General features: G+C 70.8%; 52 protein-coding genes. 21 read left to right on the forward strand and 31 right to left on the reverse strand.

The genetic code is table 11. The annotated features are described in order from the left end of the window. Window positions 1-210: transposase (locus ABZ826_RS15890; RefSeq protein WP_361447497.1), on the forward strand; the 210-nt coding region annotated here is incomplete at its 5' end. A 50-nt stretch (window positions 211-260) separates the two neighbouring features. Here ABZ826_RS15890 and ABZ826_RS15895 read toward each other — a convergent pair. Then, window positions 261-827 (reverse strand): SMI1/KNR4 family protein, encoded by a 567-nt coding sequence (locus tag ABZ826_RS15895; protein ID WP_361447499.1) that lies wholly within the window; start codon window positions 825-827, stop codon window positions 261-263. Window positions 828-1,329: 502 nt separating this feature from the next. On the opposite strand from ABZ826_RS15895, the gene ABZ826_RS15900 reads away from it, so the two are divergent. Then, on the forward strand, window positions 1,330-1,770 hold the full coding sequence (locus tag ABZ826_RS15900; protein WP_361447501.1) for an Imm1 family immunity protein: 441 nt from the start codon (window positions 1,330-1,332) through the stop codon (window positions 1,768-1,770). A gap of 239 nt (window positions 1,771-2,009) precedes the next feature. Here ABZ826_RS15900 and ABZ826_RS15905 read toward each other — a convergent pair whose 3' ends face one another. Beyond that, a complete protein-coding gene (locus ABZ826_RS15905) occupies window positions 2,010-3,164 on the reverse strand; it encodes a glutathione-independent formaldehyde dehydrogenase (RefSeq protein WP_361447503.1) in 1,155 nt (384 codons plus the stop codon). A gap of 571 nt (window positions 3,165-3,735) precedes the next feature. Here ABZ826_RS15905 and ABZ826_RS15910 point away from each other — a divergent pair. Next, window positions 3,736-4,626 (forward strand): metallophosphoesterase, encoded by an 891-nt coding sequence (locus ABZ826_RS15910; RefSeq protein WP_361447505.1) that lies wholly within the window; start codon window positions 3,736-3,738, stop codon window positions 4,624-4,626. An 84-nt stretch (window positions 4,627-4,710) separates the two neighbouring features. Here ABZ826_RS15910 and ABZ826_RS15915 read toward each other — a convergent pair whose 3' ends face one another. Beyond that, the gene (locus tag ABZ826_RS15915) at window positions 4,711-5,613 is read right to left on the reverse strand and encodes a glycosyltransferase (RefSeq protein ID WP_361447507.1); all 903 of its coding nucleotides are present in this window, start codon (window positions 5,611-5,613) and stop codon (window positions 4,711-4,713) included. A gap of 173 nt (window positions 5,614-5,786) precedes the next feature. On the opposite strand from ABZ826_RS15915, the gene ABZ826_RS15920 reads away from it, so the two are divergent. Then, window positions 5,787-6,599: a class I SAM-dependent methyltransferase gene (locus tag ABZ826_RS15920; protein ID WP_361447509.1), complete on the forward strand. Its 813-nt coding sequence runs from the start codon at window positions 5,787-5,789 to the stop codon at window positions 6,597-6,599. A 15-nt stretch (window positions 6,600-6,614) separates the two neighbouring features. Here ABZ826_RS15920 and ABZ826_RS15925 read toward each other — a convergent pair whose 3' ends face one another. Further along, window positions 6,615-7,277 carry a ScbR family autoregulator-binding transcription factor gene (locus ABZ826_RS15925; RefSeq protein WP_361447511.1) on the reverse strand — a complete coding sequence of 221 codons (663 nt, stop codon included), beginning with the start codon at window positions 7,275-7,277 and terminating at the stop codon, window positions 6,615-6,617. Between the two features lie 133 nt (window positions 7,278-7,410). Between ABZ826_RS15925 and ABZ826_RS15930 the strand changes: the two genes are divergently transcribed. Continuing rightward, window positions 7,411-8,463 carry a ScbA/BarX family gamma-butyrolactone biosynthesis protein gene (locus ABZ826_RS15930; RefSeq protein ID WP_361447513.1) on the forward strand — a complete coding sequence of 351 codons (1,053 nt, stop codon included), beginning with the start codon at window positions 7,411-7,413 and terminating at the stop codon, window positions 8,461-8,463. Continuing rightward, window positions 8,460-9,389 (forward strand): NAD-dependent epimerase/dehydratase family protein, encoded by a 930-nt coding sequence (locus ABZ826_RS15935; protein ID WP_361447515.1) that lies wholly within the window; start codon window positions 8,460-8,462, stop codon window positions 9,387-9,389. Before ABZ826_RS15930 ends, ABZ826_RS15935 begins: the two co-directional genes overlap by 4 nt. 22 nt (window positions 9,390-9,411) lie before the next feature. Here the strand turns inward: ABZ826_RS15935 and ABZ826_RS15940 are convergent, their stop codons facing one another. From ABZ826_RS15940 to ABZ826_RS15950, 3 genes are all read right to left on the reverse strand, one after another. Then, entirely contained in the window at window positions 9,412-10,293 is an 882-nt protein-coding gene (locus ABZ826_RS15940) for a PhzF family phenazine biosynthesis isomerase (protein WP_361447517.1), read from the reverse strand. 80 nt (window positions 10,294-10,373) lie between these two features. Then, window positions 10,374-10,841 (reverse strand): lamin tail domain-containing protein, encoded by a 468-nt coding sequence (locus tag ABZ826_RS15945; protein ID WP_361447519.1) that lies wholly within the window; start codon window positions 10,839-10,841, stop codon window positions 10,374-10,376. Between the two features lie 147 nt (window positions 10,842-10,988). Next, window positions 10,989-11,759: an SDR family oxidoreductase gene (locus ABZ826_RS15950; RefSeq protein WP_361447521.1), complete on the reverse strand. Its 771-nt coding sequence runs from the start codon at window positions 11,757-11,759 to the stop codon at window positions 10,989-10,991. Window positions 11,760-12,021: 262 nt separating this feature from the next. On the opposite strand from ABZ826_RS15950, the gene ABZ826_RS15955 reads away from it, so the two are divergent. After that, entirely contained in the window at window positions 12,022-13,650 is a 1,629-nt protein-coding gene (locus tag ABZ826_RS15955; protein WP_361447523.1) for an alkaline phosphatase D family protein, read from the forward strand. Window positions 13,651-13,672: 22 nt separating this feature from the next. Here ABZ826_RS15955 and ABZ826_RS15960 read toward each other — a convergent pair whose 3' ends face one another. Further along, entirely contained in the window at window positions 13,673-14,677 is a 1,005-nt protein-coding gene (locus ABZ826_RS15960) for a Gfo/Idh/MocA family oxidoreductase (protein WP_361447732.1), read from the reverse strand. Between the two features lie 86 nt (window positions 14,678-14,763). Here ABZ826_RS15960 and ABZ826_RS15965 point away from each other — a divergent pair, with 86 nt between their 5' ends. Then, window positions 14,764-16,086, forward strand: a complete 1,323-nt coding sequence (locus tag ABZ826_RS15965) for a multidrug effflux MFS transporter (RefSeq protein ID WP_361447734.1) — start codon at window positions 14,764-14,766, stop codon at window positions 16,084-16,086. Window positions 16,087-16,139: 53 nt separating this feature from the next. Here ABZ826_RS15965 and ABZ826_RS15970 read toward each other — a convergent pair whose 3' ends face one another. After that, a complete protein-coding gene (locus tag ABZ826_RS15970; RefSeq protein WP_361447525.1) occupies window positions 16,140-16,790 on the reverse strand; it encodes a hypothetical protein in 651 nt (216 codons plus the stop codon). 65 nt (window positions 16,791-16,855) lie between these two features. Continuing rightward, window positions 16,856-18,163 carry a hypothetical protein gene (locus tag ABZ826_RS15975; protein WP_361447527.1) on the reverse strand — a complete coding sequence of 436 codons (1,308 nt, stop codon included), beginning with the start codon at window positions 18,161-18,163 and terminating at the stop codon, window positions 16,856-16,858. 141 nt (window positions 18,164-18,304) lie between these two features. Here ABZ826_RS15975 and ABZ826_RS15980 point away from each other — a divergent pair, with 141 nt between their 5' ends. Next, complete coding sequence (locus ABZ826_RS15980) at window positions 18,305-19,312, forward strand: small ribosomal subunit Rsm22 family protein (RefSeq protein ID WP_361447529.1); 1,008 nt, start codon at window positions 18,305-18,307, stop codon at window positions 19,310-19,312. A 54-nt stretch (window positions 19,313-19,366) separates the two neighbouring features. Here the strand turns inward: ABZ826_RS15980 and ddaH are convergent, their stop codons facing one another. Continuing rightward, entirely contained in the window at window positions 19,367-20,182 is an 816-nt protein-coding gene (ddaH, locus tag ABZ826_RS15985) for a dimethylargininase (RefSeq protein ID WP_361447531.1), read from the reverse strand. Between the two features lie 197 nt (window positions 20,183-20,379). On the opposite strand from ddaH, the gene ABZ826_RS15990 reads away from it, so the two are divergent. After that, entirely contained in the window at window positions 20,380-21,018 is a 639-nt protein-coding gene (locus tag ABZ826_RS15990) for a TetR/AcrR family transcriptional regulator (RefSeq protein WP_361447533.1), read from the forward strand. A 122-nt stretch (window positions 21,019-21,140) separates the two neighbouring features. Further along, window positions 21,141-21,887 (forward strand): bifunctional DNA primase/polymerase, encoded by a 747-nt coding sequence (locus tag ABZ826_RS15995; protein WP_361447535.1) that lies wholly within the window; start codon window positions 21,141-21,143, stop codon window positions 21,885-21,887. A gap of 122 nt (window positions 21,888-22,009) precedes the next feature. Here the strand turns inward: ABZ826_RS15995 and ABZ826_RS16000 are convergent, their stop codons facing one another. The 7 genes from ABZ826_RS16000 to ABZ826_RS16030 all read right to left on the reverse strand — a co-directional run bounded on the left by ABZ826_RS16000 (window position 22,010) and on the right by ABZ826_RS16030 (window position 29,505). Then, window positions 22,010-22,969 (reverse strand): hypothetical protein, encoded by a 960-nt coding sequence (locus ABZ826_RS16000; protein WP_361447537.1) that lies wholly within the window; start codon window positions 22,967-22,969, stop codon window positions 22,010-22,012. Further along, entirely contained in the window at window positions 22,875-23,858 is a 984-nt protein-coding gene (gene efeU, locus ABZ826_RS16005; protein WP_361447539.1) for an iron uptake transporter permease EfeU, read from the reverse strand. The genes ABZ826_RS16000 and efeU overlap by 95 nt, the downstream gene beginning before the upstream one ends. Before the next feature lie 17 nt (window positions 23,859-23,875). Continuing rightward, window positions 23,876-25,153: an iron uptake transporter deferrochelatase/peroxidase subunit gene (gene efeB, locus ABZ826_RS16010; RefSeq protein WP_361447541.1), complete on the reverse strand. Its 1,278-nt coding sequence runs from the start codon at window positions 25,151-25,153 to the stop codon at window positions 23,876-23,878. A 19-nt stretch (window positions 25,154-25,172) separates the two neighbouring features. Beyond that, window positions 25,173-26,309 carry an iron uptake system protein EfeO gene (gene efeO, locus ABZ826_RS16015; RefSeq protein ID WP_361447543.1) on the reverse strand — a complete coding sequence of 379 codons (1,137 nt, stop codon included), beginning with the start codon at window positions 26,307-26,309 and terminating at the stop codon, window positions 25,173-25,175. A gap of 156 nt (window positions 26,310-26,465) precedes the next feature. Beyond that, a complete protein-coding gene (locus tag ABZ826_RS16020) occupies window positions 26,466-27,338 on the reverse strand; it encodes a heme ABC transporter ATP-binding protein (RefSeq protein ID WP_361447545.1) in 873 nt (290 codons plus the stop codon). Then, window positions 27,335-28,435 (reverse strand): iron ABC transporter permease, encoded by a 1,101-nt coding sequence (locus ABZ826_RS16025; protein ID WP_361447547.1) that lies wholly within the window; start codon window positions 28,433-28,435, stop codon window positions 27,335-27,337. The genes ABZ826_RS16020 and ABZ826_RS16025 overlap by 4 nt, the downstream gene beginning before the upstream one ends. Next, window positions 28,432-29,505: an ABC transporter substrate-binding protein gene (locus tag ABZ826_RS16030; protein ID WP_361447549.1), complete on the reverse strand. Its 1,074-nt coding sequence runs from the start codon at window positions 29,503-29,505 to the stop codon at window positions 28,432-28,434. The genes ABZ826_RS16025 and ABZ826_RS16030 overlap by 4 nt, the downstream gene beginning before the upstream one ends. Window positions 29,506-29,638: 133 nt before the next feature. On the opposite strand from ABZ826_RS16030, the gene ABZ826_RS16035 reads away from it, so the two are divergent. From ABZ826_RS16035 to ABZ826_RS16045, 3 genes are all read left to right on the forward strand, one after another. Then, window positions 29,639-31,036 carry an HtaA domain-containing protein gene (locus tag ABZ826_RS16035; RefSeq protein WP_361447551.1) on the forward strand — a complete coding sequence of 466 codons (1,398 nt, stop codon included), beginning with the start codon at window positions 29,639-29,641 and terminating at the stop codon, window positions 31,034-31,036. Between the two features lie 84 nt (window positions 31,037-31,120). Next, on the forward strand, window positions 31,121-32,731 hold the full coding sequence (locus ABZ826_RS16040) for an HtaA domain-containing protein (RefSeq protein ID WP_361447553.1): 1,611 nt from the start codon (window positions 31,121-31,123) through the stop codon (window positions 32,729-32,731). 78 nt (window positions 32,732-32,809) lie between these two features. After that, the gene (locus ABZ826_RS16045) at window positions 32,810-33,496 is read left to right on the forward strand and encodes a PhzF family phenazine biosynthesis protein (RefSeq protein ID WP_361447555.1); all 687 of its coding nucleotides are present in this window, start codon (window positions 32,810-32,812) and stop codon (window positions 33,494-33,496) included. A 49-nt stretch (window positions 33,497-33,545) separates the two neighbouring features. On the opposite strand, the gene ABZ826_RS16050 is transcribed toward ABZ826_RS16045, so the two are convergent. Together ABZ826_RS16050 and map are read right to left on the reverse strand one after the other, a co-directional pair. Further along, entirely contained in the window at window positions 33,546-34,211 is a 666-nt protein-coding gene (locus tag ABZ826_RS16050) for a biliverdin-producing heme oxygenase (protein ID WP_361447557.1), read from the reverse strand. 264 nt (window positions 34,212-34,475) lie between these two features. After that, window positions 34,476-35,333, reverse strand: a complete 858-nt coding sequence (gene map, locus ABZ826_RS16055; protein WP_361447559.1) for a type I methionyl aminopeptidase — start codon at window positions 35,331-35,333, stop codon at window positions 34,476-34,478. A gap of 58 nt (window positions 35,334-35,391) precedes the next feature. On the opposite strand from map, the gene ABZ826_RS16060 reads away from it, so the two are divergent. After that, complete coding sequence (locus tag ABZ826_RS16060; protein WP_361447561.1) at window positions 35,392-35,622, forward strand: hypothetical protein; 231 nt, start codon at window positions 35,392-35,394, stop codon at window positions 35,620-35,622. A gap of 52 nt (window positions 35,623-35,674) precedes the next feature. On the opposite strand, the gene ABZ826_RS16065 is transcribed toward ABZ826_RS16060, so the two are convergent. Both ABZ826_RS16065 and ABZ826_RS16070 read right to left on the reverse strand, forming a co-directional pair. After that, window positions 35,675-36,976 carry an MFS transporter gene (locus ABZ826_RS16065; RefSeq protein WP_361447563.1) on the reverse strand — a complete coding sequence of 434 codons (1,302 nt, stop codon included), beginning with the start codon at window positions 36,974-36,976 and terminating at the stop codon, window positions 35,675-35,677. Between the two features lie 153 nt (window positions 36,977-37,129). Continuing rightward, entirely contained in the window at window positions 37,130-37,732 is a 603-nt protein-coding gene (locus ABZ826_RS16070) for a hypothetical protein (protein ID WP_361447565.1), read from the reverse strand. Between the two features lie 141 nt (window positions 37,733-37,873). Between ABZ826_RS16070 and npdG the strand changes: the two genes are divergently transcribed. Further along, window positions 37,874-38,584 (forward strand): NADPH-dependent F420 reductase, encoded by a 711-nt coding sequence (npdG, locus tag ABZ826_RS16075; protein WP_361447567.1) that lies wholly within the window; start codon window positions 37,874-37,876, stop codon window positions 38,582-38,584. A gap of 91 nt (window positions 38,585-38,675) precedes the next feature. After that, the gene (locus ABZ826_RS16080) at window positions 38,676-38,849 is read left to right on the forward strand and encodes a hypothetical protein (RefSeq protein ID WP_361447569.1); all 174 of its coding nucleotides are present in this window, start codon (window positions 38,676-38,678) and stop codon (window positions 38,847-38,849) included. A gap of 7 nt (window positions 38,850-38,856) precedes the next feature. Here ABZ826_RS16080 and ABZ826_RS16085 read toward each other — a convergent pair whose 3' ends face one another. Further along, window positions 38,857-39,654: a site-2 protease family protein gene (locus tag ABZ826_RS16085; protein ID WP_361447571.1), complete on the reverse strand. Its 798-nt coding sequence runs from the start codon at window positions 39,652-39,654 to the stop codon at window positions 38,857-38,859. Between the two features lie 205 nt (window positions 39,655-39,859). Here ABZ826_RS16085 and ABZ826_RS16090 point away from each other — a divergent pair, with 205 nt between their 5' ends. Further along, window positions 39,860-43,171, forward strand: coding sequence for a BTAD domain-containing putative transcriptional regulator (locus tag ABZ826_RS16090; protein ID WP_361447573.1), 3,312 nt, complete (start codon window positions 39,860-39,862; stop codon window positions 43,169-43,171). Between the two features lie 4 nt (window positions 43,172-43,175). On the opposite strand, the gene ABZ826_RS16095 is transcribed toward ABZ826_RS16090, so the two are convergent. The 3 genes from ABZ826_RS16095 to panB form a co-directional block, all read right to left on the reverse strand. Then, window positions 43,176-44,033, reverse strand: a complete 858-nt coding sequence (locus ABZ826_RS16095) for an ABC transporter permease (protein ID WP_361447575.1) — start codon at window positions 44,031-44,033, stop codon at window positions 43,176-43,178. After that, window positions 44,030-45,052, reverse strand: coding sequence for an ATP-binding cassette domain-containing protein (locus ABZ826_RS16100; protein ID WP_361447577.1), 1,023 nt, complete (start codon window positions 45,050-45,052; stop codon window positions 44,030-44,032). The genes ABZ826_RS16095 and ABZ826_RS16100 overlap by 4 nt, the downstream gene beginning before the upstream one ends. A gap of 235 nt (window positions 45,053-45,287) precedes the next feature. Next, window positions 45,288-46,175 carry a 3-methyl-2-oxobutanoate hydroxymethyltransferase gene (panB, locus tag ABZ826_RS16105; protein ID WP_361447579.1) on the reverse strand — a complete coding sequence of 296 codons (888 nt, stop codon included), beginning with the start codon at window positions 46,173-46,175 and terminating at the stop codon, window positions 45,288-45,290. Window positions 46,176-46,354: 179 nt separating this feature from the next. On the opposite strand from panB, the gene ABZ826_RS16110 reads away from it, so the two are divergent. From ABZ826_RS16110 to ABZ826_RS16120, 3 genes are all read left to right on the forward strand, one after another. Next, on the forward strand, window positions 46,355-47,968 hold the full coding sequence (locus tag ABZ826_RS16110) for an MFS transporter (RefSeq protein ID WP_361447581.1): 1,614 nt from the start codon (window positions 46,355-46,357) through the stop codon (window positions 47,966-47,968). Between the two features lie 130 nt (window positions 47,969-48,098). Next, window positions 48,099-48,761, forward strand: a complete 663-nt coding sequence (locus ABZ826_RS16115; RefSeq protein ID WP_361447736.1) for a TetR/AcrR family transcriptional regulator — start codon at window positions 48,099-48,101, stop codon at window positions 48,759-48,761. A 199-nt stretch (window positions 48,762-48,960) separates the two neighbouring features. Next, window positions 48,961-49,989 (forward strand): endonuclease/exonuclease/phosphatase family protein, encoded by a 1,029-nt coding sequence (locus ABZ826_RS16120; RefSeq protein WP_361447583.1) that lies wholly within the window; start codon window positions 48,961-48,963, stop codon window positions 49,987-49,989. Between the two features lie 185 nt (window positions 49,990-50,174). On the opposite strand, the gene ABZ826_RS16125 is transcribed toward ABZ826_RS16120, so the two are convergent. The 5 genes from ABZ826_RS16125 to ABZ826_RS16145 form a co-directional block, all read right to left on the reverse strand. Then, window positions 50,175-51,929 (reverse strand): NAD+ synthase, encoded by a 1,755-nt coding sequence (locus tag ABZ826_RS16125; RefSeq protein ID WP_361447585.1) that lies wholly within the window; start codon window positions 51,927-51,929, stop codon window positions 50,175-50,177. A gap of 77 nt (window positions 51,930-52,006) precedes the next feature. Continuing rightward, complete coding sequence (locus ABZ826_RS16130) at window positions 52,007-53,743, reverse strand: multicopper oxidase family protein (protein ID WP_361447587.1); 1,737 nt, start codon at window positions 53,741-53,743, stop codon at window positions 52,007-52,009. Window positions 53,744-54,165: 422 nt separating this feature from the next. Further along, window positions 54,166-54,591: a CBS domain-containing protein gene (locus ABZ826_RS16135; protein WP_361447589.1), complete on the reverse strand. Its 426-nt coding sequence runs from the start codon at window positions 54,589-54,591 to the stop codon at window positions 54,166-54,168. A gap of 127 nt (window positions 54,592-54,718) precedes the next feature. After that, window positions 54,719-55,417 (reverse strand): DUF305 domain-containing protein, encoded by a 699-nt coding sequence (locus tag ABZ826_RS16140; protein ID WP_361447591.1) that lies wholly within the window; start codon window positions 55,415-55,417, stop codon window positions 54,719-54,721. A gap of 32 nt (window positions 55,418-55,449) precedes the next feature. Further along, window positions 55,450-56,127 (reverse strand): DUF3105 domain-containing protein, encoded by a 678-nt coding sequence (locus ABZ826_RS16145; protein WP_361447593.1) that lies wholly within the window; start codon window positions 56,125-56,127, stop codon window positions 55,450-55,452. Between the last annotated feature and the right edge of the window lie 223 nt (window positions 56,128-56,350).

Below are 56,350 nucleotides of genomic sequence, written 5' to 3' on the forward strand. Positions count from 1 at the left end.
GTCTACTACCTGCCGCCCTACGCACCCGACCTCAACCCCGTCGAAGGGATCTGGTCACTGCTGCGGCGCGGCTGGCTCTCCAACGTCGCCTTCACTACCTCCGAACACCTCGTCCAGCGCATCCGACGCGGTCTACGGCACATCCAGTACCGCAGCGACCTCATAGACGGTTGCCTCGCCGAGACCGGCCTGACCATCCGACCCACCTGAACCCAGCGACATTACGAGTTCAACCTCAGTAAGAACTTCCGGGGGGCGATCTAGTCGAGCTCCTCGGGCTCAGGAATATATTCTTCCGGATAGGTCGAGATTTCAGCGATGGATTCTTCGAGCAGGTCTTCAAATCCCGGGGCGACATAGCTCATCTCGTCCGGATCATGTGTGTATGCAATGATTTGACCAGGGGTACCCTCCTGTGTAGGGCAATAATCCTGCATCAGAATCCCCGCACCCCCGCCAAGCTCGGCGAACGGCAGCCAACCGTTATTGAACCAGCCTGCCTGGATCCGAGGATCCTGTGGCTGTGGACCGAGATAGTCGGCATAGCGTGGGGCGTTGCGCTTCATGGAGCGTCGCCGCTCCGTCGCCGCCTCTATAGAGAGAAAACCGTAACCACTCAGATATCCCGGCCTGGCGAACACTGGCATCCAAGTTGGCCCCCCATCTGCCTCCAGCCATGCCGCCCGCAAGCCCGGATCCAGAGGGAATCCAAGATCATTCTCAAATTCTCGAAGTTCGGCCATGGAGGCCGACGGAGAAAGTTCGAGCCGCCCTTCGGATGCCAAGTAGATTTCTGCCAGAACTTCCCGGTAAGTGTTGAATTCCATGGGGGGCTCCTATTATTCGCACTCAGTCCGCGCGCATCAGGGAATCTTTGCACACCGCTCGAACGAGCCGTTGCTGACGGTGCACAGCTGAAGGTGGCGTCTGCGGGCCTCTACTGCACCACCCTCGATCTCTGGCCCGCACTTCCCACGGGCTCTACCACTCCGTCAACCCCCGAAGGGCTTACGGCGCCGACCACTAAGCGGGGCAATACCCGGCGTACAGCCCGACTCGTCTGCTGCCCTGAGTTCCGCAGGTCAGGGCAGGTTCTCTCCATCTCGGCCGGCCTCCGAGAGCGCGGACTGAAGCACGTCCTGGATGAGCATCGGGCCCCGCTCGTCCTGGCTCGCCTGTGGTGCGAGGATGCCTGCTCCAAGCTCGTGGCCCGGTTCGGTATCGGCATCGCTACCGTGTACCGCTACGTACGCGAGGCCGTCGAGTTGCCGCCCCCACGCCCCGAAGCTCGCGGACCTCTGGAAATGGCCATGTAGGGATGGGTGGAAAGTGACGCACAACAGGGTTCAGGCGTACTACTGCGTGCAGCATGCATACGAACCATTGGTAGTCCGAACCCCTGAGGATGTCGATGCACTGATCGACGCTCTTGCTACGGGCCCCGAGTTCGAGAACTCGGCTGTTCTGCACAGTTCCGAGCGTGAGCTTCTGCCGTCAGGATTTCCAGATCACGAGTTCAGGATTGGCGCCGACGGGAAACGGCAGGTAGGGGTTCTGGGCTTCATGGACGAGAAGAACTTCGTCTCGCTCGGCTCTTCGGGAAGCAATCATGGAGGGGAGGTGACCTACTTTGTTGCAGAGAATTCGACCGAGTTTCCCGCCACGGCAGAAATCCCCCTTGCTCTGGTGCGCCAGGCCGCAAAGGAATTCCTTTCCTCCGGAGGGCGGCGTCCAACGTGTGTCCCTTGGCAGGAGCCAGAAATCTGGTAATCGCTGTTCTGGTCCAGCACCCGGTGAAGCGGGAGGCAGGGTCTTCACGGTTCGGGTGAACTCGACCTGTTCGGGGTCGACTTGGGCGTTGGCCGCGGCCTGGGCTGTGAGGGAGGCGCCCGACTCGTCTGCCGTCCCGACCTTGTCACGGGTCGGGACGGACTTTTCGTCGCGGGAACGCCGACGAGCCCCTTCGCGGTCGCCCTCGGGCGGCAGGCCAACGGGCGAGCGGGCCCGGTTCAGCCGGTGCCGTCGGGGTGGAGGACGACCTTGGTCCAGCCGTCGTCCCGGGCGTCGAAGTGCTGGTAGCCGTCGGGGGCCTGGTCCAGCGGCAGCTCGTGGGAGACGATCCACGAGGGCTTCGCCTTGCCCTGCTCGATCAACGCGCACAGCTGGCGGTTGTAGGCCTTGACGTTTGCCTGCCCCGTGCCCATCGACTGGCCCTTGAACCAGTACAGGCCATAGTCGAAGGCGACCTCGCCTTCCTCCTTGTACAGCTCGTCCGGACTGCCGGGATCATGGGGAAGGAAGACACCCACGACCCCGATGGTGCCGGTGAACTTCACCGAGTGCACCAGGTTGTTCAGCGTCAGATTCGGGTGCTCGCGCCCCTGCGCGTCGTGCGCCTGGTAGCCCACGCACTCGCACCCGCGGTCCGCGCCCAGCCCGTTGGTGTGCTCGTTGATCTGGTCGATCGGTGAGGCCTTGGAGTCGTCGATGGGGATCGCGCCGATCTCCTCGGCCAGACGCAGCCGGTCGGGATGACGGTCCACCACCATCACCTTCGCGGCGCTCTTCAGGTTCGCCGACAGCGCCGCCATCAGGCCGACGGGACCGGCACCGTAGATGACGACGGTCTCACCCGGCTGCACACCGGCGAGTTCGGTGCAGTGCCAGCCGGTCGGGAAGATGTCGGACAGCATCACGTAATCGGTCTGCTTCTCCCGAGCCTCTTCCGGGAGCACCAGACAATTGGAGTCGCCGTACGGAACCCGCAGGAACTCCGCCTGGCCGCCGCTGTACGGGCCCATCCCCGCGAAGCCGTACGCGGCACCGGCCATCTTGGGATCCACGGGCGTGGTCAGACAGAAGGCCGTCAGTCCCCTGTCGCAGTTGCGGCAGAACCCGCAACTGATGTTGAACGGAAGGCAGACCAGGTCCCCCACCCTGACGCGGTCCACACCGTCACCGACCTCGACGACCTCACCCATGTTCTCGTGGCCCAGGACACGCCCTGTCTCCATGTCCGTACGCCCCTCGTACATGTGCAGGTCCGACCCGCAGATGTTCGTCGAGGTGATCTTCACCAGCACATCCGTCGGCCGCTCGATCCTCGCGTCCGGCACGTCTTTCACGCTCACCGAATGCGGACCGTCGTACACCAGTGCCTTCATGAGTGACTCCCCTTCTTTTCGGCATTCCGAATATCGATCGAAGGAATTCACGTACTGTGGTTTTTGTGCGTGCGCGGCGCCGGACGCACCGGCTGTTCACGGCGACGCGTATCCGTGCACGTCGGCCGGGACACTTCCATGAGTTCTGGGACAAGCTCCCATCGAAAGAAGTGGGAGGCGGCGAGAAGTATCACCAGGGCCCGCCGGCCGGCCACCGGCCGACCTGCTCCCGTCGACTCGCTGGTCGCAACCTGGAGGTACGACGCTGCCGGGCAACCCCTTCAAGCGTCCCATCGGGGCACTGCATGTCAACCCGGGAACGGCGTTTCGACTCATGCCGCCGTGACGTGGGCCTTTCTTCGATCAGGCCGGTATCGCCGACCGCCTGCTCTCCGGCATCTCGACCTGGAAACCAGCCGTTCGCGGTCAGCCGGTCGCGGACTTCGGTGTCAGTTCCTCGGGGCTCGTCAGTCGTTCCCGCGACACGGTGTGACAGCCGAACGGTGGGTGATGTGCCGGGCCGCTTCATGGGGCACGATCTTGTCCAGTCGTTCCTCGGGAAGGGTTCTCCATGACGGATCGTGCCAATGGGAAACGCGGGTCTCTGCTGGCGGTGAGCGATCTTCACGTCGGGGTGACGGACAATCGTCCCATCACCGAGTCCCTGCGGCCGGATTCGGATGAGGACTGGCTCATCGTCGCCGGTGATGTCGCGGAGCAGGTCGAGGACGTGGAATGGGCACTGCGGCTGCTCGCGGGCCGGTATGCGCAGGTGATCTGGACCCCGGGGAACCATGAGCTGTGGACGACCAACCACGACCGCGTGCAGTTGCGGGGCCAGGAACGGTACGAGCATCTGGTCGAGTTGTGCCGGGGCCTCGGGGTGACCACTCCGGAGGACCCCTACCCGCTGTGGCCCGGCCCCGAGGGGCCGGTTGCCGTCGCGCCCGTGTTCGTGCTGTACGACTACAGCTTCCGGGCACCGGGCACGACGACCAAGGAGGAGTCCCTGGCGTACGCGCACGAGACGGGGGTGGTGTGCACCGACGAGTTCCTGCTGCACCCCGACCCGTACCCGAGCCGTGATGCTTGGTGCCGGGCGCGGGTGGCGGCGACGGAGCGGCGCCTGGCCGCACACGATCCGGAGATTCCGCTGGTCATCGCGAGCCATTGGCCCCTGGTCCGCCGGCCGATGGACGTCCTGACATATCCCGAGTTCGCCCAGTGGTGCGGCACCGAGCTCACCGCCGACTGGCACCGGCGCTTCAACGTGGCGGCCATGGTCTACGGACATCTGCACATCCCCCGTACGACCTGGTACGACGGGGTGCGCTTCGAGGAGGTCTCCATCGGCTACCCCAGGGAATGGCGCCGACGGGGCCACCCCAGGGGACTGCTGCGGCGGATCCTTCCCTACGACGAGGGCGTCACCGTGCCGGATCCGGCCGGACGGACGTCGTGATCCGGCCGTGGGCCGTGACCTCCCGGGGCCCGGCGAAAGGCAGAAGTCCGGGGTCCCCGAGTCGCGGCGGCTGCGGCGCAGTGCTCAGATGACCGGTGGTCGGCCCAGTCTCGTCATCCGCCACACCGTGCGCCACCGCATGGGCTGCCGCCGCCCGCACGGCGTACGGACCCCTTCGGCGAAACCGCCGGCCCAGGCGCGCAGACCCGTCGCCGACCGGGTGCGGGCCACGGTGAGGAGGGTCCAGGTGCCCAGATAGGCCGGTACCAGGGGCAGAGGGAGATTGCGGCGGGCCAGCCAGACCCGGTTGCGGGCCGTCATCCGGTAGTAGACGGAGTGTCTGGCCGGGGAGGTCTTGGGGTGCTGGAGCAGCAGATCGGGCTCGTACAGGATCTTCCAGCCCGCGTCGAGCGCCCGCCAGGACAGGTCCGTCTCCTCGTGCGTGAAGAAGAACTCCGCGGGCCAGGGCCCCGTCCTGGCGAGCATCTCCATGGAGAGGGCGTGGCCACCGCCGAGGAACGCGGTGACCTGGCCGCGCCGCATCGGATCGCCGGCGCGCAGGCGCGGGACGTGACGGCGCTGGGTCTCGCCGTGCTCGTCCGCGATCCGGAAGCCGACGATGCCGAGTCGTGGGTCGGCGGCGAACAGCTCCTGGACCTTGCGGAACACCCCGTGGTCGACCAAGAGTCCGTCGTCGTCGAGCTCGATGACGACATCCACGTCACCGAACTCGGCCAGCTGGCGCAGGGCGACGTTGCGGCCACCGGGGCAGCCGAGGTTCTCGTCGAGTTCGATCGCCGTCACACCGCCGGACAGATCGGACAGACCGGGAATCGCGGTGAAGTCCGGGAGCGGTGAGCCGTTGCCCACGACGACCAGCCGGACCGGGCGGACGTCCTGCGCGGCCACCGATGCCAGCAGCGCCTCGACCTGCTGCGGACGGTCTCCCATGGTGACGATGGATACGGCGATGCGGGGTACGGGCACGGTCGGCACTCCTGGTCTCGCTCGGTGCCCGTGATCGTAGCCGCACCGAACGGTCGCCCGTTGTTCAGGCGCCTGTCGTCGCCGTGTCATGCCCCGTGGTCCTTCATCAGGGCGCGGTGCGTCGCGCGTGGGTAGGGTGACCCGGTTGCCGATCGACGAGCCGAGGGGCACCCGTGACCTCAGAAGAACACCGTGACACCCGCAGAATGGTCTTCGGCGGGGTGGCCGAGGCGTACGACGCCGGCCGCTCCGGATACGCGGAGCCGATGGCCGCGGAGGTGCTCGCGTACGCGGACCTGGGGGACCGCGGGGCCGTGGAGGTCGGCGCGGGCACCGGCAAGGCCACCGTGCCGTTCGCCGCACGGGGGGTTCCACTGGTGTGCGTCGAACCCGATGCGCGCATGGCCGAGGTGCTGCGCCGCAACACCGCCGGACATCCGAACGTCCGGATCGAGGTCGGCGACTTCGAGCAGTGGCAACCGGGCGGTCGGCGCCACGGGTTGCTGTTCGCCGCCTCAGCCTGGAACTGGCTGGACCGCGAGCGGCGCTGGGACCTGGTGCACGCCGCTCTCGCACCTGGCGGGGCGACGGCGCTGATCTTCGGCCCGCACGGAATCCATGACGCAGGCCTGCGTGCCGCGCTGGCGGACATCGGTGCCCGCCACGGTGTGAAGAGTTCCCCGCACCGATTCCTGGCCCGTGACCTCTCCGGCGGCGAGCCGGGGAGCTGGGACCAGCGCTGGCCGGAGGCGGAATGCCGCCGTGACGGACGCTTCACCGAGCTGCGTTCGGTCCGGTTCGGGCGGGATCTGCGGTACGGAACCGAGCGGTACCTCCGCCACCTGAACTCGCTCTCCGCCTATCGCGTGCTGCCCGCCGAGAGCCGGGCACGGGCGCTGGACGAGATCGGCCGGCTGCTCGACGCGCACGGCGGCGGCATCGACGTGCACCAGGTCACCGACATCTTCCTCGCCCGCGCCCGCTGACCCGGCTCCCCTCCGTCAGCCGGGCGCGCCGGCCTGGCTGGGCACCGACCCCATGGTGCTGATCAAGCGCTCGCCCCGGTCCTCGGCCATGTCGAGCGTGGCCAGCACCGCCGGGGTCGAGATGCTCGGCAGCACGTAGTGCAGAAGGACCGAGATCCGTCGCCCCAAGTCCTCGCGCTTGCAGAGGGCTTGGGACATCACCTGAATGCCGGAGAACGAGCCGGCCAGCATCTCGGCGGTCTCGCGGGGGTTGACGTGCGGCAGGAGCTCGCCCTGGCTCCCCGCGGCGGTCAGCAGATGTTCGAGCCGGTCTATCCAGGCACGGAACGGTGTGCCCCGGTCGAGCCCCTCCACTGCCTGGTCCATGGCCAGCCCGACACTGGCGCGCACCAGCGGCTCATGGCGGAGCCGGTGGGCGAGCAACATCCCCTGATCGACCAATTCCTGAAGTTTCGTCAGCTGTGGGGGGAGTGGATCGCTGTCCAGTTGCACGTCCATCACCCCGAGAGCCAGGTCTTCCTTCGAGGTGAAATGGAAGTAGAGCGCACCCTTGGTGACACCGGCTCGCGCGAGGATTTCGCTGATGGTGGCGCTGCTGTAGCCGCGTTCATCGAAAACGGCGGCGGCTGCCACCAGGATCGACCGTCGAGTCTGGATCGCGCGCGCCTGCTGTGCCATCAGCTACGAGTCTCTCTCAGTCGTGGCGTGGTCAGCGCCACTGGGACATGGCTGGATAGGAAAACCGGACTGTCAGTATCTTACTGCGGGGGCTGCCTGCCCTCCCGGCATGGATCCTCTGGGAGGAAAACTCATGGTTCAGCTCACCTCACACAGCGCTTCGCTCTCCGTCGAGGGTGTCGGGTCTGCCGAATCCACCGGGGCCCCCGGCGTCGAGGGGGCGACGTCGAGGGGGAGACGGTCCGAGGCGGATTTCCTGGGGCCGCTGGTCCACCGGTCCGATGCCGAGGACATCTTTCCCACCGGCTGGACCCGGCAGACCGAGACCCAGTTCTCGGTATCGGCCCGCTGGCCGCACGCGCACCGCTTCTTCGCCCCTGTGTCCGGCCGCCACCAGGACCCGCTGCTGATCGCGGAAACCATGCGTCAGACGACGATGCTCCTGGGCCACGCGGCGTTCGGCGTCCCGGTGGGCGACCAGTTCGTGATGTGGGAGCTGGCGTACGTCTGCGAGCCCGATCAACTGCTGGTGGGGGAGGCGCCCTGGGACATCACCGTGGACGTGTCCTGCTCCCGGATCCGGCGGCGCGGCAAGAGCATCGGCTCCATGCATGTCGAACTGCTCCTGCACCGCCTCGGCACAGTCCTGGCCAGCGGTGGCGGACGTATCAGCTGCACCTCTGCCAAGGTGTACGAGAGGCTGCGGGGCGACCGGCAGGACGTCATCGGCGCCCCGATACCCCTCCTGCCCGCCGTCGCGCCGGGCGAGGTGGGCAGGACCGATGAGCGCGATGTCGTCCTGGCGCCGACGTCGCGGCACAACGTCTGGCAGCTTCGGCTCGACACCAGGCATCCGACGCTCTTCGCCCGGCCCAACGACCATGTGCCGGGCATTCTGCTGCTGGAGGCGGCCCGTCAGGCGGCCGTCGCCGTCACGCCCGGCCACTGCTTCCTCCCGGTGTCGGTGAAGACGGACTTCGTCCGGTACGTGGAACTCGACCGCCCCTGCTGGGTCGAGGCCCGGCCCGTGCCGGCCGGTGACCGCACGGCGGCCGGGGTGCGGGTCTCGGCGACACAGGACGGTGAGACGGTCTTCAGCTGCACCCTCGAATCCCCGGTCCCGCGGCACGACGCGACGGGCGATCGGGGGAGCCGGCAGGGCGACCGGCAGAATGTCGCGTCATGACATCGCGCGTACTCATCACCGGCGCGACCGGTTTCATCGGCGGCCATGTGGTGGCCGAGGCCCGGTCCGTCCCCGGTCTCCGGCTGCGTCTGATGACCCACCGGACCGCCCTTGCCGCACCCGCCGGGCCCGACACCGAGACGGTGTACGGGGATCTCGCCGATCCCGCGACGCTGCGCGGCAGCTGCGAGGGCGTCGACGCGGTGATCCACTGCGCCTCCTCGATCGGCGGTGACGAACCGACCGCCCGGTCCGTAAATGATCAAGGTACTCGTGCGCTGGTGGAAGAGGCGGCCCGCTGCGGGGTCACCCGGATCATCCATCTGAGCACGGCATCCGTCTACGGCCGTGGGCCGTTCACCCGGCTGCGGCCCGGACAGGCCGAGCCCGCCCCGGCCTCGGCCACCAGCCTGACCCGGGCCGCAGCCGAGCGGCATGTCCTCGCGGCCGGCGGCGCAGTCGTGCGCCCGCACATCGTGTACGGGGCCGGGGACCGGTGGGCCGTGCCCGGACTGGTCGGGCTGCTCCGGCAGCTCTCGGCCGGTCTGACCGGGTGCGAGGCGCGGCACTCGATGATCGACGTCCGGGCGCTGGGCAGGGCGCTGCTGAGCGCGGCGCTCTCCCCGAAGGAGCCGGCCGGCGTCTACCACGTCAACCATCCCGAACCGGTGAGCTGTTCGCAGCTGCTGTCCACGGTCGTCGACGGGCTGCGGCTGCCCTGGGGAGCCGCGGGCGTCGACGTGGAGGCGGCCCGCGAACGGCTCGCCGGCGTCCCGTACGCGCTGCACCACCTCGGCATGCTCGCCGTGGACCACTGGTTCACGGACGAACGGGTCGGCCGGGACTTCGACTGGGAGCCGGGCGAGGGGTTCACGACCGGGTTCGCCCGGCACGCCCCGTGGTACCGCGGTCACCTCGGCCGGTGACGGCCCGCGGGGCGTGCGGGCGTCAGTTCCCGATCCGGGTGCCCGTGCCGCTCACCCGCACCCGGGCATCGCCCGCCCGCAGTTCGACCGTGAGGGTGCCAGGACGGCCCATGTCCTCGCCCTGGTGAAGGGTGAGGACCGCGGTGTCCGGGACGAGTCCCAGGGCGCGCAGATAGGCACCGAAGGCAGCCGCCGCCGCACCCGTGGCGGGGTCCTCGACCACACCGCCGACCGGGAACGGGTCGCGGACGTGGAAGACGTCCGGCGCCGCCCGCCACACCAGCTGCAGAGTGGTCAGGTCCAGCCGGTGCATCAGGGCTTCGAGGCGTGCGAAGTCGTAATGGAGGTCGGCGAGGCGCTCACGGGTCGCGGCGGCCAGCACCAGGTGGCGGGCGCCCGCGTAGGCGATCCGGGGCGGCAGGGCCGGGTCCAGATCGGCGGCCGGCCAGTCCAGGGCGGCGAGCGCCTGCGCCAGGTCGTCCGGGGCGATGTCCATGACGTCCGGTTCGACGCTGGTGAGGGTGGCGCGGAGTTCGGTGCCCTCCTGGGTGACGGTGACCGGGACCGTACCCGCGGGGGTGCTGAACACCAGATCGCCGGGGCCGTCGCGCTCGGCGAGTGCGAGGGCGGTCGCCACGGTGGCGTGGCCGCAGAAGGGGACTTCGGCCTTCGGGCTGAAGTAGCGGATCGTGTACCCCCGGGCGGCCGGCGGCTCCTCGTCGCCCGGCTCGTTCCGCCCGGTCAGGAAGGCCGATTCGCTGTAGCCCAGCTCCGCCGCGACGGCGAGCATCGCCGCGTCGTCGAGGCCGGACGCGTCGAGGACGACCCCTGCCGGATTGCCGCCCTCCGGGTCGGCGGAGAAGGCGGTGTAGCGCAGGATCCCGGTGGTTGAGTTCTGGGTCATGCCGCAGGTCAACTCTGCCGCGGCCCGGGACATTCCCGCCCGGTGGGCCGGATGGGCGCCCCGGACCGCGGTCGCCGGGCTCAGTGGCAGTTCTTGACGCCCTTGTCCGACCTGGTCCAGGAGCAGGAGTCCTGGAGCTTGCCGTTCGGCTTGATCAGCCGGGCCTTGTCACCGGTGTTGTTCCAGACGTACGAACCGCGGTTCCAGTAGACGTGGCCCGACCCGTTCCTGCCCTTGCCCGTGTGGACCTTGACGGTCTTGCCCGCGCCGACGGTGTAGCTGCCGAAGGTGTACGTGTAGCCGGTGTTGTCCTTGAGCTTGTACCCCTTGAGCTGCAGCTTCGACTTGCCGTTGTTGTGGATGTCCACCCACTCGGCGTTGAGGGAGGCGTTGGTGCGGGTGTCCTTGCCGGGGCTGTCGTACTGGATCCTGCCGAGGTGCAGCCCGCCCTGGTGCGAGGCGGCCGAGGCCGGGGCCGTGGCGAGCAGTGAGCCGGCCAGGGCGGTGGCGGCGGCCAGGGCGAGCGGTGCCGCGGTGCGTATGTGCATGCTGTGATCCTTGCGTGGAGTTCTGGTGAAGAACTGTGAGCATAGAGGCAGCGCGCACCCGTCCGGCCGGAAATGACGTATTCCGGCCGAGAATCGGTCGTCCGGGCGGCAACCGCCCGCGCCGGGCGCCCGGTTCGGGCGGATCCGTCAGCCGCGTCCCACGTATGGCATGGTCGTCGCGAGGACCGTCGCGAACTGCATGTTCGCCTCCAGGGGCAGCTCCGCCATGTGGAGCACCGTCCGGGCCACGTCCGCCGCCGCCATCACCGGCTCCACCGCCAGTTCGCCGTTGGCCTGGAGGATGCCCGTCCGCATCCGCTCGGTCATGTCCGTGGCCGCGTTGCCGATGTCGATCTGGCCGCAGGCGATCCGGTACGGGCGGCCGTCCAGCGACAGCGACTTCGTCAGGCCCGTCATGGCGTGCTTGGTCGTGGTGTAGGCGACCGAGTGGGGGCGCGGCGCGTGGGCGGAGATCGAACCGTTGTTGATGATCCGGCCGCCCTGCGGGTCCTGTGCCTTCATCAGCCGGTACGCCGCCTGCGCGCACAGGAACGCGCCCGTCACGTTCACGTCCACCACCGCGCGCCAGTCCTCCAGCGAGACGTCCTCGACCGGGACGGAACGCGGGCCGAACGTGCCCGCGTTGTTGAAGAGCAGATCGAGGCGGCCGAAGCACTCCCGTACCGAGGAGAAGAGGGCGGCCACGTCCTCGGGGCGCGAGACGTCGGCGGGGACGGTGATCACCCGGGCCTTCTCCCCGGCCAGCGCGGCGGTCTCGGCGAGGGGCTCCGGGCGTCGGCCCGCGAGCGCCACCGACCAGCCGGCGCCGGTCAGCGCGAGGGCCACCGCGCGGCCGATTCCGGAGCCCGCGCCCGTCACGACCGCCGTCTTCGAGTCGTTCAACAGTTTGTCGCTCATGGCGCCGCAGCGTACGCCTTCGCGTTCAGCGGGTCGCGTGGGGCCACATGGGGTCAAGAAGATGCGCGGGGCGGCGGGTTCGCTCTTCGGACGGCGCTTGGCGATGATCATGGTTCCCGTCCTGTATGCGCGTTCTGCCCGGTGGACCCATTCCTGCCGCGTTCCTCATCCGCGCGACGCCGGAGCGACGCGAACACGACAACAGCTCGATGTGCTGGACCGGTGGACTTCGAGAGCACACCACCAGCCAGGGGAGGGACAGATGACGTACTCATCGCACCAGCAGGAGATGCGCGACGCCGTCAGGCACGTCGGACGCCGCCGTTTCCTCACGGTCACCGGTGCCGCCGCCGCGCTCGCCTTCTCGGTCGGTCTGCCGGCCGCCGGCACCGCGAGCGCCGCCGAGCTGGACGCCATGAGGATCAGCGACGACCCGTTCACCCTCGGCATCGCCTCCGGCGACCCGCTGCCCGGCTCGGTCCTGCTGTGGACGAGACTCGCACCCCGGCCGTACGAGCCCGGCAGCGGACTGCCCCGGGCCCGCGTCCAGGTGCGCTGGGAGCTCGCCCGCGACGAGCGCTTCTCCCGCATCGTCCGGCGCGGAACGGCCACCGCCCACCCGGAGTTCGACCACAGCGTCCACGTCGAGGTCAAGGGCCTCGAAGCCGACCGTGTCTTCTACTACCGCTTCCGCACCGGCGCGTGGACCAGCCCCGTCGGCCGGACCCGCACCGCGCCCGCCCGCGGCGCCCGCAACAGCACCCTGAGCCTGGCCGCCGTCTCCTGCCAGGCCTACCACGACGGTTACTTCACCGCGTACAAGCACCTCGCCCGGGAGGACGTCGACGTCGTCTTCCACCTCGGCGACTACCTCTACGAGTACGCCGTCGACGCGACCGGCGGCGCGCGCCACCACACCGGCCACACGCTCCCCGCCCACTTCGACAAGGAGACGGTCACGCTGGAGGACTACCGGCTGCGGTACGGCCTCTACAAGTCCGACCCCGATCTGCGCGCCGCCCATGCCGCGCACCCCTTCGTCGTCACCTGGGACGACCACGAGACCGAGAACAACTACGCGGGCGACACCCCCGAGAACGACGTACCGCCCGAGGAGTTCCTGCTGCGGCGCGCCGCCGCCTACCGGGCGTACTGGGAGAACCAGCCGCTGCGCACCCCGCAGCGGCCGACCGGTCCGGACATGAAGCTCTACCGGCGCCTGCACTTCGGCGCCCTCGCCCAGTTCGACATCCTCGACACCCGCCAGTACCGCAGCGACCAGGCGTACGGCGACGGCTGGCAGAAGCCGGGGCCGGAGTCCGAGGACCCGTCGCGCACCCTGACCGGCGCCGCCCAGGAGCGCTGGCTGCTCAGCGGCTGGCATGCCTCGCGGGCCACCTGGAACGTCGTACCGCAGCAGGTCACCTTCGCCCAGCGGCGCGATGTGCCCACCGATGCCTTCAAGCTGTCCATGGATGCGTGGGACGGCTACCCCGCCTCCCGCGACCGGGTCCTGAGGGGGGCCGAGGCCGCCGGGATCCACAACCTGATGGTGCTGACCGGCGATGTGCACGTCGGCTACGGCTTCGACCTGAAGAAGGACTTCGACGACCCGTCGTCCCGCACCGTCGGCACGGAGATCGTCGCCACGTCCATCACGAGCGGCAAGGACGGCTCGGACAGGCCCGGCAGCTGGAACAACCAGATGCGGGCCAATCCGCACATGAAGTTCTTCAACGGCCGCCGCGGTTACGCCGTCATCACGCTGGGCCGCGAGCGGGCGCGTGCCGACTACCGCACGGTGTCGGCCGTCACCACACCCGGCGCGCCCGTCGCGACGGCCGGATCATTCGTCACGGAGGTGGGGAACCAGGGCCTCACGCCCGCGTGAGGCCCCGCGCGGACGGCCCCGGTCAGCCGAGGCCGTCGGCCGGGTAGCGGACGCCGATGCGGTCACGCACCGCGTCGAGCGTCCGCATCACGGCCAGGGAACCGTCCAGCGGCACCAGCGGCGACTCCGTCTCGCCCGCCCGCAGCGCCCGCGCCACCTCCGCCTGCTCGAACTGCATCCCGCGCAGTCCCCCGCCCGCCGCCCCCGCGGTGAACTCCTCCGGCTCCTTGCCCGGCCGGTGCAGCACGAAGCGCTCCGGATAGAAGAAGCCGTGCGGGAAGTCGATCCGCCCCTTCGTCCCGGTGATCGCCGCGGTGACCGGGGTGTCCCCGACGATCGAGCAGTTCAGCAGCGCCGAGGCGCCGGCCTGCGACCAGCTCAGCAGCATGGCCGTGTTCAGATCGACGCCCTCCGGGGAGAGCAGCGCGTCGGCCTGCACCCGGTCCGGCTCGCCCAGCAGCAGCTGGGCGAACGACACCGGGTAGACCCCGAGGTCCAGCAGCGCGCCACCGCCCAGCGCCGGGTCGCGCAGCCGGTGTTCGGGGCCGAAGTCGCCCGCGAACCCGAAGTCGGCCTGCACGGTACGGATATCGCCGATGGCGCCGTCCCGGACGAGCTCCGTCATGCGCCGGATGACCGGGTTGCAGTACGTCCACATGGCCTCCATCAGGAAGAGACCACGGTCCCGGGCGAGCTTCACCAGCTCGTCCGCCTCCCGCGCGTTGAGCGTGAACGCCTTCTCGCACAGCACGTGCTTCCCGGCCTCCAGACAGAGCGCGGCCGCCTCCCGGTGCGCCGAGTGCGGCGTCGCGACGTACACCACGTCGACCTCGTCGTCGGCGGCGAGAGCGGCCCAGCTGCCGTACGCCCGGGGTATCCCGAACCGCTGCGCGAACGCCTGCGCCGAGGCGTCCGTACGGGACGCGACGGCCACCACCTCCGCGTCCGGCATCGCCCGCAGGTCCTCGGTGAACGTCGCGGCGATGCCGCCGGTCGCCAGTACACCCCAACGCACGGACCCGCTCATGCCTGTCATGACTGCTCCCCAAAAGGTCTCGACCAGTGCGGCTGAGCTGAGAGCATAGAGGTGGATTCAACGACATGGAGATGAGAATGCCGGAGAGCGGCGCAAGCCGGGCCCAGCAGGAACGCACACACATAACGACCACCGGGACCGGGGCCGAGGGGCCCCCGGCCACCGGCACACCTCCCGGGAATCCGGCCGCCACCGAAGCGGCCCGGCGCACCGGACTCCTCGTCACCCTGGTCCTCGGCGGCCTCACCGCCCTGCCGCCCCTCTCCATGGACATGTACCTCCCGGCACTGCCCGCGGTCACCGACTCCCTGCACTCCTCCGCCGCGACCGTCCAGCTGACCCTCACCGCCTGCCTCACCGGCATGGCGCTCGGACAGGTCGTCGTCGGACCGATGAGCGACCGGTGGGGGCGACGCAGGCCGCTGCTCCTCGGCATGATCATCTACGTTGTCGCCACCGCGATCTGTGTCTTCGCCCCCACCACGGAACTCCTCATCGGCTTCCGTCTCCTGCAGGGCCTGGCCGGTGCGGCGGGGATCGTCATCGCCCGCGCGGTGGTGCGCGACATGTACGACGGCGTGGAGATGGCCAAGTTCTTCTCCACCCTGATGCTGATCTCCGGCGTCGCGCCGATCGTCGCCCCGCTGATCGGCGGCCAGGTGCTGCGGTTCACCGACTGGCGGGGAATCTTCGCCGTCCTCACCGTCGTCGGCGTGGCCCTCACCCTGATCGTCTGGAAGTGGCTGCACGAGACCCTGCCGCCGCAGGACCGGCACACCGGCGGCATCGGCGACGCGCTGCGCACCATGCGCGGGCTGCTCGCCGACCGGGTCTTCACCGGTTACATGATCGCGGGCAGCCTCGCCTTCGCCGCCCTCTTCTCGTACGTGAGCGCCTCGCCGTTCGTGGTGCAGGAGATCTACGGGGCCTCGCCGCAGACGTTCAGCCTGCTCTTCGGCATCAACTCGGTCGGCCTGATCATCGTGGGCCAGATCAACGGCAAGGTGCTGGTCGGCCGGATCAGCCTGGACAAGGCGCTCGCCTTCGGCCTCTCGGTCATCGTGCTGGCCGCGGCCGCGCTGCTGCTGATGACCTCCGGGGTCTTCGGTGACGTGGGGCTGGTCCCGGTGGCGGCCGGCCTCTTCGTGCTGATGTCGGCGATGGGGCTCGCGATGCCGAACACCAACGCGCAGGCCCTGATGCGTACGAAGAACGCGGCCGGATCCGCCTCCGCGCTGCTCGGCACGTCGTCGTTCCTGATCGGGGCCGTCGCCTCGCCGCTCGTCGGGATCGCGGGCGAGGACACGGCCGTCCCGATGGCGCTCGTGCAACTGGTGTGCGCGGCGGGCGCGATGGCCTGCTTCCTGGGGCTGTGCCGGCCCTGGCAGCGGGCGGCGTAGGGCCTCTCGTCCGGATCGTGCCCGGCTGATCCGGACGCAGGATGCCGACGAGGTCAGCCCCAGGTCCAGCCGCTGATCAGGTCCGGTCCGAGGTGGCGGGAGGCAACGGAGGCGAGCGACGGTACCGCGCCGTCTTCGGACGCGTGCTTGAAGGTGTGGACCACGCAGGTCCGCACCGGGTGCGTCGCCCCGCCGGGGTACCCGCACTCATGGGCGGACAGCGGCCGGTGCTGCGGACGTGCCAGGGCGAAGCAGACGAGCATCGTGCGGTGGTCCTCGTATCGGAACCGGTCGGCGATCGCCCGGTTGCCGAAGTCCATGTGCGCGAAGGTGACGGCGATGTCCTCGGCGCCGTACGGAGCGGCCCGCAGCGCCGGCAGTACGTCGAGGACCGCGTCCCCGGCGGCGAGCAGCCGGGCCTCCTCGTGCGAGGGACCCCAGGGCGGCGGGTCGTCGTCCGGCTCGCCCAGCGGGTACTCCTCGGTCCGTAGCGTCGTGCCGACGGCCGGCCGCTCCCAGCGGGCCTGCCCGCTGACACTGCCCCAGTTGAGACTGGCGTTGACGCAGAGCCTCCCCGCGACGAGCGCCCACGGCGTTCGGACCAGACGCTCGCGCGCCAGATCGACCACGAGGCGCCCGAAGGCCTCGGACGGAAGCAGAGCCGGCTCCGCGGGCGCGATGAAGGCGTCGGTCCAGATTCCCATGCCCCGTTCTAACAACGGGGGCCGGTGCGGCGCGAGCGCGTTTCCGTACGGCCGGTGAACTCCTCTCAGTGGGCGCCCGGGTAGCCGATCAGATGCGGGCGGTCCTTCTCGTCCGTCCAGCGGAACAGGCCGACCCCGTCCGATGTCACCGCGCCCGGGACCAGTTGGTTCGAGGGCAGGGCGCCCGTCGTGCCGCTCCTGATCGCGACCGCGACGGGGGTGCCGCCGCCGGCCAGTACGTCCGCCGCGTTGCGGGCGTTCGCCGCGCCGTACGCGATGCCGTCGTCGTTCACCGACGCCAGCGTCAGCGGCTTCGTGCCGTCCGTCCCCTCGAAGCAGAAGCCCCGCTTCGTCAGCAGGTCGAAGGCGAGCGGCCCGGCCACCAGGAAGTTCCCCGAGGGGGCGGAGACGAGCTGCGGGTACTGGCCCGGCTTGATCGCGGGCTTGCTGCACTCCACCGAGGCGAGCGGCTTGCCCGTCTCCACGTCGTGCACCGTCCACAGGTCGTGGGTGGTGGCGCGCTTGGCCCCCTTCGCGAGCTGCCACTTCGCCAGCACCAGGCCCGGGATCACCGAGGTCGGGATGCCGCTGAGCCGGTCGGTGCCCTTGGGGGCGACATCGCGGCTGAACCAGCCGCCCTGCACCCAGAACTCCTTGGCCCCGCTGACCAGCAGGCCCTTCTCCGTCATGCCGAGCACCTCGGTGAGCTGCTTGCAGCTCGTGCAGCCCTTCGGGTACTTGAGCGCGGGGGCGGTGACCGTCGACACCCGGCCGGTCACCGGGTCGACGACCGCGCTGTTCGTCCGGCCGTCGCTGATGAGGATGCCGGGGCCGGTGGTGGAGACCGTCGGCACGGAGTTCCACGGCACCTCGACGCGTCGCCGGGAGCCGTCCTGCACGTCGTAGACATCCAGCGAGACGATCGTGTCGGCGGGGGTCAGCGCGTTCTCGCCGACCTTCCCGTACGCCCATGTCACGAAGTACTCGTGGTCGCCCACGGTGACCGGGACGAGCTTCGGGAAGTGCTGCGGGGACGGGGGCCGCCACGTCTCCCCGTGCCAGCCCGCCTCTCCGGTCTCCGAGTCGATCGTCCGCAGCTGGTACTTGCCGTCCGAGACCCGCGCCAGGTAGGCGAGAGCGCCCGTCGTCCGGGAGATCGCGTAGTCGGGTGAGGTGCCGATGAGCTCCCAGCCGCGCTCCGGCGCGAACACGGAGGGTACGGTGAGCCGCGTCACCGTGGATGCGCTCGTCCTGATCTGCTTCTTCGACTTGTCGGAGCTCTTCTCACCGCTGCCGCAGGTGGCCAGCAGAAGAAGCATGGCAAGCAGGAGAACTCCGCCGACCAGAACCAGGCGCACGATCTTCTGTTTCATGGTTTCCCTCGATGGGCGATCCCGACCTCGCGCCGGTCAGCGTAGCAACTGGCGCAGGGCCCGCGGCAGTTCGCAGGCATTGCGGTTCGCCATCGATGCCGGGCCGGAAGCGGGCGGGCGGCCTCCGCCTACAATTCGTCGGTGAACGCCACCCTCCCCACCGCGGAAGCCCTGCGCACGGCGCTGGCCGGACTGCTCGACGGGCTGCCGCCCAAGCAGGCCGCCCAGGCCGTCGACCGGCTCATCGCCAACTACCGCGGGACCACCCCCACCCACACCCCGGTGCTCCGCGACCGCTCCGACGTCGCCGCGTACGCCGCGTACCGGATGCCCGCGACCTTCGAAGCCGTACGGTCCGCCCTCGCCGCGCTCCAGGAGGCCGCCCCGGACTGGGCGCCCGCCACGCACACCGACATCGGCGGCGGTACCGGAGCGGCGAGCTGGGCCGTGGCGGGGGCCTGGGAGGGGCCGCGGACGACCGTTCTGGACTGGGCCGAGCCCGCACTCGCCCTCGGCCGTGAACTGGCCGCGCTCTCCGGCATTCCCGCCCTGCGCGCCGCCGAGTGGCGCCGGGCCCGGATCGGCGCGGGCCTCGACCTCGCCCCCACGGACCTGGTCACCATCTCCTACGTGCTCAAGGAACTGCCTGCGGACGTCCGCACCGGCCTCGTCGACACCGCGGCGGCCGTGGCACAGGCGGTCGTGGTCGTCGAGCCGGGCACCCCCGACGGCTACGCCCGGATCATCGAGGCCCGCGACCGGCTGATCGCCGCCGGGCTGAAGGTCGCCGCTCCGTGCCCGCACGACGACGCCTGCCCCATCGAGCCGGGCACGGACTGGTGCCACTTCTCGGCCCGGGTCAGCCGGTCCTCGCTGCACCGGCAGGTCAAGGGCGGCTCGCTGCCGTACGAGGACGAGAAGTTCAGCTACGTCGTGGCGACCCGTTTCGGGACGGAGCCCGTCCGGGCGCGGGTCACCCGCAAACCGCAGATCCGCAAGGGGCAGGTGCTGCTGGACCTGTGCACCCGTGACGAGGCGCTGCGGCGCGCCACGGTCACCAAGCGGCACGGCGAGCTGTACCGGGCCGCCCGGGACATCGCGTGGGGCGACGAGTGGCCGCCGCACGACGCGGGCCGCTCCGGCGACTGACGGCCGCCGGACGCCCGAACCGCTCCGGCGACTGACGGCCGCCCGAACCGCCGGCTACCCGCGCAGTTCCTGAGTGCAGCACTTCACGCTGCCGCCGCCCTTCAGCAACTCGCCCAGATCCATCGGCACGGGCTCGAAGCCGCGTGCCCGCAACGGATCGAAGAGCCCCGTGGCGGCCTGCGGCAGCAGTACGTGGAGTCCGTCGCTCACCGCGTTCAGGCCGAGCGCCGCCGCGTCCGCCTCCCCGGCGATCAGCGCGTCGGGGAAGAGCCGCGCCAGCACCGACCGGCTGCCCGGCGAGAAGGCGCCCGGGTAGTACATGATCTCGTCCCCCGCCTCGTCGAGCACGCACAGCGCCGTGTCCAGGTGGTAGTAGCGCGGGTCGACCAGATCGAGCCCGATCACCGGGCGGCCGAAGAACTCCTGCGCCTCGCCGTGCGAGAGCGGGCTGGACCGGAAGCCCCGACCGGCCAGGAGGTACGACGCGGTGACCGCGAAGTCGCCCTCGCCCTCGTTGACGTGGGCCGGTTCGTGGATCTCGGTGAAGCCGTCGGCCCGGAACCACTCACGATGGGCCTCCGCCTCCTCGAACCTCTCCCGGTAGGCGAACCGGGCACCCAGGACGCGGCCGTCGACGACGGTGGCGCCGTTGGCTGCGAAGACCATGTCGGGCAGCTCGGGCCGGGGCGTGAGCAGCTCCACGGTGTGCCCGAGGGTGCGGTATCGGTCGCGCAGGTCCTCCCACTGGGTCTGGGCCAGGGGGAGGTCCACGGGCTTGCTGGGGTCCATCCAGGGGTTGATGGAGTACGTCACCCTGAAGTGGGCCGGAGCGCACATCAGGTAACGGCGGGGTGTGGCTTCACGAGGCAATGACGGCTCCTCACGAACACGACAGGGGTGGCCTGCCGAGGGACTTCGCACGGGTGTGTGCGTGAGCCCATGGTCCGCTCTCCGGGGCCGGTTGTGCAGTGATCCGATCGGGTGGTTCCCGACGGTGATGCGACGATACGTATCGACTCGTGCCGCTGCCCGGCATGATCCGAGCGAGAGGCCCTAGATTGACCGGCATGGCAGAGAACAGGCCGCCCGACTCCAGCCGCCGCAGCGAGCGCTCGCGCCGCGCGATCCACGACGCGGCTCTCGGCCTGGTCGGTGAGGTCGGCTACCCCAGGACCACCATCGAGGCCATCGCCGCACGGGCCGGCGTCGGGAAGCAGACGATCTACCGGTGGTGGCCCTCCAAGGCGGCCGTCCTCCTGGACGCCTTCCTCGCCCTCGGCGACCGGGCCGCCGGGCGGAGCGGCGGGGGCGAGGCACAGGGAATTCCGGACACCGGTGATCTCGCGGCCGACCTCAGGGCCGTGCTGCGGGCCACCGTCGACGAGCTGACCGACCCCGCCTTCGAGGCGCCGACCAGGGCGCTGGCGGCCGAGGGGATCGTCGACCCGCGGCTCGGCGCCGAATTCGTCCAGAAGCTGCTCGACCCGTCGCTCCAGCTGTACGCCGCACGGCTGCGCGCCGCCCAGGAGGCGGGCCAGGTGCGCGCCGACGTCGACCCGCGGATCGCCCTGGAGCTCCTCGTCGGACCACTCACCCACCGCTGGTTGCTGCGGACTCTCCCGCTCACCCATGAGTACGTGGACACGATCGTCGACTACACCCTGCACGGGCTGACACGGCACTCAGACGCACCCGTCATTTCATGACAAGAAGTGTGATAGCGCCCAGCTCATCGCGCTTTCTGTCGTACCCCGCTTCGGGACTCCGGCCACCCGAGGCGCAGGATGGTGGGACGATGGACAGGGGCAACGCAAAGGTAAGGGGATAGATGGGCGCCGATTTCGGCCGTTATCGCGGCTCCGAGAGCAAATTTTCCCAATGGCTTCGCCGCCGACCCAAACCGCAGCAGCGCGAGGTCGACGACACCGCCCGGGAGGCGCTGCTCCTGGCCGTCGCCGAGGCCGGAATGCCGATCGCGCCCGCCGCCCATCCGGTCGGCTACCGATGTTCCTGTGAACGCATCGGCTGCCCCACTCCCGCCCGGCACCCCATCTCCTTCGCCTGGCAGACGCAGTCCACCACCGACCGGGCCCAGATCGAGCGCTGGGCACGCAGCCAGCGTCAGGCCAACTTCATCACGGCGACCGGCATGATCCACGACGTCCTCGACGTCCCGCTCTCCGCGGGCAGCCAGGCGCTGGAGCGGCTCCTCGCCGCGGGCATCGACGTCGGCCCCGTCGCCCGGTCCGGCGACGACCGGATGCTCTTCTTCACCGCCACCCGCGGTACCCCCGAGGACGAGGACGAGTGGTGGCCGTGCGAGCTGGACTGCCACCCCGAGACCATGGACGAGCATCCGGGACTGCGCTGGCACTGCCGCGGCAGCTACGTACTCCTGCCGCCGGCCAGGCTTCCCGCTGAGCTGGACGTGGGGTGGGTGCGGGGGCCGGAGAACCCGCTGCCCGATCCGCTGACACTGCTGGAGACGCTCACCGACGCGTGTGCGCAGTACGTGGACGCCGCGGACCAGGGCGATCTCGACCACGGCTCGGTGGCGTGGCCGATGAGCCGTTAGGGCCTCTCGCCCGGATCGCACCGGGCTCGCCGACCCGGCCTGATCCGAACGGAAGACCCTGGCCGGTCAGGTGGGACCGGTGCCGGACGGATCCTGGGCGACGGGGCGCGATTGCGCCCCGGTCACGAACCCTTCGCCGCAGTCAGGCCCGGCAGCCGGTTCAGCATGACCACCTTGCCGTCCTTCGCGCCCTTCTTCGGGACGTACACCAGCTGACTGGAGACCCGCTCCTTGGTGAGGGTGGAGCGCACCTCACCGGTCAGCAGCGCCTCCACATCCGCGTTGAGCGGCGGACGCAGCCCCTTCGCGGCGGTCTGCCGTTCGAAGTGCTTGCTGCTGAAGAAGACCAGCGCCCCGCCGTCGTCCGTCCGCAGGCCGAGCGGGGCGAACGTGCCGTTGTCCAGCGGCTGGTCGATGTACTGGTACGAGAAGCCCGCCCGCCGGGTGGTGCGGCGCGCCTCCCGCCAGCCCGAAGTGGCGGTACCGGGGGCGAAGACGTCCGGGGTGCCCTGCTGCAGGTACTCCGTGTACCGGGTGCTCAAATCCTCCGGTGCCACGGTCAGTTCGGGGCTGTCCGGGGCCACCGGTTCGGCGCGGCCTTCGTCGTCCTTCGAGAAGCCGGGCACCTGGGACGCCGGGACGACCGACAGATACGAGGTCTTCCAGCCCGCGCCGGGCCCGGACTTGACGAAGACGAGCAGCCAGCGGGTGTCCAGCTTCCCGGTGTCCTCGTCGCGGTTGGAGTCGGTGTCCGCGAGGAACCAGCGCGGCCAGCCGGCCTTCTTCGGGATGAGATACCTGGCGTCGGTCAGCTCCAACGGCGTGTGGTTCGCGTTGCCGTTCGGATTGTTCTTCTGCCGCGCCCTCAGCCCGGCCTGGTTGATCGCGCCGAGCGGGCCCGCGACCCGGTCCGCGTCCAGAGCCGGGTCGTAGGCCTTGTCCGCCGCGTTGTACGCGGAGGTGAAATCCTTCAGTGCCCGGGCGGCCTCAGACCTGGTTGCGGCCGGCACCACTTCCAGCTCGCCGTGCACCGTCACGCACCCGCTCGCCGTCAAGGACAGCACCGTCACCGTCGCGAGCACCGTCGCCGGCCGAATCGGCCTCAGGCTTCTCATCCGTTGCTTTCCGCGCCTTCTGATCCATCGCCCGCACCGAGAGGGCCTCTGACCGTCCGAACCCTACCGGGGCGAGGAACAGCGCGAGAGTAGGGATCAGATACAGCGCCCACACCGTGATCTGAAGAACGGTCGGGTCCGGCTGGAAGTTGAACGTGCCCTTCAGCAGCGTGCCGTACCAGCTGTCCGGCGGAATCGTGGCGCTGATGTCGAACGCCTGGTGGTGGATACCGCCCAGGAACTCGGCTTCCTGCAGGTCGTGGACGCCGTACGCGAGCACGCCCGCGGCGACGATCACCAGCATGCCGCCGGTCCAGGTGAAGAACTTCGACAGGTTGATCTTCAGCGCGCCGCGGTAGAACAGCCAGCCCAGCACGACGGCGGCCGCGATACCGAGGAACGCGCCGATCATCGGGTGCCAGCCGTCGTCCGCCGCGTGCACCGCGCGCCACACGAACAGCGAGGTCTCCAGGCCCTCCCGGCCCACCGCGAGGAGCGCCGTGGCGACCAGCGCGCCGGTGCCCATCGCGAGCGCCGCGTCGAGCTTGCCGTGCAGTTCCGTCTTCAGATGCCGCGCGGTGCGCCGCATCCAGAAGACCATCCAGGTGACCAGACCGACCGAGACGATCGACAGCGATCCGCCGAGCGCCTCCTGGGCCTTGAACGTCATCTCCTGCGAACCGAATTCGAGACCGGCGCCGAACGCCAGGCTGACGACGATCGCGATACCGACACCGATCCAGATCGGCACCAGCTTGTTCTTGTTGCCGGTCTTCACCAGATAGGCGATGAGGATGCAGACGACCAGGCTGGCCTCAAGGCCTTCGCGCAGGCCGATCAGGAAATTGCTGAACACGTCTCGGTTCTCCTTTTCTACGAGAACAGCGCCCGGCCCCACCAGTCGTCCTTGTCGCGGACGCCCGGCGGGACGGCGAAGTGCGCCGAACCCACGTGCTGGATGTACTCGTTGAGTGCGTCGTTCGCCGCGAGGCGCCGCTGCAGCGGGATGAACGCCTTGCGGGAATCGCGCTGGTAGGCGATGAAGAACAGCCCGGCGTCGAGCCGTCCGAGGCCGTCCGTGCCGTCGGTGAAGGAGTACCCGCGGCGCAGGATCGTCGCACCGTCGTTGCTGTCCGGGTGCGCGAGCCGCACATGCGCGGTCGGCAGCATCGCCTTCAGGAACGGCTCGTCGTGCTCCTTGGACCTGCCGACCGCGGCGCCCTCGCCCTTGTCGCGGCCGAAGACGTCCTCCTGCTCCTGGAGCGATGTGCGGTCCCAGGTCTCGATGTGCATCCGGATGCGCCGGGCCACCAGGTACGAACCCCCGGTCATCCAGCCCGCCTTGTCCTTCTCGCCCACCCACACGTGCTTGTCCAGGGCGGCGGTGTCGGTTCCGGAGATGTTCCGGGTGCCGTCCTTGAAGCCGAACATGTTGCGCGGGGTCTGTGCGTCGGGCGTCGTCGAGGACGTCTTGCCGAAGCCGAGCTGGGACCAGCGGATCGCGGTGCGGCCCATGCCGATCCTGGCGAGGTTGCGGATGGCGTGCACCGCGACCTGCGGGTCGTCCGCGCACGCCTGGACGCAGAGGTCGCCGCCGCTGCGGGCCGCGTCGAGATTGTCGCCGGGGAACTTCGGCAGATCGACGAGTGCCTCGGGGCGCTTGTCCTCCAGGCCGAACCGGCCCTTGGCGAAGAGCGAGGGGCCGAAGCCGATGGTGAGCGTGAGCCGGGACGGCTTGAGCCCCAGCGCCTCGCCCGTGTCGTCCGGCGGGGCCTCGGCGAGACCACCGTAGGCACCGTCGCCGACCGCGTGACCGGCCGTCATCCGCTCGGCCGCCCGGGTCCACTCCTTGAGCAGCGAGATCAGCTCGGCGCGGTCCTTCGTCGTCACGTCGAACGCGGCGAAGTGCAGCCTGTCCTGTACGGCGGTGGCGATACCGGCCTGATGCGCGCCGTGGAACGCGACGGCCGCACCGCTGTCCGCGGTCGGCACCGCGTCGCTCCCCGGCCGCACCGCGGCGACCGCGCCACCCGCCACGGCGGCGCCCAGCGCCAGTCCGGCGCCGCCCCAGCCCAGCAGCGCCCGACGGGACGGGGCACGGCCACCGGTCCCGGCGTCGTCCACGGTGGTGTTCTGCGTGTCCTCGGACATCCCGATCCCTCCCGGCCCGTTACTTCGTCACCGCGGCGGCGAGCCGGGACAGCGGCTCGGCCAGCGCGTTGACCGCGTCCGACAGCTCCTTGCGGTCGGCCTTGCCGACCTTCTCGTACGAGACGAACTCGTAGGAGCTCTTGTCCTTGCGGTACTTGTCCAGCAACGTGTTCAGCGCCGCGAACTGCTTGTCCAGGCTCGCCGTCAGCGTCGGGTCGTTCTTCGAGGCGATCGGCTTCAGCAGCTCGTAGGACTTCTGCGCACCCTCGACGTTGCCCTTGAAGTCGATCAGGTCGGTGTGGCTGTAGCGCTCCTCCTCACCGGTGACCTTGCCGGTGGCGACCTCGTCGAGGAGCTCCTTGGCGCCGTTGGCCATCGAGGTCGGGGTGATGTCCGCCGTGCCGACCCGCTTCTGCCAGTCGAGCAGGTCCTTGTAGAGGACCGGTGCCAGGGCCTTCTCCTCGGCGCCCAGCTTCTTCTCCTGCCACAGCGCCTTCTCCAGACGGTGCCAGCCGGTCCACTTCTGGCCGTCCTCCAGGCCGTCCTCGCGGAGGTCGACCTTCGGGTCGATGTCGCCGAAGGACTCGGCGACCGGCTCGGTGCGTTCCCAGCCGAGCCGGGAGTCGGCGTAGATCTTCTTGGCGGCCTCGATGTCGCCGGCGGCCACGGCGTCCGTGAACTTCTTGGCCTTGGGCAGCGTCTCGTCGGCCTGGGCCTGGACGTAAGTGCGGTACTCCGCGACCGCCTTGTCCATCTCGGGGCTGCGCTTGGCGGAGGTGCCGCCGGCGACCTCGATCTGCTGCCGGATGCCCTTGCCCTTCATGCCGGGCTTGCAGACGACGTCGTACGAACCGGCCTTCACCTCGGCGGTGATGGTGGCCTTGGTGCCGGGGCCGATGTTCTCGCGCTCGGCGGCGATGCGGTCGTCCGGGAAGAGGACGTAGACCTCGGTGACCTTCGAGCCCTTGTTCTGTACGGCCAGTTCGACGTGACCGGCCGGAAGCTTCTTCTTCGACAGCTCGCAGGCGTCGTCCTTCGCGACGACCTGCAGGGCGTTGTCTCCCTTTCCGTCGCTCTTCTGCGCGCAGCCCGTGACGGCGGTCAGGGCTGCCACCGTCGCGGCAGCGGTGACGACGGAGAAACGAACGGCTCGCATACGGGCTCCACAGAGGATGAAGGAGAAGCGGGAGAAGGTCGGACAAAGACAGGTGAGGCAGACCTAACTTAACCGAGGCTTACCTGACCCGTACCCGCCTGTGCAGTGATTCAGCTCTCATCCCGGCGGTGCGGGAGCGGGGAGATCACGATCGCCTCACGGAAGGCTCATGGAAAGGTCAAGCGACGGTCGGGTGTCTCGTGTCGGTACCACGAGGGGTGCCCCGGTGCGCGGATGCGGGAAGACCTCGACCGGCTGCCGGTAGACCTCGCCGAGCAGTTCACCCGTGAACACCTCGGCGGGCGGGCCCGCCACCGCTATCCGCCCGTCGCGCAGCACGGCGGCCCGGTCCGCGTACGCCGCGGCCAGCCCCAGATCGTGCAGCACGACGACGACCGCGATCCCGGCGGCGGCCCGCTCCCGGCAGATCCGCAGCACCAGCTCCTGGTGGCGCAGATCGAGCGCGGCGGTCGGCTCGTCGAGCAGCAGCAGCGGGGCGCGCTGTGCCAGCACCCTGGCCAGCGCGACCCGGGCCCGCTCGCCACCGGACAGCGCGGAGAAGGGGCGTTCGGCGAACTCGGTCACCTCGGTGGCGGCCATCGCTGCGGCGATGGCCGGATCGTCCTCGTCCGCCCGCTCCGTCCCGGCCCAAGGTGCCCGCCCCATCCGCACGACGTCCGCCACCGGGAACGGGAACGACAGCGCGGCGGACTGCGGCAGCACCGCCCGGCGCAGGGCCAGTTCGGCGGCGGACCAGTCGGCGACCGGGCGCCCGTCGATCCGTACTCCGCCGCTCTCGGCGGGAAGATCGGCGGCCAGCGCCGCCAACAGGGTCGATTTCCCCGCCCCGTTGGGCCCGACGAGCGCCAGCACCTCGCCCGCGTACGCGGTCAGGTCGATGGAGTCGAGCACCGGCCGCCGGCCCAGCCGCACCCGCAGCCCGCGCGCCTCGGCGACGGGGGAGCCGGGCGGAACGGGAGCGGGCAGCAGCCGGCCCCGTCCCCGGAACGGATTCCTCGGCGTCCTCATGCCCAACCACCTTGCCTGCGACGGGTCCTGCGCAGCAGCCAGAAGAAGAACGGGCTGCCGAAGAGCGCGGTCAGCACGCCGAGCGGCAGCTCGGCGGGGGCGGCGACGGTGCGGGCCGCGAGATCGCCCGCCACCAGCACCAGGGCACCGCCGAGCGCGCTGCCGGGGACGAGGAAGCGGTGCCCGGGACCGTTGGCCATCCGCAGCAGATGAGGGACCAGCAGCCCCACGAACGAGATGATCCCGGCGACCGCCACCGCGGCGGCGGTCAGCAGTGCCACCACGAGGACGAGTGTGATCCGCGACCGTTCGACGTCGACCCCCAGATGCCGGGCGGGCCGCTCGCCGAGCGCGAGGAGGTCCAGCTTCCGGGAGTGGAACGGCGCCACGAGCAGCCCGAGCGCCGCGCAGGGCAGCACGGCGAGCACCTTGGGCCAGGTCGCCTGCGCCAGCGAGCCCAGCTGCCAGAAGGTGATCTGCGAGATCTGCGCGTTGTCGGCGAAGAAGACGAACAGCCCGATCAGCGCTCCCGCGAAGGCGTTGACCGAGATCCCGGTGAGGATCAGCGTCACGACCTCCGCCCGGCCGCCCGACCGCGACAGCGCGTACACCAGCAGCACCGTCGCGAGCCCGGCGACGAACGCGCAGACGGTGATGGTCCAGTTGCCGAGGAAGTTCAGCCCGAGCGAGATCGAGGCGACGGCACCGACCGCCGCGCCGGAGGAGATCCCGATCACCCCGGGCTCGGCGAGCGGATTGCCGAACACGCCCTGCATCAGGGCGCCCGCGCAGCCCAGCGACGCCCCGACGAGCAGCGCGAGGACGACCCTCGGCAGCCGTACGTTCCACAGCACGCTCTCCCCGACCCGGTCGAGCGCGGCGCCGCCGAGGCCGAGCCGGTGCTGGACGGAGGCGAGGACATCGCCGAGCGGGATGCGGTACGCGCCGAGTCCGGCGGAGAGCAGGCAGCACACCACGAGGGCGGCGAGCAGCCCCGCGGTCAGGACGAGGCCGGTGGAGCGCCGGGGGCCGGGCGTCCGGGGTTCCGGGGCCGTGGTGGTGGCCGGCGGGGTGCGTTCGTCGCAGGAGGTGGTCACTTGTCCGCCCCGCCCTTCGGATGGAGCCGGGCGACCAGTTCGCTCAGCACCCGGTCCGTGCGCGGCCCGTAGTTCAGCAGCACGCCGTCATCGATGGAGATGATCCGCCGGTCCATCCCGGCCGGGGTCTCGGCGACGCCCGGGATCTTCAGCAGACCGTCGACGCCGCCCACCGAGTCGAGTCCCCTGCTCATCACCAGGATGGCGTCGGGCGCGGCGTTGGCCAGGGCCTCGCTGGTGATGGCGGTGAAGTCCTTCTTCAGCCCGGACGCCTTGCCCGCGTCGACGGCCCCCGCCGCCTCGATGAGCGAACTCGCGCCGGAGTCCCGGCCGCCCAGCAGATGGACGGAGGCCGAGCCGCGCAGATAGAGGAAGGCGACCCGGGGCTTCTCGCGCCCGTCGGCCGGGGCGGGCACGGACTTCTCTACGGCCTCGATGCGGGACCGGGTGCGCGCGTCGAGTTCGGCGCCTGAGTCCGGCACGCCCAGGGCCGCCGCCACGGTGTCGATCCGGCGGCCGACGTCGTCGAGTTCCTTGGCGGGTTCGACGACGACGAGCGGGATACCCGCGTCGCGGATCTGGTCGATGGCCTCCGAAGGGCCGGTCGTGGTCTCCGCCAGGACGACCGTCGGTCTCAGCGAGAGCACGCTCTCAGCCGAGACGTCATGGGCCCGGGTCACCACCGGGAGCTTCGCGGCCTGTTCGAAGGTGGCGGTGATGTCACGGGCCACGACCCGCTTGCCGAGGCCGAGCGTGAAGACGATCTCGCTCAGGCCACCGGTCAGCGGAACGATGCGGTCGGTCGAGGCGACGGTCACCTCGATGCCGTCCGCCGACTTCACCGTGACGGGCAGTTGCGGCTCAGGCGCGGTGGCGAGGGGCTCGACCCGGTCGGCGGCGGCCCCGGCAGTGGGTGCCTTCGTCTCCGTACCGCCGCCGCAGCCCGTCAGGACGAGGGCCAGGGCGAGGGCGGCCGTCAGGGCGTCGAGCGGTCCACGGCTCCCGGACCGCCCGCGCCCCGGCCGTCGGCCGCCCTGGCCCGGTGGGGCGAAGTCCTGCGAGAAGCGCACTGGGGCACCGTCCTGTCGTCATGCGTGGGCAGTTGGTCATTGTTCGCGAGTGATGTGGTGGAAGGGGTACCTCCACGAGACGCGCATAGCTTAGGTTAGCCTTACCTCAGTTTCCAGATTTCGGAGGGGTTCCATGCTGCCGTCCAGACCTGCCCGAGCACTCGCCGTCACGCTCCTGACGGCGGTGCTGGGAGTCCTGCTCCCGGCCACCGCCGCGCAAGCGGCGAGTCGCACGGTGCAGGGCGGCAGGCTGGACTGGGGCATCAAGTCCTCCTTCCAGAGCTACGTCACCGGCCCCGTCGCAAATGGCAGTTGGAGCCTGACCGGTGGTGCCGCCACGGTCGGCGGCAGCCAGTTCCGCTTCCATTCCGCCACCGGTTCCTACGACCCGGCGACCGGCGCCTTCAGCTCCGCCTTCTCGGGCGGGGTCCGATTCCTCGGTCACAAGAAGTCCACCGGGGGCCATGAGCTGGACCTGACCATCAGCCGCCCCACGGTCCGCATTTCGGGCGGCAGCGGCACCGTCCACGCGGACATGGTCAGCAAGGACCGGGGGAGCGGTCGCGTCACCTCGGCCGCCCAGGTGCCGCTGGCGAGACTCGGTCTGTCCGGGATCGACATGAAGGGCGGTTCCACCCCCATCGCCCTCAACAACATCCCGGCGACGCTGACTTCACAAGGCGCGAAGGCGTTCGCCGGCTACTACACGGCCGGCACGCCGCTCGACCCGATCAGCCTCTCCGTGGACACCTCCGCCCCCGCCGGGCAGCCGTCCGCGGCCAAGTCCCCCGAAAAGCCGAAGGATTCGAAGAAGAGGGAGAAGGCGCACCAGGCGGCGGGCCGCTTCGAGGACGCCGCCGTCGACTGGGGCGTGCGCCGGACCTTCCGCGAGTACGTCACGGGCTCCGTAGGCAAGGGGAGGTGGACCCTCGCCGAGGGTGCCGAGGACGGCGGGGCGCTCTTCCGCTTCCCACGCGGCAAGGGCACGTACGACCCGGCGGGGCGGAGCCTGGACGCGGGCTTCGCGGGCAGCGTCCGCTTCACCGGCGCCGATGGGCTCGATCTGAAGCTCTCCGCGGTCGCGGTCCGGGTGAAGGCGGGCCGGGGCACGCTCTCGGCCGACGTCCAGAGCGGCGGCGACCGGCGAAAGGCCGTCCCGCTCGTCACCTTCGCCGCGAAGGGCTTCACGCCGAAGAACGGGCTCGCCGTCCTCACCGAGGCCCCCGCGACCCTCACCGCCGACGGTGCGCAGGCGTTCGGCTCGCTCTACCGGGCCGGCACCGCGATGGACCCGGTCTCGCTGGCCGTCGCCGTCGACACCCGGGCCGAACTCCCCGCCCTGCCCGACCTGGGCAGCGCGCCCGACCCGTCCGGCCCGCCGGCGGAGAAGACCACGACCACCGCCGCATCGGCGTCCGACGCCGACCCCGGTCCCGGTTCCCGGACCGGGCTGTACCTCGGCATCGGCGGTGCGGGCGTACTCACCGCGGCGGCTGCCGCGCTGTACCTCGCCCGACGCCGCAACAACTGAGGGCTGGCCCGTAATCCGTGGCGGGCGAAAGACCCTGGCCCCCCTCCCACCCCCGCTTCCCATCCTCTGAGGAGACCACCGACCATGGCAACAAACCGCCGTCCCAGAGCTCTCGCCGCCGCCGTCGCCACGGCAGCCGCCCTCGGCGCGGCCGCGTTCGCCCTTCCGGCGTTCGCCGCCGACAGCACCGCCTTTGACGGGGCGGCTGCCACGGCGCCGAAGCTGGAGCTGAAGGACGGCACGCTGGAATGGGGCGTCAAGGAGTCCTTCCGCAAGTACCTCGCCTCGCCGTTCTCCGGCGGGAGGATCACCGCCGAGAACGGTGCCACCCAGGCACCCGACAACGGAGTGTTCACCTTCGCCGACGGCAAGGGCACCTACGACACGGCCACGCACGCCACCGACACCGCCTTCGGGGGCGGCGTCAACTTCTACGCCCACGGGGGCGTTCTCGACATCACGCTCTCCGACGTGAAGCTCGCCACGACCCGTACCGGCGGCACGATCACCGTCGACGTCACGACCCCGCAGGGCACCCGCGACGACGTGGCGTTCGCCGCCCTCGACCTCTCGGCGGTGAAGCCGGGCCGGGGTGCGGGCGGCGCGATGGTCTTCGAGGACATCCCGGCGACGCTGACGAAGGCGGGCTCCGAGGCATTCAACGGCCAGTACAAGGAGGGCGACGCGCTCGACCCGGCCACGCTCTCGGTGAAGGCGGTCACGGCCCCGACCGGGAAGCCCACGCAGGAGCCGACCACCGAGCCGACCGGGAAGCCGACGCCCGAACCCACCGGGAAGCCCACCACGGAGCCGACCGCGGAGCCGACCACCGGGCCGAGCGGGAAGCCCACCTCGTCCGCGCCCCCGTCCCCCTCCGCCCCGGCCACCGACGAGCCGGCCGCCGCCGACCCGGGCGCGATCGTCGACGGCACCCTGGACTGGGGCGTGAAGAAGTCCTTCCGCAGCTACGTCACGGGCCCGATCGCCCACGGCAGAATCGAGACGACGGGAGGTGCCACCGTGTCCGGCGACGGCTACCGGTTCCCCGACGCCACCGGCCACTTCGACGCCGCGAAGCAGACCCTGAACGCCGGGTTCGACGGCAGGGTCCGCTTCCTGGGCCACGAGGAGAACGGCGCGTACACCCTGGACCTCTCCCTGACCGACGTGGAGATCCAGGTGAACGGGACGAAGGGCACGCTGATCGCGGACGTCACCACCAAGGACCGAGAGACGAAGAAGGTCTCCACCTACACCGGTCTCGCGATCGCCGACCTGAAGCTGCCCAAGGGCGAACTCGCCGCGAAGGACGGCGTGGTGACCCTCTCGGCGGTACCGGCGACCCTCAGTGCCGACGGCACCAAGGCCTTCGGGGGCATGTACCGGGCGGGCGAGCAGCTCGACGCGCTGACCGTCGCGGTCGCCCTCGACAAGGACGCCGAACTCCCCAGCGGTACGGGCGGCACGGGTTCCGCCGGTTCCACCGGCCTGGCGGGAGGCTCCACGACCGCCGGTGGCGGCAGCGTGGGCGGCAACTCGGTCGGTGGTTCGGTGGGCGGTTCGGTCGGCGGCCCGGGTTCCCTCGCCGCCACCGGCTCCGACCTCCCGGCCGGCGCCCTGTTCGCCGCCTCGGGCGTGGTCGTGGTGGCCGGCGCCGGAGTCGTGATCGCGGCCCGCCGCCGTCGTACCGCCTGACCCGTCCGCGTCCCATGACGGCACCGCCCGGCTGGACCGGCCGAACGGCCGCCACCCGGGCGGTGCTTGAATGCTGACGTGAGCGACAGCGACTTCGACGTACCCGCGGGCATCGACGTACTACGCGTGTTCTGCGGCCCCGACGGCCGGCACGGCAACGCCCTCGGTGTGGTGCGCGACGGCAGCGCCTACCCGGACCGGGCGTCCCGGCAGGCGCTGGCAGGCCGGCTCGGCTTCAGCGAGACCGTGTTCGTCGACGACCCCGAGCGCGGACACGTCGACATCTACACCCCGGGTCTCCGCCTCCCGTTCGCCGGGCATCCGCTCGTCGGCACGGCCTGGCTGCTCGACCTGGAGATCCTGGAACTTCCGGTCGGGGAGGTCTTCGCCCGTCAGGACGGCGAGTTCAGCTGGATCACCGCCCGCCCCGAGTGGGCACCCCCGCGCACGCTGGAGCGGTACGGGTCCGCCGCCGACGTCGAGGCGCTGACCGGGCCGCCGCCGGGGGAGGGCTGGCTGTACGTATGGGCCTGGGAGGACGAGGCGGCCGGCCGGGTCAGGGCGCGGGCGTTCCCCCGGCGCGACGACAACATCGTGGAGGACGAGGCGACGGGCGCGGCGGCCCTGCTGCTCAGCGCGGAGCTGGGGCGCGCCCTCAACATCACGCAAGGACGCGGCTCCCAGATCCTCACCGCCCCCACGCCCGACGGCACGGTGGAGGTCGGGGGCCGCGTGACACTCGCCGCCGTCCGCGCCCGACGCTGAACCGGGGCGACCGGCGAACGCCGGTCACCCCGCCACGCCGGGCAAGGCCCTACGCGCTGAGCGGGAACACCTCGCCGAGCTCCCGGAACACGGCCGTGTTCAGCGCGAAGGCCCGCTTGCACTCGTCGACGATGCGCTGCTTCTCCAGGTCGTCCGCGTTCACCGCGTCCAGCAGCTCGCGGTAGTCCCGCTTGAACGAGGCGGGGTTGGCGATCTCCTCGAAGACATAGAACCGGACCCCGTCGCCCTTGCGAGCGAACCCCCAGGTCCTCTCCGCCTTGTCACGGATGATCTGACCGCCCGAGAGGTCGCCGAGATACCGGGTGTAGTGGTGCGCGACGTAACCGGCGGGCCAGGTCCGGGCGCACTCCGCGACCCGGGCGGCGTACGCGGCCGTGGCGGGCAGTGGCTCCAGGCCCTCGCGCCAGCCGGCACCCCGCAGATGGGCCAGATCGCGCTCCAGCTCGGCGGTGCGCATCAGCTCGGGCCGTATGAACGGACCGGCGACCGGGTCGCTCCGCAATGCCTGGGCGCCCTCCTCCAGCGCCCGGTACACGAACCACAGCTGCTCGGTGTAGCGCGTGTACGCGTCCACTCCGAGCCGCCCGCCGAGCAGGTCGCTCATGAAGGTCGAGGTCTCCGCCTCGGTGTGCTGCTCGTGCGAGGCGGTGCGGATGAGTGTCGAGAAGGGCGTGGGGGCGGCGGTTGCGTTCAAGGCGGGCCTCCGGGGGCCGAGGGGGACGGGAAGTCCGGGAAGAGACGGAAACATCGGCAGCGACCGCGGGGGGCGGTGGCTGTCGACATTCCCGATCTTCTTACTTAGGCTTACCTAAGTCAACAGCTTCCCGACAGCCTGTCGGTAAAAACGATACGCCTGGTTCAACCGCCGCGCCGGGTTCGCGCGGACAGTGGGAGCAACGGGAACACGAGAAAGCGGCCGCCCGGGGGCGACCGCTTCGGGAAAGAACTGTCCGTGTGGTTACGGGAGCGTCAGGATCTCGGCGCCCGTCTCCGTGACCACCAGCGTGTGCTCGAACTGGGCCGTACGCCTGCGGTCCTTCGTCACCACGGTCCAGCCGTCGTCCCACATGTCGTAGTCATGGCTGCCCAGCGTCAGCATCGGCTCGATGGTGAACGTCATGCCGGGCCGCATCAAGGTGGTCGCGTGCGGGCTGTCGTAGTGCGGGATGATCAGACCGGAGTGGAACGAGGAATTGATCCCGTGCCCGGTGAAGTCCCGCACCACCCCGTACCCGAAGCGCTTCGCGTACGACTCGATGACCCGCCCGATCACATTGACCTGGCGCCCCGGCCGGACCGCCTTGACGGCGCGGTTCAGCGCCTCCTCGGTGCGCTCCACGAGCAGCCGGGACTCCTCGTCCACGTCGCCGCAGAGGTACGTGGCGTTGTTGTCGCCGTGCACCCCGTTGATGTAGGCCGTGACGTCGAGATTCACGATGTCGCCGTCGCGCAGCACCGTGGAGTCCGGGATGCCGTGACAGATCACCTCGTTGAGCGAGGTGCAGAGCGACTTGGGGAATCCCCGGTAGCCGAGCGTCGACGGGTAGGCGCCGTGGTCGCACATGAACTCGTGGGCGACCCGGTCGAGTTCGTCCGTCGTGACGCCCGGGGCGATGTGCTTCGCGGCCTCCGCCATCGCCTGCGCGGCGATCCGCCCCGCGACGCGCATGCGCTCGACGGTGTCGGCGTCCTGCACCTCCGGACCGGTGTACGGGGTGGGGCCCGGCTTGCCCACGTACTCGGGGCGCCGGATGTTTCCGGGTACGGAACGGATGGGAGTGATCTCCCCGGGTACGAGCAGCGACTGGCCAGACATGTCAGCGAGTCTAACCAGGGCGCTTGGGGCAGCATGACCCCGAGGGAAGGAGCCGATGATGGCCCTGTTCAAGAAGCGCACGGCCGGCAAGCCGGGCGAGTGGTACTACTGCCTGCAGCATCAGAAGGTCGAGGAGGGCCCCGAGTGCCCGGCCAAGGACCGTTTCGGGCCGTACGCCACCCCCGAGGAGGCGCGCCACGCGATGGAGACGGCGCAGGAGCGGAATCTGGAGTGGGAGACGGACCCCAAGTGGCACGACCGGGGCACGCCGCCTGATGCGGAGGCCTGACCGGGGCCGGGACCGGGACGCCGGGACCGGGGGCGCCCCCGGTCCCCGTTCCTCAGACGCCGGACGGGCTCGACTCCCTGGCCGCGCGCCTGCGCACCGCGTCCTCGTCCGTCTCGGAGTCGTACGTCAGCAGCTTCGGCAGCGTCGCGGTCAGCAGCGCGACCGAGGCGACGCACGCCACGCCCCCGCCCCAGATCGCGGAGCGGGTCCCCGTCCACCCCGCCATCGCACCGGCCCGCACCTGGCCCAGTTGCGGGCCGACGCTGTACGAGAGCACCTCGATGCCCGCCAGCCGGCCCCGCAGCTCCTCCGGGATGGTCTGGTTCCAGATCGTGGAACGGCCGAGACCGCTGAGCATGTCGCCCGCGCCCGCCACGGCCAGACAGAGCAGCACCAGCCACACGTCGCTGAACCACCCGGCCGCCGCGATCGCCAGCCCCCAGGCCGCCGCCCCGAACACCACGAAGAGCCCGTGCCGCCGTACCCGCGACGTCCAGCCGCTGGTCAGGCCCAGGACCAGGGAACCGACCGACCCCGCCGCGTACATCAGGCCCAGTGACCACTCGGCGTCCAGCTCGTCGGCGAGGAACGGGAAGATCGTGTTCGGGAAGGCGAAGAACATCGCCGCCAGATCGACCGCGTAGGTCCCCAGCAGCACCGGCCGGTTCCAGGCGTACCTCGCCCCCTCCGCTATGCCGCGCAGCGAGGGCTTCGCGCTGTCCGGGGAGGGCGGCGCGGGTGCCAGCCGCAGGCACAGCAGCACGGAGACGGTGAACGTGGCCACCGTGACCGTGTAGGCCGTGGCGTGCCCGGCGTAGGCCACCACCAGTCCGGCCACCGCGGGACCGGTGATCGCGCCGAACTGCCAGCGCAACGAGTTCAGCGCGGCGGCCGCGGTCAGCTGGTGGTGCGGCACGATCCGGGCCATCAGGGAGTCCAGCGCGGGCCGCTGGAGCCCGGCGAGCGCGGAGACCCCGCCCGCGACCAGATAGAGCGGCCAGAGCAGGGGGTCGGGCAGCGCGGCGTTCACCAGGAGTACGAGGGCGAGCAGCCCCAGCCCCGCCTCGGTGCCCAGGATCACCTTGCGGCGGTCCACGGCGTCCGCGAGCGCCCCTCCGTACAGACCGAAGACGACCAGCGGCACCAGCTCGACCGCGCCCATCGCGCCGACGGCCAGCGGTGAACCCGTCAGCTCCTTGATCTGGAGCGGCAGCGCGATCAACGCCATGAAGCTGCCGAAGTAGGTCACCAGCCCCTGGATCCACAGCAGCCGGAAGTCGGCCGAGGAGCGCAGTGGCGAGAGGTCGGGCAGCAGCGCGCGCAGCCGGGTGGCCGGGGAGGGAGCTGAGGTCACGAGAGGCCATGCTCCGGCGCCGCCGGTGCGCGCTGCAACAGATTATCGCGGCAGCCGTGGAACCCAGGGGGCGAGGGAGTGCGCGGCGGCCGGGGTGTGGGGCGGCCGGGGCGCCCGGCGTCCCGGCGGATCGTGCCGCCGGGGCCCCGGTGCTCACCACCGGGCCGGTGGTGGTGCCGTCAGCTGGTCGGCGAGCCGGGAGAGCCGGTCCCGCAAGCGGCGGCGGCCGCGCGGCGCGGGGGCGCTGTTCTCCCCGGCGGCCGCGCTCACCAGGTGCTGCACGGTGTCCAGGTCGACATCGTCGGTGGCGGTCACCGCGAGCGTCTCGTGGGCGAGCCCCCGTACCTCGGGGTCGCCGCCGTCCAGCGAGAGGACCGTCGCCCCGGCCCGACGAGCGTCGTGCACCCGCTCCAGCAGCCCGGCGCCGGGCCGCTCCGGGGCCACCAGCAGCAGCGTCTCGCCCCGCCCGGCCGCCTCGATCCGGGCCAGACCGACGGCCAGGTGCGCCGGATCACCCGGATCCACCCGATGGCGCACCAGAGTGGGGGCCAGCTCCGGCAGCCCGGACCAGGCGGACTCGTCCACCAGATGGGCCGCCAGGTGCCACGGCTCGTACGCCGCCGTGCCCACCAGCAGCAGACCGCCGCCGTGCGGGACGACGGAGGATCTGAGCGCCCCGGCGAACCGCCGGGCCGCCGCGGGCCACTCCGTCCCGGCGAGCACTTCGCGCAGCAGGGCGACACGTACGGCATCCATGGCCCGGCATCATGCCCCAGGGCCTGGCCCCGCCACCGGCGAACGCCGCCGGAACCGTCCGAACGGGTCCGGCGCTGCGAGCCGGACCGCTGGTGGGACGACAAGGCGTTCCTTACCGACGCGGGCAGTAGTGTCGCAGCCATGACTACGAATGACAGTGGCAGTGCGCCCAAGCCCCCCGCCAAGGACCCGTGGGACCTCCCCGATGTGTCCGGACTGACCGTCGGCGTGCTCGGCGGCACCGGGCCGCAGGGCCGCGGGCTCGCCCACCGCTTCGCCCGCGCCGGGCAGAAGGTGATCATCGGCTCCCGCGCCGCCGACCGCGCGCGGACCGCCGCCGACGAGCTCGGCCACGGCGTCGAGGGCGCGGACAACGCCGAATGCGCGCGCCGCAGCGATGTCGTGATCGTCGCCGTGCCCTGGGACGGCCATGCCAAGACCCTGGAGTCGCTGCGCGACGAGCTCGCGGGCAAGCTGGTCATCGACTGCGTGAACCCGCTCGGCTTCGACAAGAAGGGCGCCTACGCCCTGAAGCCCGAGGAGGGCAGTGCCGCCGAGCAGGCCGCCGCCCTGCTGCCGGAGTCCCGGGTCACCGCGGCCTTCCACCACCTCTCGGCGGTGCTGCTGCAGGACGAGGCCATCGAGGAGATCGACACCGATGTGCTGGTGCTCGGCGAGGCCCGCGCCGACACCGACCTCGTGCAGGCGCTGGCGGGCCGGATCCCCGGTATGCGCGGCATCTTCGCCGGGCGGCTGCGCAATGCCCACCAGGTCGAGTCGCTGGTCGCCAACCTGATCTCGGTCAACCGTCGCTACCAGGCGCACGCGGGGCTGCGTACCACCGACGTCTGAGCACGTTCCCGCCCCACCCTGCGGCGAGCCGAAAGGGGCATGGGGGACACTGGACGGGACCGTGCACCACCCCGGACAGGAGCCGCCCCCCATGCCCCGCCTCGCTCTCTACGCCATCGCCGTCTGCGTCCTGGCCGTCGTCGCGGCCGTGATCTCGTTCGTCCAGGGCAGCTGGCTCGGGATCGTCTGGGTGCTGCTGGCCGGGCTCTCGTCCAACATGGCGTGGTTCTACCTCCGTCGGCAGCGCGCACAGGCCGCCGGCTGAGCGGCGGTCAGCGGTTGACCGCGCAGACCGGATCGGCCGCCTGCCAGAAGCGGTAGGTGTCGAATCCGCAGTACGTCGTGAACTCGCTGATGCCCAGGGTCCGCAGCAGAGCGTGGATCGCGTCGAAGAACGCGTGGTTGATCTCGGGGATCCACAGCACACCGAAGACCGCGATCAGCCCGAACGGGGCGAACGGCTCGGCCTGCCGGCGGATCCGGTACGAGAGCCAGGGCTCGATCACGCCGTAGCCGTCCAGCCCCGGCACCGGGACGAAGTTGAGGATCGCCGCGGTGACCTGGAGCAGCGCCAGGAATCCCAGCGCGTACTGGAAGCCGACCGGCACGCCGTCCAGCGCGTGCAGCCAGAACGGCGCCGTGCACACGATCGCGAACAGCACGTTCGTCAGCGGGCCCGCCGCCGAGATCAGGCTGTGCTTCCAGCGCCCGCTGATCCGGCCCCGCTCGATGAAGACCGCACCGCCGGGCAGACCGATACCGCCCATGATCACGAACAGCACCGGAAGCACGATGCTCAGCAGCGCATGGGTGTACTTCAGCGGATTCAGGGTCAGATAGCCCTTCGCCCCGATGGAGATGTCCCCGCTGTGCAGCGCGGTACGGGCATGCGCGTACTCGTGCAGACAGAGCGACACCACCCAGGCCGCCGTCACGAAGAGGAAGAAGGCGATTCCGGGCTGCTGCGCGAAATCCGTCCACACCGCCCAGGCCGACACCGCCATCACGGCGACGATCCCGAGGAAGACCGGGCTGATCCGCCGGTCGCTGCGGGCGCTTGCGGTGGTCATCGGCGAACTCCAGGTGGCTGGCCGGAAGAGGGACGGGGCGACGGGCGGCGAGAGCGACCGTACAGCCGACACGTCACAAACGTCTCACGTCGGGGCGGTGGTTCCGTGAAGGGTGGGGGCATGACGAACGATTCCGGCACACGGCGAACACGGGTACGGCCGAACGTGCGTCCCCTTCCCGGCCCCGGTCACGGAGAATAGGCGCGTGCGTTACTGCATCCTCGGAACCACCCTGGCACTCCGCGACGACGGCACGGCCGTCGCCCTCGGCGGGGCACGGCTGCGCGCCCTCCTCACCGTCCTCGCGCTGCGCCCCGGCCGCACCGTCCCGGCCGCTGTCCTCATCGACGAGGTGTGGGACGGCGACCCGCCGGCCGACGCGGTGGGTGCCCTGCAGGCGCTCGTCGGCCGGCTCCGACGGGCGCTCGGCCATGCGGCGGTCGCCTCGGCGGAGAGCGGCTACCGGCTCGCCGCGGAGCCGGACGCGGTCGACCTGTACCGATTCGAGCGGCTCGCGGCGGAGGGCGCGCGGGCACTGGAGGCGGGCGACGCGGCGAAGGCCCAGACCGTGCTCGACGACGCGCTCGCCCTGTGGCGGGGGCCGGTCCTGGCCGATCTCCCCGACCGCGGCGCCGTCGCGGCCCGCTGGGCTGCCCGGCGTCTGGACGCCCGGCGCACCGGACTCGCCGCCGCCCTCGCGCTCGGCCGCCCGGACGAGATCCTGCCCGAACTGCTCGCCCTCTGCGCCGAGCACCCGATCGACGAACCCCTCCAGGCGCTGCGGCTGCGGGCCCTGCGCGACGCCGGGCGCCCGGCGCAGGCGCTGGCCGCGTACGACGAGGTGCGCACCGTGCTCGCCGACCGCCTCGGTACCGATCCCGGCCCCGAACTGCGGTCCCTGCACGCCGAGTTGCTCCATCGGGACCCGGATCGGCCGGTCGTGGCGGCCCCGGCCGCCCGTACCCGGACCCCCGCCGCCCCGCGGGGAAACCTCCGGGCCCGGCTCACCAGCTTCGTCGGGCGCGAGGGCGACATCGACGCCCTGCGCGAGGACCTTTCGCACGCCCGGCTGGTCACCCTCCTGGGCCCCGGCGGGGCGGGCAAGACCCGGCTTTCCCAGGAGGCCGCCGAATCCGTCGCCTCCGCCTGGCCGGACGGCGTCTGGCTGGCCGAACTGGCCCCCGTCGACGATCCCGAGGCGGTCCCGCAGGCCGTGCTGACCGCGCTCGGCGCCCGCGAGACCGTGCTGCGCGGGGCCGGCGCCGAGGAGCTGAGGGTCGCCGAGGGCAACGCCGGCGACCCCCTCGTACGCCTCACCGAGTACTGCTCACGGCGCCGGATGCTCCTCCTGCTGGACAACTGCGAGCACGTCGTCGGGGCCGCCGCCACCCTCGCCGACCATCTCCTCGCCCGCTGTCCGGAACTCACCGTACTGGCCACCAGCCGCGAACCCCTCGGGGTGCCCGGCGAGTTCGTCCGGCCCGTCGACCCGCTGCCCGACCCGATGGCGCTCCGGCTGTTCACCGACCGCGGCGCCGCCGCGCGGCCCGGCTTCCGGGCCGACGCGGACGAGGAGACCGCCGCGGCCGTCGCCGAGATCTGCCGCCGCCTCGACGGGCTGCCGCTCGCCATCGAACTCGCCGCCGCCCGGCTGCGGATGCTCACCCCGCGCCAGATCGCCGACCGGCTCGACGACCGGTTCCGTCTGCTCACCAGCGGCGCCCGTACCGTCCTGCCCCGCCAGCAGACGCTGCGTGCCGTCGTCGACTGGTCCTGGGACCTGCTCGACGACTCCGAACGGGCCGTGCTGCGCCGTCTGTCGGTCTTCGCGGGCGGCTGCACCCTGGCCGCCGCCGAGGCCGTCTGCACGGACGGCCCGCGGGGTGTGCCCGACGTCGCCGGGCTGCTCGGCTCGCTCGTCGACAAGTCCCTCGTCGTCGCCGCGCCCGCCGACGGCGGCGAGATGCGCTACCGGCTGCTGGAGACCGTGGGCGAGTACGCCGCCGAACGGCTCGACGAGGCGGCGGAGCGGGGCGCCGTGGAGCGGCGCCACCTGGTGCACTTCCGGGAACTGGCCCGGACCGCCGACCCCGAGCTCCGCGGCGCCGGGCAGCGGGCCGCGATCGACCTCCTCCAGCGCGAGTACGAGAACCTCCGCATCGCCCTGCGCCGGGCCGTCGCCGCCCGCGACGAGCAGGAGGCGCTCTGCATGGTGCTGTCGCTGTGCTGGTACTGGCAGATGCGCGATCTGCGCACCGACGCCCTGCACTGGGCCGACATGGCCGCCGCGCTGGGCCCCGACCCGTTCGCCGGGCCCGCCGAACCCGCGCCGTCCCTCCACGAGCGCTGCATCGACGCGCCGCCGCCCATGTCGCCCGAACTGCTCCAGGAAGCACGGCGCCAGGTGGCCCTGGTCCAACTGGTCAGCATGGACCACTCCCAGGACGTGTGGACCGACGCGAGGGGAATGGCCCGGTTGCGCGTCATCGCGGACACCTACCGCGCGGGCCAGCCGCAGACCTGCCGCACCCCGGCGTCGCTCTGGTTCTTCGCGGTCATGCTGACCGGCGGGGTCGACGACCTGCGCGAGCTGCTGGACGAAACGGTCCGTGCCAGCCGGGAGTTCGGCTACGCGTGGGAACTGGCCGGTGCGCTCCAGATGCGCGCCAACGTGCTGGCCAACCGGTCCGAATGGGCGGGAGACGCGCGCCGTGACGCGGACGAGAGCCTGGAGATCTTCGTCCGCCTCGGCGACGACTGGGGCGCCGCCGAGGCGCTCTCCTCCCGGGGCGAGGCCAACGAGAAACGGGGCGAGTACGTGCGCGCGGCCGAGGACTTCCGGGCCGCCATCGGCTACGCGCGAGAGCTCGGCGCCGAGTCCCAGGTGTCGGTCCTGCGGTCCCGGTACGCGTCCGTGCTCACCGAACTCGGCCGCGGCGACGAGGGCGAGGCGATCCTTCGGGAGGTGGTCGCGGAGGGACGTACTGGTCACGAGGCGATGCCCGCCGCCCGGCTCTTCCTCGCCCTGTGGCTGGGACGGACCGGACGCACCGGCGAGGCCCGGGAGCAACTGGAAGCGGTGCGCGAGGAGTTCCGCTCCGAGACGCTGGCCATCTTCGAGGGCTTCATGCTGGGCGGACTGGCCTGGCTGGACAACCAGGACGGCCGGTACGCCGAGGCCTTGCCCAAGGGACTGAAGGCGCTGGTCCGGTCGCACGACCGGCTGTCCCGGATGGTGGCGCCCCACATGTCCGTCAACCATCTCGTCTGCCTCGCACGGTCGTTGGCCGGCATCGGCGGCGAGCGCCGGGCCGCGACCGCGGCCCGGCTGCTGGGGGCCGGCCGCGGACTGCTGCCCCTGGGCCACGTACCGACGTCGATGGAGCGGCACGACTGGGCCGAGGCGGAGCGACTGGCCGTCGCCGTCCTCGGCCGGGTCGCCTACGAGAGCGCGTACGCCGAGGGCGGCGGCCTCTCCCTGGAGGAGGCCACCGCCCTCGTCGAGGCGTACCGGTGACGGCTCAGCTCCGCTTGCGGAACTTGGAGACCGCGAGCGGCGCCGTCACCGCGGTGATCGCCACCGCCCAGCCGAGCGTCAGCCACATCGAGTGGGCGACCGGCCCGCCGATCATCAGCCCGCGCGCCGCGTCCGCCAGGTTGGACAGCGGGTTGTAGTCGGTGAACGCCTGGAGCCAGCCGGGCATCGTGGCGGTCGGGGCGAAGATCGAAGAGCCGAACTGCAGCGGAATGAGCACCAGCATCCCCAGTCCCTGAACCGCCTGGGGTGTCTTCAGGGACAGCCCGAGCAGGATGAAGATCCACATGATCGCGGCGCCGAAGGCCGCCGACAGGCCGACCGCCGCGAGCAGGCCGAGCACCGAGGTCTTCAGCTCCATGCCGAGCAGGAAGCCCATGCCGAGCAGGATCGCCGTGGCGACCATCATCCGGCCCAGCTCGACCGCGATCTTCGCGATGAGGACCGAGGAGCGGGCGATCGGCATCGTCCGGAACCGGTCCATGACCCCCTTGTGGAAGTCCTCGTTGACACCGGTCCCGACCGCGGTGGCGATGTTCATGCCCATCATCGCCATCAGGCCGGGGACGACGTAGTTGATGTACGTCTGCCGGTCGCCGCCCAGGCTCGACCCGATGGATCCGCCGAAGACGTACACGAACAGCAGGGTGAAGATGATGGGCATCAGCAGCACATCGAACATCGACTCCGGATCCTTCTTGATCTGGAGCAGATTGCGCCGCATCAGCGCCCCGATGTGCCGCAGATTGCCGCGCAGCCCGATCCGGCCCTCTCCGGCGGGAGCCGTCGGCCGGCCGACAGCGGCGGCATCGGCGGGGGCGGGCTTCTGGATCGTCGTGCTCATGCCGCGACCTCCGTGGGGATCGTGTCGGTGGCGGAAGCGCTCTTCTCGCCGGTGATGGCCAGGAAGACCTCGTCCAGGCTGGGCAGTGCGGTGGCGACATGGGCCAGCGAGAAGCCCCGGGTGCCGAGCAGGCCGATGACGGCGGTCAGCTGCTCGTCGCTGAGGATCGGTACGTACAGCAGGCCTTCGTCCGGGACGGCCTGGGCGCCCGCGATCCCGTCGAGGCCGGCCTCCCTGAGCGCCTGCGCCATCGCGGCCAGCTGCGCCGGGTCCGAGGGCCGGATCTGCAGGGTGCGGCCGCCGACCTTCGCCTTGAGCTCGTCGACCCCGCCGTTGGCGATGATCCGGCCCTTGTCGATGACGGTGAGCTCGTTCGCGAGCTGCTCGGCCTCTTCCATGTACTGGGTGGTGAGCAGGACGGTCGCCCCCTCCGCGACCATCCGCTGCACCTCGTCCCAGACCTCGTTGCGGGTCCGGGGGTCGAGCCCCGTCGTCGGCTCGTCCAGGTAGAGCACGGCCGGGCTGCCGATCATCGAGGCGGCCAGATCGAGCCGGCGCCGCATGCCGCCGGAGTAGTCCATCGCGGCGCGCTTGGCGGCGTCGGTGAGCGAGAACCGCTCCAGCAGCTCGTCGGCACGGGCGCGGGCGGTCTTGCGCGGCAGATCGAGCAGCCGCCCGATCATGTAGAGGTTCTCCCAGCCGGAGAGCTTCTCGTCGACCGAGGCGTACTGCCCGGTCAGGCCGATGGTGCGGCGCAGCTGCCGGGGCTGCTTCACCACGTCGTAGCCCGCCACGACGGCGTGCCCGGCGTCGGGGACGATCAGGGTGGACAGGCAGCGTACGAGCGTGGTCTTGCCGGCTCCGTTGGGGCCGAGCACACCGAGCACGGTGCCCTCGCGGACATCGAGGTCCACGCCGTCCAGAGCCTTGGTCGAGCCGTAGTGCTTGACCAGTCCCCGGACCTCGACGGCGTTCGGGCCGCGCCTGGGGTTCTTGTCGATTCGCGTCATGCCCACCATGGGACCAGGCGCCACCGACAGTCCGCCGACAACGGGCCGACAGCCCGCCGATGGGGGATGTCGGCGGGCTGCCGGTGGTGCGGGCAGTGGTCCGTACCCGGGGTCCGTCCCGCTGAACGGGTGGACCCCGGGGGAAGTGGGGCTTTCGTTCGGATCACGCCGGATCCGGACGAAGGACCCCAGGGCCGCTCGTTCGGATCACGCCGGGCTCGCGGCTCGGTCCGAACGGAAGAACCTAGTGGAAGGTGTGCTCCGCGGCCGGGAACGCGCCGCCCACGACCTCTTCCGCGAACTCCTTCGCGGCGTCGCCCAGCACCTGGCGGAGGTTCGCGTACTGCTTGGTGAAGCGCGGCACCTTGCCGCCGGTCAGCCCGACCATGTCGGTGTAGACCAGCACCTGGGCGTCCGTGTCGGGACCGGCGCCGATGCCGACGGTCGGGATGTGCAGGGTGCGGGTGACCTCGGCGGCCAGCTCGGCCGGAACGAGCTCCAGGACGATGGCGAACGCGCCCGCGTCCTGCACGGCCTTGGCGTCGCGCAGCAGCTGCTGGGCGGCCTCCTCGCCGCGGCCCTGCACCCGGTAGCCCATCGCGTTGACAGACTGCGGGGTCAGACCGATGTGGGCCATGACCGGGATACCGGCGTCGACCAGCAGCCGGATCTGCTCGTGGCTGCGCTCGCCGCCCTCCAGCTTGACCGCGCCGACACCGGACTCCTTGATCAGCCGGGTGGCGTTGCGCAGGGCCTGGACCGGCCCCTCCTGGTAGGCCCCGAAGGGCAGGTCGGCGACGATCAGGGCGCGCTTGGTGCCCCGTACGACAGCGGCGGAGAGGATCGCGATCTCGTCCATCGTGACGGGCACGGTGGTCTCGTAACCGAGGTGGCAGTTCCCCATGGAGTCACCGACCAGCATGACCGGGATACCGGCCTCGTCGAAGACGGACGCCGTCATCGCGTCGTAGGCGGTGAGCATGGGCCACTTCTCGCCGCGCTCGGTGGCGGCGGCGATGTCATGGATGGTGATACGGCGGGTGCTCTTGCCTCCGTACAGCGCCTTGCTGCTGTCGGTGGTGGCTCCCGCGGGGGTGGCGGCGGACTTGTTCTGCGCAGCCTGAAGCGACATTGCCAACGGCTCCTTCGTCATCTCGAGGCGCCCTGACGGCGTCCCCGGACCGGTTCCATGGTGGCATCCCGCGGCCGTCCACGGGAAGTGGGCCCACCCGTTCGCGTCCGTGGCGGCACCCCGGTAAAGACCTTCCAATACGAGACGGTGTCGTATCGAAATCATATAAGCTCCCTGACATGTCAATACCGTCGGGCGCTCGCCCCGCCCTGCCCCAGGTTCCCGAGGCGGTTCACCGCCGCCGTTGGGCGATCCTCGTCGTTCTGATGTTCAGTCTGCTCATCGTGGTGCTGGACAACTCGATCCTGAACGTCGCGGTCAAGACCATCGCCAGCCCCGCACCCACCGGCATCGGTGCCACCCAGAGCGAGCTGGAGTGGGCGATCAACGCCTACACGCTCGTCTTCGCCGGACTCCTGTTCACCGCGGGACTGCTCGGCGACCGCATCGGCCGCAAGAAGGTGCTGCTCTTCGGCATCCTCCTGTTCGGAGTCGGCTCCGCCTTCGCCTCCATGTCCGGCTCGCCCGGCGAACTGATCACCTGGCGTGCCGTGATGGGCTTCGGCGCCGCGTTCGTCATGCCCGCCACGCTCGCCGTCCTGATGAACGTCTTCGAACGCGACGAGCAGCCCAAGGCCATCGGCATCTGGGCCGGCAGCGTCGGCCTCGCCATCGCGATCGGCCCGATCACCGGCGGACTGCTGCTCGAACACTTCTGGTGGGGCTCGATCTTCCTGGTCAACGTGCCCGTGGTGGTCGTCGCGCTGATCGCGATGGTGCTGCTGGTGCCGGACTCCAAGGACCCGAAGCCGGGCCGGACGGACCCCGTCGGTGTGCTGCTGTCCATCGTCGGTCTGGTTCTGCTGGTGTACGGCATCATCCGCGGCGGACAGCTCGCCGACTTCACCGACCCCGTCGTGCTCCTCTCGGTCGTCGGCGGCCTGGTCGTCCTGGCCGCGTTCGTCCAGTACGAGAAGCGCACCAGTCATCCGGCCCTCGACGTCACGTACTTCAAGGAGCCGTCGTTCTCCGCGGCCGTCGCCGCCATCGCGCTGGTCTTCTTCGCGCTCATGGGGGTGACCTTCTTCTCCGCCTTCTACATGCAGAGCGTGCGTGGCTGGAGCGCGCTGGAGGCCGGTCTGATGATCCTGCCGCTGGCCGTCGCCCAGATGATCTTCGCGCCGCGCGCCCGGCTGGTCGTCGACCGGTTCGGCGCCCGCGTGGTCTGCGGCGTCGGCATGCTGCTCGTCGCGTTCGGCCTCGCGGCGTTCGCGCTGTTCGACGCCACCACGCCGGTCTGGGTGCTGTGCGTGCTCTTCTTCGTGCAGGGTACGGGCATGGCACATGTGATGACGCCGGTCACGGTCTCCGTGATGCAGGCACTGCCCAGGGAGAAGGCAGGTTCCGGATCGGCGGTCAACAACACGTTCCGGCAGGTCGGCGGGGCGCTCGGTATCGCCGTGCTCGGCTCGGTGCTGTCCACCGTCTACCGCGGCAGCATCGAGGGTCACCTCGGTGCGCTCCCGGCCGCCGCCAGGCAGGCGGCGGGGGAGTCGATCGAGGCGACGCTCGGCGTCGCGGACAAGATGGGCCCGGCGGGCGCCCCGCTGGTCGCCGCGGCGAACGACGCGTTCCTGAAGGCCATGCATGTCACCGCCATCGGTTCGGCGGCCATCGCCCTGGTGGGCATGGTCGTGGTCGCGCTCTTCCTGCCGGGGAAGCCGCCCGTCGAACAGAGCTCCAGCGGCTCCGGCGAGAGCGAACCCTCGATACGTGCCGAGGCGGGCCGGTGACGGCCCCGGAGAGCTGAAGAGTGCCGCCTCCGGGTTCCGGGCGACCCCGGACCCGGAGGCGGCTCACCGGGGCACCGCCGCCTTCGGCGAGAATCGGAAGAGCGGACGGTGCGGCGAGAGGCGGATTCAGGTGCAGGTAGAGGCGCAGGCACAGGGCCGGAACCACCCGGTCCGGCAGGATCCGGAACCGCGAAGGGGCCGACCGCGCAGTGCGGCGGCCGAGCGGGCGATCCTGGACGCCGTCGTCCAACTGCTGGAGGCCGGTGAGCCCCTCGCCGCCCTGTCCATCGAGCGGATCGCCCGCACCGCCGGGGTCGGCAAGGCGACCATCTACCGGCGCTGGAGCGGCAAGGAGGAACTCTTCGTCGACGTCCTGCGCGACATCGAGCTCCCCGAACCCACCGTATCCGGCACCGCCGGACTCGACGACCTGCGGCTGCTGCTGGAGTCCATGCGCCGACGCGGCCTCGCCCAGCGCTCCTCCGTACTGCTCCACAACGTCTTCGCGCAGATGAAGAGCCACCCCAAGCTGTGGTCCGAATACCAGTGCACCGTCATAGCGCCCCGCCGCGCCGCCATGCTGGCCGCCGTGCGGCGGGCGGTCGACGCGGGCGAGCTGCGCGGGGACCTGGACGTGGAGCTGACGAACGACCTGTTCCTGGGGCCCATGCTCGTCCGCACCCTCCACCGGCCCGAGGCGCCGCTGCCCGAGGACCTCGCCGACCGCATCATCCGGACGCTGACCGAGGGCCTCGCCCCACGGACGGGTTCCGCCCCGGCCGCCGACGGCTGAGAGCCTGACGCGCCCGGGGCCCGCGCGAGTGTGATCGTTCTGTCACAAGCCCCCGCAGACCGCTCCCGTCAGGAACCCTCCGGGCCCCGCCCTTCGTCCTCGTTGCAGTACAGCCGTCGTGGACGGCAGGAAACGCGCCGCCCATCGCCTAGGGTCGAGGGCGCGGCGATACGCACGGCAAGGCAGTGAGGACAGCGCGATGGTGCAGGCGTACGGAGCGGACACCGGGAACGACCGTACGGGGCCGCAGCGCACCGGGTCCGGATCCCGATTCCGGGACCTGCGCGACAGATGGACCCGCGACCCCGGCATCTGGCGGCGCGGAATCGTGCTCGCCCTCTGCGCGGTCCTCCTCACCCTGGTGATGGCCTTCCATGCGAAGATCCCCAACGCCATCGGCAACCTGGGCAGCCTCTCCGAGACGTTCCTGCCGTGGATCGGCGCGTTCGTCCCGCTGCTGCTGATCCTGGGCCTGGTGCGCCGCTCGGCGACCGCGCTGATCGCCCTGCTGCTGCCGATCGTGGTCTGGTTCAACATCTTCGGCGGGCTGCTCACCGACAAGTCGGGCAGCGGCGGCGACCTCACCGTGGCCACCCACAATGTCAACGCCGACAACCTCGACCCCGCGGGCACCGCCCGGCAGGTCGCGAGCTCCGGCGCCGACATCATCGCCCTGGAGGAGCTGCCGAGCGGCAAGGTGTCGACGTACGAGGCGGCACTCGCCGAACGCTTCCCGTACCACTCGGTGCAGGGGACCGTCGGCCTGTGGAGCAAGTACCCGATGAGCAACACCCGGCCGGTCGACATCAAGATGGGCTGGACCCGGGCGATGCGCTCCACGGTGAAGACCCCCCGGGGCGAGGTGGCCGTCTATGTGGCCCATCTGCCGTCCGTACGGGTCAAGCTGCACGCCGGGTTCACGGCCAACCAGCGCGACGACAGCGCGGACGCCCTGGGCGAGGCCATCGCCGACGAACGGCTCGGCAAGGTGATCCTGCTCGGTGACCTCAACGGCACGATGAACGACCGCTCGCTCAAAGCGGTCACCTCGCAGATGAGGTCCACCCAGGGCGCGGCCGGCAACGGCTTCGGCTTCAGCTGGCCGGCGTCGTTCCCGATGGCGAGGATCGACCAGATCCTGGTGAAGGACGTCGAGCCGGTGTCGTCGTGGACGCTCCCGGCGACGGACAGCGACCATCTCCCGATCGCCGCACGCCTGAAACTGTGACAGGTCCGAGGCAGGCCCGCCGCCACCCGGCCCGGCCCCGGCCCGCCACCTGGTCCGTTCCCGGTCCGTCCCGAGGACGGCGGCCGGCCGGGTCGGGCCCGTCCGGTGCCGGAGGGGGAGCCCGGCTCGGGCCGTCCGGCGGCCGAGGACAGGACGGCCACCGGACGGCCCCGGTACCTCATGGCTCAGCCCGACTCGCGCCACCGGTTCGTGATCGGCAGCCGCCGGTCCTTGCCGAAGCCCTTCGGGGAGATCTTCGTGCCCGGCGGGTACTGCCGCCGCTTGTACTCCGCCGTGTCCACCATCCTCAGCGTCTTCGTCACCAGGGCCTCGTCGAACCCGGCCGCGACGATCTCGTCCAGCCCCTGGTCCCGGTCGACGTACAGCTCCAGGATCCGGTCCAGTACGTCGTAGTCGGGCAGCGAGTCCGTGTCGACCTGGCCCGGCCGCAGTTCGGCGCTGGGCGGCTTGGTGATGGACGCCTCCGGGATCGGCGGGGTCTGCCCGCGCTCCTCGGCGGCGCGGTTGCGCCACTTCGCGAGGCGGAAGATCGACGTCTTGTAGACGTCCTTGATCGGGCCGTACGCCCCGACCGAGTCGCCGTACAGCGTCGAGTAGCCGACCGCCAGTTCGGACTTGTTGCCCGGGGCCAGGACGATCTGGCCCTCCTGGTTGGAGACGGCCATCAGCATCGTGCCGCGCAGCCGGGACTGCAGGTTCTCCTCGGCGAGGCCGGTGAGCCCCAGCGAGCCCATGTACGCGTCGAACATCGGCTCGATCGGTACGGTGCGGAAGTTCAGCCCGGTACGGCGGGCCAGCTCGGCCGCGTCGCCCTTGGAGTGGTCCGAGGAGTACTTCGACGGCATCGAGATGCCGTACACGTTCTGCGCGCCCAGCGCATCGCAGGCGATGGCCGCGACCAGCGCCGAGTCGATCCCGCCGGAGAGCCCGATCAGCACACTGCTGAAGCCGTTCTTGGCGGCGTACGCGCGCAGGCCCACGACCAGCGCGGAGTACAGCTCCTCGTCGTCGTCGAGCCGCTCCGCGTATCCGCCGGCCAGTTCCGGCTCGTAAGCGGCCAGGGGGTCCTCGGAGAGCACCACGCGATCGATCCGCAGCCCGTCGTTCACGACACCCGACGGCGCCTCGGCCTCGGCGGCCGGCAGGTCCAGATCGAGCACCACGCTGCCCTCGGCGAACTGCGGGGCGCGGGCGATCACTTCGCCGTCGCGGTCGACGACGATCGAGTCACCGTCGAAGACCAGCTCGTCCTGGCCGCCGATCATCGCCAGATACGCCGTGGTGCAGCCGGCCTCCTGGGCCCGCTTGCGGACCAGGTCCAGCCGGGTGTCGTCCTTGTCCCGCTCGTACGGCGAGGCGTTGATCGACAGCAGCAGCCCGGCGCCGGCGGCCCGTGCGGCCGGCACCCGGCCGCCGTCCTGCCAGAGGTCCTCGCAGATCGCGAGCGCCACATCGACACCATGGACCCGCACCACCGGCATCGAGTCGCCCGGCACGAAGTACCGGAACTCGTCGAAGACGCCGTAGTTCGGCAGGTGGTGCTTGGCGAAGGTCAGCGCGAGCTGCCCGCGGTGCAGCACCGCCGCGGCGTTCTGCGGGGCGCCGGCCGGCTGGCCGTAGCGCGGCTGGGCCGTTTCGGAACGGTCGAGGTAACCGACCACGACCGGCAGCTCCCCGAAGCCCTCCGCGTCGAGGCGGGCGGCGAGCGCGCGCAGGGCCTGACGCGAGGCCTCGACGAAGGACGACCGCAGGGCCAGGTCCTCGACGGGGTAGCCGGTCAGCATCATCTCGGGGAACGCCACCAGATGGGCGCCCTGCTCGGCGGAGTGCCGGGTCCAGTGGACGATCGCCTCGGCGTTGCCGGAGAGATCACCGACGGTCGAGTCGATCTGATTCAGTGCGAGGCGTAGTTGAGGCACGCGCACCAGTGTAATCGTCTGACTGACGCGATGTCCTGGCGGGCCGCGCGCTCGCGGGGCGGCCCACCGGGAGCGGGTCAGCGGCGGTAGCCGAGGACCGTCATCATGCCCACGTCCGAGTGGTAGATGTTGTGGCAGTGGAGCATCCACAGGCCCGGGTTGTCCGCGTCGAACTCCACGGCCAGTGAGTTGTGCGGGCGGACGATCGCGGTGTCCTTGCGCGCCCACGCGGCCGCGCGCCGGTGGGAGGCCCGGTGCTGCGGCCCCGCCGTTCCCACCACGCCGAACGAGTGCCCGTGCAGATGGATGGGGTGCCACATCGATGTGACGTTGTAGAACTCCAGCCTGACCCGCTCGCCCGCCATGACCGGATGGCGTCGGCGGGGGTTGTACGGCTCGCGGTCGAAAGCCCAGTCGAACGCCTTCATGTTGCCGGTCAGCTTGAACCGGATGGTCCGGTCGGGCTCGCGGACGGACAGTGCCACGGATCCGTCCGGCGACAGTTCGCCCGCCTCGACCAGCTTTCCGTCCAGTTCCTTCGGCCGTACGGAGGCGGCGGGGGCCGTGCCCTTTCCGGTACGGAGCAGGGCCAGCGCCGACGCCCTCTTGCCCTCGGCGAGCGCGGTCAGCGGGAACACTCCGTCCCCGGCGGTGACCAGCACGTCGTACCGCTCGCCCATGCCCAGCAGCAGGGCGTCCGTCGTGGTGTGCCGGACCGGGTAGCCGTCGGTGTGGGTGATCGTCATCCGGTGACCGCCGAGCGCCACGCGGAAGGCGGTGTCGCCGCCCGCGTTGATGATGCGCAGCCGGATGCGGTCGCCGGGTTTGGCGGAGAAGGAGGAGGGGGACTTCGCGACGCGGCCGTTGATCAGGTAGTACGGGTAGGCGACATTGCCTCCGTGGCTGTCGAGCAGTCTGCTGAAGGAGTCCGTCATGATCCGCGAGGGGCCGGAGCGGAGCTTGGCGGACTTGGGGGACCCGCCGTGTCCGCGGTCCCCCGCGTCGCCCTTGTCGTCCATGTCGCCTTGCTGGTCCATGTCGCCGTGGTCCATGTCGCCCTGGTCCGAGCCGCTGTGGTCCATGCCGCCCCTGCCCCGGCTGAGCTCGTCGAGCACCGAGTCGGGCGTGGAGCCGTCCACCCCGTCGACCCAGTCGTCGAGGACGACGACCCACTCCTTGTCGTACTTGAGGGGCTCCTTCGGATCGTCGACGATCAGTGGCGCGTACAGCCCGCGGTCCTGCTGGACGCCCGTGTGCGGATGGAACCAGTACGTCCCCGGGTGCGGCACTTTGAAGTGGTACGCGAATTCCGCGCCCGGCTTGATCGCCTTCTGGGTCAGGTCGGGGACGCCGTCCATGTCGTTGCGCACGTTGAGGCCGTGCCAGTGCAGGGTGGTCGCGGCCGGAAGGTGGTTGGCGAAGGTGAGTGCCACGTTGTCGCCCACCTTGAACCGGAGTTCCGGGCCGGGCAGCCGGGCTTCGTAGGCCCAGGAGCCGACGACGAGCCCGCCACCCAGATCGAGACGGGACGGGGTGGCGGTGAGATTGATCTTCCGCAGGGGACCGGACGGCCGCTTCGCCTCGGCCGCGGCGACCTCCTCCCCGTCGGGGGAGACGTACTCGCCGCGGGACCCCTCCCGGGGGGAGGTCCCGTGATTCACGCCGCCGCGGGTCGTGCCGTCGGCGTTGGCGCCGCCGGCCTTCGTGCCACTGCGGCCCGTCTCGGATGCGCCGGAGCAAGCGGCCAGGACCGTCGTACCGGCGGTGGCGACAGCGGCGCCGAGCACGGCGCGCCGGGTGGGTGGAGTGCGCATGACGGAGAGCACCTCGGGGTGTTGTCGGTGGACGGTCTGCTGGGGGAGGGGCGGCACCCCTTCCGTATCCGCAGCACCGACAACATCCGCAGCACCGACAACGGTGCACGACGCGTCCGGCCCGGCCGGGCGTCCGGCCCGGGAACCGGCGACACCCGCGCCGCACCGCCCCCGACGAGGTGGGGGACCTCGATGGGCAGCACGACGGACGGGAACAACTGTCCGTATGTCGCACATCCACTCAGTGTCATGTCGAGCACCCTACCCCTGCTGGGTATGCACCGCGCGGGGAGACGTACCAGTGCGGTGGGGAAACGTATCTCCTCAGCGCTGAGGGGCCCGGTGAGGTGCACGGCAGAGCGACCCGGTACCCCTCGTGCGCGAGGGGTACCGGGCCATTGGGCGGTGCGTTCGCGGAGCCGTCAGCCGCGGGCGTAGACCTTCTCCACCCAGGCGGCGATCTGCTCCTCGGACAGGTGCTGCGCCAGATCGGCCTCGCTGATCATGCCGATCAGCTTCTTGTTCTCGACCACCGGAAGCCGACGGATCCGATGCGTCTGCATCTCGTCCAGAACCTTCTCCACACCCGCGTCCGCATCGATCCAGCGGGGGGTGCCGTGGGCGAGGTCGCCCGCGGTCATCTTCGACGGATCGTGTCCCATCGCCACACAGCCGACCACGATGTCGCGGTCCGTGAGGATGCCGATCATCCGGCCCTCCTCGCCCTTGGCCGAGATGGGCAGCGCGCCCACCTTGTGGTCGCGCATCAGCTGTGCGGCGCGGTCGAGTGTCTCGTGCGCGGGGATCCATGTGGCCCCGGTGTGCATGATGTCCTTGGCGGTGGTCATGAGGGATTCCTCCTGCGTGCCGTCGGGCATGCTGTACAACCCCGAGCGAACCCATCGTCATGGGCCCGTTCGGGGCACGCGACCGCTATCACCCGTTCGGGTGCATCTGCGGCTCGGAGGGAATCTTTCAGGACCGGGGCCCGGCCCCTCGCGCCGCCAGCATCCGCGCCATCGTGTCCAGCTCGGACTGCTGGGCGTCGGCCATCCCCTGGGCCAGACGCTTCTCCACCTTCACCGTGCACAGCCGGGCGCAGCCGCGAGCCATGTCGATGCCGCCCTTGTGGTGGTCGGTCATCAGCTGGAGATACAGGACCTCGGCGTTCCTGCCGCTCGCCCTCCGGAGCCGGTCCAGCTCGGTCCTGGTGGCCATGCCGGGCATGAGGGAGCCGTCGTGCGCGCGGTACCCGGTCCCCTTGCCCGCCATCCCCGCCATGCCGTCCATGCCGTCCATGCCGTGCGTGGGTTGTCCCTCGTGCCCGCCGGCCGCCATCCAGGCCATCGGCTCCTGCCCGGCGGCCGCCTTCGGCAGCTCCCACAGGTCCAGCCAGCCGAGCAGCATGCCCCGCTGATTGGCTTGTGTATTGGCGATGTCGTACGCGAGGCGGCGCACCTCCTCGTCATGCGTGCGGTCACGCACGATGAAGGACATCTCCACGGCCTGCTGGTGGTGGACGGCCATGTCGCGGGCGAAACCGGCGTCCGCCGAGTCCACCGCGGGCGTGCGCGGGGCGGGGGCGGCGACCTGGTCCGCACCGTCGTCCCGCGCGGACGCGACCGTCGCCACCCCCGCGAACAAAAGCGCGAGCCCGACGACGGAGCCTGCCACCCACTCGACGCGACGGCCACGCCGTGCAGCGGTCACCGGGCCCCCAGCCCGCCCGTGCACGCCGCGCCGGGCTCGGGGGTTTGCGGCCCCTGCACGAACGCGGCGAAGAACTGGCCGACCCGCGGGTCGTCGGCACCGTCCACCGTCACCTGATTGCCCCAGGCACTCAGCATGATCGTCCCGGCCTGGTCCTTGTACGGGCTCATCAGCGAGTACGGCGTCCGGCCGACCCGCTCGGCGAGCTTCGCCACATCGGCATCGGAGGCCTCGTCGGTGTACGTCACCCACACCGAGCCGTGCTCCAGCGAGTGCACGGCGTTCACGTCGGGGATCGCCTTCTTGTAGACCTCACCGTCGCAGTTCATCCACACGGGGTTGTGGTCACCGCCGACCGGCGGCTTCATCGGGTACGTGACGGGCGTCGTGACGTGGTTGCGAGTCAGCTTCTTGGCGTCCCACGTCTTCAGGCCCTCGATCGGCCCGTCGGCCGGCTTCTGCTGCTCCGTCGCGGGCGCCTTGGCGTCATCGGCCCGGACATCCTGCTTCTTCTCCGACGCCTCGGACTTGTCCAGCACCATGTACGAGCCGAAGCCGACCAGCCCCACGACGACGAGGACGCTCAGGCTTATGGCCAGGACACGATTGCGGCGCTCGCGGGCGCGGTCGGCGTTGCGCGTCTGCTCCATATGGGTCCTGCGGTCGAAGCTCATGGCGTCGGGTCCTTCTGCGAAGGGGCGGGGAAGACGGGAATCGGTCGGGAGAACCGGCGTGCACCGGGCAGTCGCGAAGCCGCTGCGCCCCGTGCGCACCATGGGCGCCGATCGTAGTGGGTGGCCGGGTGCTCCATCTCACTCCGTGTGCGTAATCTGGGTGAAATCCCGGGTCGTGACACTGGAGCTCCTCCCCTACCCCGGGTGGTGGTGCAAGGACCGT

The sequence above is a fragment of the Streptomyces sp. NPDC047515 genome (assembly GCF_040643055.1).
Lineage (GTDB): Bacteria > Actinomycetota > Actinomycetes > Streptomycetales > Streptomycetaceae > Streptomyces.

Bases quoted from the DNA above. Each gene is read 5' to 3' on its own strand.
- ABZ826_RS15895 (WP_361447499.1), bottom strand. From the start codon at position 827: ATGGAATTCAACACTTACCGGGAAGTTCTGGCAGAAATCTACTTGGCA.
- ABZ826_RS15905 (WP_361447503.1), bottom strand. From the start codon at position 3,164: ATGAAGGCACTGGTGTACGACGGTCCGCATTCGGTGAGCGTGAAAGAC.
- ABZ826_RS15910 (WP_361447505.1), top strand. From the start codon at position 3,736: ATGACGGATCGTGCCAATGGGAAACGCGGGTCTCTGCTGGCGGTGAGC.
- ABZ826_RS15925 (WP_361447511.1), bottom strand. From the start codon at position 7,277: ATGGCACAGCAGGCGCGCGCGATCCAGACTCGACGGTCGATCCTGGTG.
- ABZ826_RS15930 (WP_361447513.1), top strand. From the start codon at position 7,411: ATGGTTCAGCTCACCTCACACAGCGCTTCGCTCTCCGTCGAGGGTGTC.
- ABZ826_RS15935 (WP_361447515.1), top strand. From the start codon at position 8,460: ATGACATCGCGCGTACTCATCACCGGCGCGACCGGTTTCATCGGCGGC.
- ABZ826_RS15940 (WP_361447517.1), bottom strand. From the start codon at position 10,293: ATGACCCAGAACTCAACCACCGGGATCCTGCGCTACACCGCCTTCTCC.
- ABZ826_RS15945 (WP_361447519.1), bottom strand. From the start codon at position 10,841: ATGCACATACGCACCGCGGCACCGCTCGCCCTGGCCGCCGCCACCGCC.
- ABZ826_RS15950 (WP_361447521.1), bottom strand. From the start codon at position 11,759: ATGAGCGACAAACTGTTGAACGACTCGAAGACGGCGGTCGTGACGGGC.
- ABZ826_RS15955 (WP_361447523.1), top strand. From the start codon at position 12,022: ATGACGTACTCATCGCACCAGCAGGAGATGCGCGACGCCGTCAGGCAC.
- ABZ826_RS15960 (WP_361447732.1), bottom strand. From the start codon at position 14,677: ATGAGCGGGTCCGTGCGTTGGGGTGTACTGGCGACCGGCGGCATCGCC.
- ABZ826_RS15965 (WP_361447734.1), top strand. From the start codon at position 14,764: ATGCCGGAGAGCGGCGCAAGCCGGGCCCAGCAGGAACGCACACACATA.
- ABZ826_RS15970 (WP_361447525.1), bottom strand. From the start codon at position 16,790: ATGGGAATCTGGACCGACGCCTTCATCGCGCCCGCGGAGCCGGCTCTG.
- ABZ826_RS15975 (WP_361447527.1), bottom strand. From the start codon at position 18,163: ATGAAACAGAAGATCGTGCGCCTGGTTCTGGTCGGCGGAGTTCTCCTG.
- ABZ826_RS15990 (WP_361447533.1), top strand. From the start codon at position 20,380: ATGGCAGAGAACAGGCCGCCCGACTCCAGCCGCCGCAGCGAGCGCTCG.
- ABZ826_RS15995 (WP_361447535.1), top strand. From the start codon at position 21,141: ATGGGCGCCGATTTCGGCCGTTATCGCGGCTCCGAGAGCAAATTTTCC.
- efeB (WP_361447541.1), bottom strand. From the start codon at position 25,153: ATGTCCGAGGACACGCAGAACACCACCGTGGACGACGCCGGGACCGGT.
- efeO (WP_361447543.1), bottom strand. From the start codon at position 26,309: ATGCGAGCCGTTCGTTTCTCCGTCGTCACCGCTGCCGCGACGGTGGCA.
- ABZ826_RS16020 (WP_361447545.1), bottom strand. From the start codon at position 27,338: ATGAGGACGCCGAGGAATCCGTTCCGGGGACGGGGCCGGCTGCTGCCC.
- ABZ826_RS16035 (WP_361447551.1), top strand. From the start codon at position 29,639: ATGCTGCCGTCCAGACCTGCCCGAGCACTCGCCGTCACGCTCCTGACG.
- ABZ826_RS16040 (WP_361447553.1), top strand. From the start codon at position 31,121: ATGGCAACAAACCGCCGTCCCAGAGCTCTCGCCGCCGCCGTCGCCACG.
- map (WP_361447559.1), bottom strand. From the start codon at position 35,333: ATGTCTGGCCAGTCGCTGCTCGTACCCGGGGAGATCACTCCCATCCGT.
- ABZ826_RS16060 (WP_361447561.1), top strand. From the start codon at position 35,392: ATGGCCCTGTTCAAGAAGCGCACGGCCGGCAAGCCGGGCGAGTGGTAC.
- ABZ826_RS16070 (WP_361447565.1), bottom strand. From the start codon at position 37,732: ATGGATGCCGTACGTGTCGCCCTGCTGCGCGAAGTGCTCGCCGGGACG.
- npdG (WP_361447567.1), top strand. From the start codon at position 37,874: ATGACTACGAATGACAGTGGCAGTGCGCCCAAGCCCCCCGCCAAGGAC.
- ABZ826_RS16080 (WP_361447569.1), top strand. From the start codon at position 38,676: ATGCCCCGCCTCGCTCTCTACGCCATCGCCGTCTGCGTCCTGGCCGTC.
- ABZ826_RS16085 (WP_361447571.1), bottom strand. From the start codon at position 39,654: ATGACCACCGCAAGCGCCCGCAGCGACCGGCGGATCAGCCCGGTCTTC.
- ABZ826_RS16095 (WP_361447575.1), bottom strand. From the start codon at position 44,033: ATGAGCACGACGATCCAGAAGCCCGCCCCCGCCGATGCCGCCGCTGTC.
- ABZ826_RS16100 (WP_361447577.1), bottom strand. From the start codon at position 45,052: ATGGTGGGCATGACGCGAATCGACAAGAACCCCAGGCGCGGCCCGAAC.
- panB (WP_361447579.1), bottom strand. From the start codon at position 46,175: ATGTCGCTTCAGGCTGCGCAGAACAAGTCCGCCGCCACCCCCGCGGGA.
- ABZ826_RS16110 (WP_361447581.1), top strand. From the start codon at position 46,355: ATGTCAATACCGTCGGGCGCTCGCCCCGCCCTGCCCCAGGTTCCCGAG.
- ABZ826_RS16120 (WP_361447583.1), top strand. From the start codon at position 48,961: ATGGTGCAGGCGTACGGAGCGGACACCGGGAACGACCGTACGGGGCCG.
- ABZ826_RS16130 (WP_361447587.1), bottom strand. From the start codon at position 53,743: ATGCGCACTCCACCCACCCGGCGCGCCGTGCTCGGCGCCGCTGTCGCC.
- ABZ826_RS16135 (WP_361447589.1), bottom strand. From the start codon at position 54,591: ATGACCACCGCCAAGGACATCATGCACACCGGGGCCACATGGATCCCC.
- ABZ826_RS16145 (WP_361447593.1), bottom strand. From the start codon at position 56,127: ATGAGCTTCGACCGCAGGACCCATATGGAGCAGACGCGCAACGCCGAC.